The 56,550-nt window shown below is 56.0% G+C and carries 51 protein-coding genes and 14 pseudogenes; 21 read left to right on the top strand and 44 right to left on the bottom strand.

Annotated features, from left to right (window positions below):
* Positions 1-112: 112 nt before the first annotated feature.
* The 5 genes from PGX04_RS02480 to PGX04_RS02460 all read right to left on the bottom strand — a co-directional run bounded on the left by PGX04_RS02480 (position 113) and on the right by PGX04_RS02460 (position 4,338).
* Positions 113-625, bottom strand: coding sequence for a hypothetical protein (locus PGX04_RS02480; RefSeq protein WP_273737067.1), 513 nt, complete (start codon positions 623-625; stop codon positions 113-115).
* Entirely contained in the window at positions 625-2,313 is a 1,689-nt protein-coding gene (locus PGX04_RS02475; protein ID WP_273737066.1) for a sodium/proline symporter, read from the bottom strand. Before PGX04_RS02475 ends, PGX04_RS02480 begins: the two co-directional genes overlap by 1 nt.
* Complete coding sequence (locus tag PGX04_RS02470) at positions 2,303-2,449, bottom strand: hypothetical protein (RefSeq protein ID WP_273737065.1); 147 nt, start codon at positions 2,447-2,449, stop codon at positions 2,303-2,305. Before PGX04_RS02470 ends, PGX04_RS02475 begins: the two co-directional genes overlap by 11 nt.
* 232 nt (positions 2,450-2,681) lie before the next feature.
* Positions 2,682-3,521: a proline dehydrogenase family protein gene (locus PGX04_RS02465; RefSeq protein ID WP_273737064.1), complete on the bottom strand. Its 840-nt coding sequence runs from the start codon at positions 3,519-3,521 to the stop codon at positions 2,682-2,684.
* Positions 3,522-3,609: 88 nt separating this feature from the next.
* Positions 3,610-4,338: a helix-turn-helix domain-containing protein gene (locus tag PGX04_RS02460; RefSeq protein WP_273737063.1), complete on the bottom strand. Its 729-nt coding sequence runs from the start codon at positions 4,336-4,338 to the stop codon at positions 3,610-3,612.
* 133 nt (positions 4,339-4,471) lie between these two features.
* Between PGX04_RS02460 and PGX04_RS02455 the strand changes: the two genes are divergently transcribed.
* From PGX04_RS02455 to PGX04_RS02430, 6 genes and pseudogenes are all read left to right on the top strand, one after another.
* On the top strand, positions 4,472-6,007 hold the full coding sequence (locus tag PGX04_RS02455; protein WP_273737062.1) for an aldehyde dehydrogenase family protein: 1,536 nt from the start codon (positions 4,472-4,474) through the stop codon (positions 6,005-6,007).
* A 505-nt stretch (positions 6,008-6,512) separates the two neighbouring features.
* Positions 6,513-7,289, top strand: coding sequence for an IclR family transcriptional regulator (locus tag PGX04_RS02450; RefSeq protein WP_273737061.1), 777 nt, complete (start codon positions 6,513-6,515; stop codon positions 7,287-7,289).
* A gap of 299 nt (positions 7,290-7,588) precedes the next feature.
* Positions 7,589-8,583: pseudogene (gene tnpC / locus PGX04_RS02445) on the top strand (IS66 family transposase); the annotation flags it as partial.
* Position 8,584: 1 nt separating this feature from the next.
* A pseudogene (locus tag PGX04_RS02440) lies at positions 8,585-9,433 on the top strand ((Fe-S)-binding protein); the annotation flags it as partial.
* 624 nt (positions 9,434-10,057) lie between these two features.
* A complete protein-coding gene (locus PGX04_RS02435) occupies positions 10,058-11,794 on the top strand; it encodes an L-lactate permease (RefSeq protein ID WP_273737060.1) in 1,737 nt (578 codons plus the stop codon).
* A gap of 978 nt (positions 11,795-12,772) precedes the next feature.
* Positions 12,773-13,772 (top strand): annotated as a pseudogene (locus PGX04_RS02430) (IS630 family transposase).
* Positions 13,773-13,861: 89 nt separating this feature from the next.
* On the opposite strand, the gene PGX04_RS02425 reads toward PGX04_RS02430, so the two are convergent.
* From PGX04_RS02425 to PGX04_RS02400, 6 genes and pseudogenes are all read right to left on the bottom strand, one after another.
* Positions 13,862-14,212 (bottom strand): hypothetical protein, encoded by a 351-nt coding sequence (locus PGX04_RS02425; RefSeq protein WP_273737059.1) that lies wholly within the window; start codon positions 14,210-14,212, stop codon positions 13,862-13,864.
* A 399-nt stretch (positions 14,213-14,611) separates the two neighbouring features.
* A complete protein-coding gene (locus tag PGX04_RS02420; protein ID WP_273737058.1) occupies positions 14,612-14,941 on the bottom strand; it encodes a hypothetical protein in 330 nt (109 codons plus the stop codon).
* Between the two features lie 77 nt (positions 14,942-15,018).
* Positions 15,019-15,228, bottom strand: coding sequence for a DUF8129 domain-containing protein (locus tag PGX04_RS02415; RefSeq protein ID WP_273737057.1), 210 nt, complete (start codon positions 15,226-15,228; stop codon positions 15,019-15,021).
* 109 nt (positions 15,229-15,337) lie between these two features.
* A complete protein-coding gene (locus PGX04_RS02410) occupies positions 15,338-16,303 on the bottom strand; it encodes a DUF7995 family protein (protein WP_273737056.1) in 966 nt (321 codons plus the stop codon).
* Positions 16,304-16,452: 149 nt separating this feature from the next.
* Positions 16,453-17,127, bottom strand: a pseudogene (locus tag PGX04_RS02405) (IS6 family transposase).
* A gap of 117 nt (positions 17,128-17,244) precedes the next feature.
* Positions 17,245-18,036 (bottom strand): IclR family transcriptional regulator, encoded by a 792-nt coding sequence (locus PGX04_RS02400; protein WP_273737055.1) that lies wholly within the window; start codon positions 18,034-18,036, stop codon positions 17,245-17,247.
* A 226-nt stretch (positions 18,037-18,262) separates the two neighbouring features.
* Here PGX04_RS02400 and PGX04_RS02395 point away from each other — a divergent pair, with 226 nt between their 5' ends.
* Complete coding sequence (locus tag PGX04_RS02395) at positions 18,263-19,465, top strand: CaiB/BaiF CoA transferase family protein (protein WP_273737054.1); 1,203 nt, start codon at positions 18,263-18,265, stop codon at positions 19,463-19,465.
* A gap of 207 nt (positions 19,466-19,672) precedes the next feature.
* Here PGX04_RS02395 and PGX04_RS02390 read toward each other — a convergent pair whose 3' ends face one another.
* Both PGX04_RS02390 and PGX04_RS02385 read right to left on the bottom strand, forming a co-directional pair.
* Positions 19,673-20,230 (bottom strand): aldolase/citrate lyase family protein, encoded by a 558-nt coding sequence (locus PGX04_RS02390; protein WP_273737100.1) that lies wholly within the window; start codon positions 20,228-20,230, stop codon positions 19,673-19,675.
* Positions 20,122-20,481 carry an aldolase/citrate lyase family protein gene (locus PGX04_RS02385; RefSeq protein ID WP_273737053.1) on the bottom strand — a complete coding sequence of 120 codons (360 nt, stop codon included), beginning with the start codon at positions 20,479-20,481 and terminating at the stop codon, positions 20,122-20,124. Before PGX04_RS02385 ends, PGX04_RS02390 begins: the two co-directional genes overlap by 109 nt.
* A gap of 179 nt (positions 20,482-20,660) precedes the next feature.
* Here PGX04_RS02385 and PGX04_RS02380 point away from each other — a divergent pair, with 179 nt between their 5' ends.
* Positions 20,661-22,022, top strand: a complete 1,362-nt coding sequence (locus tag PGX04_RS02380) for a CitMHS family transporter (protein WP_273737099.1) — start codon at positions 20,661-20,663, stop codon at positions 22,020-22,022.
* Positions 22,023-22,750: 728 nt separating this feature from the next.
* Here the strand turns inward: PGX04_RS02380 and PGX04_RS02375 are convergent.
* From PGX04_RS02375 to PGX04_RS02285, 22 genes and pseudogenes are all read right to left on the bottom strand, one after another.
* Entirely contained in the window at positions 22,751-22,894 is a 144-nt protein-coding gene (locus PGX04_RS02375; RefSeq protein ID WP_273737101.1) for a hypothetical protein, read from the bottom strand.
* Positions 22,887-23,824 (bottom strand): annotated as a pseudogene (locus PGX04_RS02370) (DUF955 domain-containing protein). Before PGX04_RS02370 ends, PGX04_RS02375 begins: the two are co-directional and overlap by 8 nt.
* 119 nt (positions 23,825-23,943) lie before the next feature.
* Positions 23,944-24,873: a transcription initiation factor IIB gene (locus PGX04_RS02365; protein ID WP_273737052.1), complete on the bottom strand. Its 930-nt coding sequence runs from the start codon at positions 24,871-24,873 to the stop codon at positions 23,944-23,946.
* A gap of 305 nt (positions 24,874-25,178) precedes the next feature.
* Positions 25,179-25,709, bottom strand: coding sequence for a PIN domain-containing protein (locus PGX04_RS02360; protein ID WP_273737051.1), 531 nt, complete (start codon positions 25,707-25,709; stop codon positions 25,179-25,181).
* 9 nt (positions 25,710-25,718) lie between these two features.
* Positions 25,719-26,441, bottom strand: coding sequence for a DUF7437 domain-containing protein (locus PGX04_RS02355; RefSeq protein ID WP_273737050.1), 723 nt, complete (start codon positions 26,439-26,441; stop codon positions 25,719-25,721).
* A 71-nt stretch (positions 26,442-26,512) separates the two neighbouring features.
* The gene (locus tag PGX04_RS34970) at positions 26,513-26,674 is read right to left on the bottom strand and encodes a DUF8030 family protein (RefSeq protein WP_465263785.1); all 162 of its coding nucleotides are present in this window, start codon (positions 26,672-26,674) and stop codon (positions 26,513-26,515) included.
* Between the two features lie 365 nt (positions 26,675-27,039).
* Positions 27,040-27,249, bottom strand: a pseudogene (locus tag PGX04_RS02350) (HalOD1 output domain-containing protein); the annotation flags it as partial.
* A gap of 34 nt (positions 27,250-27,283) precedes the next feature.
* A complete protein-coding gene (locus PGX04_RS34345) occupies positions 27,284-27,445 on the bottom strand; it encodes a DUF7563 family protein (protein WP_425498425.1) in 162 nt (53 codons plus the stop codon).
* Positions 27,438-27,623: a hypothetical protein gene (locus PGX04_RS02345; RefSeq protein WP_273737049.1), complete on the bottom strand. Its 186-nt coding sequence runs from the start codon at positions 27,621-27,623 to the stop codon at positions 27,438-27,440. Before PGX04_RS02345 ends, PGX04_RS34345 begins: the two co-directional genes overlap by 8 nt.
* Complete coding sequence (locus PGX04_RS02340; RefSeq protein WP_273737048.1) at positions 27,620-27,940, bottom strand: DUF8118 domain-containing protein; 321 nt, start codon at positions 27,938-27,940, stop codon at positions 27,620-27,622. Before PGX04_RS02340 ends, PGX04_RS02345 begins: the two co-directional genes overlap by 4 nt.
* A gap of 107 nt (positions 27,941-28,047) precedes the next feature.
* Positions 28,048-28,392, bottom strand: coding sequence for a hypothetical protein (locus tag PGX04_RS02335; RefSeq protein ID WP_273737047.1), 345 nt, complete (start codon positions 28,390-28,392; stop codon positions 28,048-28,050).
* Positions 28,392-28,856, bottom strand: a pseudogene (locus PGX04_RS02330) (hypothetical protein). The gene PGX04_RS02335 and the pseudogene PGX04_RS02330 overlap by 1 nt, the downstream one beginning before the upstream one ends.
* Positions 28,856-29,500, bottom strand: a complete 645-nt coding sequence (locus PGX04_RS02325; protein WP_273737046.1) for a hypothetical protein — start codon at positions 29,498-29,500, stop codon at positions 28,856-28,858. The pseudogene PGX04_RS02330 and the gene PGX04_RS02325 overlap by 1 nt, the downstream one beginning before the upstream one ends.
* Before the next feature lie 372 nt (positions 29,501-29,872).
* Positions 29,873-30,388 carry a hypothetical protein gene (locus PGX04_RS02320; protein WP_273737045.1) on the bottom strand — a complete coding sequence of 172 codons (516 nt, stop codon included), beginning with the start codon at positions 30,386-30,388 and terminating at the stop codon, positions 29,873-29,875.
* 195 nt (positions 30,389-30,583) lie between these two features.
* The gene (locus tag PGX04_RS02315) at positions 30,584-30,931 is read right to left on the bottom strand and encodes an SWIM zinc finger family protein (RefSeq protein ID WP_273737044.1); all 348 of its coding nucleotides are present in this window, start codon (positions 30,929-30,931) and stop codon (positions 30,584-30,586) included.
* A 550-nt stretch (positions 30,932-31,481) separates the two neighbouring features.
* Positions 31,482-31,838, bottom strand: coding sequence for a type II toxin-antitoxin system PemK/MazF family toxin (locus PGX04_RS02310; protein WP_273737043.1), 357 nt, complete (start codon positions 31,836-31,838; stop codon positions 31,482-31,484).
* Entirely contained in the window at positions 31,839-32,108 is a 270-nt protein-coding gene (locus PGX04_RS02305; protein ID WP_273737042.1) for an AbrB/MazE/SpoVT family DNA-binding domain-containing protein, read from the bottom strand.
* Between the two features lie 11 nt (positions 32,109-32,119).
* Positions 32,120-32,365 (bottom strand): DUF8012 family protein, encoded by a 246-nt coding sequence (locus PGX04_RS02300; RefSeq protein WP_273737041.1) that lies wholly within the window; start codon positions 32,363-32,365, stop codon positions 32,120-32,122.
* 74 nt (positions 32,366-32,439) lie between these two features.
* Entirely contained in the window at positions 32,440-32,907 is a 468-nt protein-coding gene (locus tag PGX04_RS02295) for a hypothetical protein (RefSeq protein WP_273737040.1), read from the bottom strand.
* 1,242 nt (positions 32,908-34,149) lie between these two features.
* Positions 34,150-34,350: pseudogene (locus PGX04_RS34340) on the bottom strand (prenyltransferase); the annotation flags it as partial.
* 635 nt (positions 34,351-34,985) lie between these two features.
* Positions 34,986-35,159 (bottom strand): annotated as a pseudogene (locus PGX04_RS34965) (PD-(D/E)XK family putative nuclease); the annotation flags it as partial.
* A 55-nt stretch (positions 35,160-35,214) separates the two neighbouring features.
* Positions 35,215-35,403, bottom strand: a pseudogene (locus PGX04_RS02285) (hypothetical protein); the annotation flags it as partial.
* Here PGX04_RS02285 and PGX04_RS02280 point away from each other — a divergent pair.
* Complete coding sequence (locus PGX04_RS02280; RefSeq protein ID WP_273737038.1) at positions 35,377-35,856, top strand: Cdc6/Cdc18 family protein; 480 nt, start codon at positions 35,377-35,379, stop codon at positions 35,854-35,856. The pseudogene PGX04_RS02285 and the gene PGX04_RS02280 sit on opposite strands and share 27 nt — an antisense overlap.
* 45 nt (positions 35,857-35,901) lie before the next feature.
* Here the strand turns inward: PGX04_RS02280 and PGX04_RS02275 are convergent, their stop codons facing one another.
* Both PGX04_RS02275 and PGX04_RS02270 read right to left on the bottom strand, forming a co-directional pair.
* Positions 35,902-36,189, bottom strand: a complete 288-nt coding sequence (locus PGX04_RS02275; RefSeq protein WP_273737037.1) for a PadR family transcriptional regulator — start codon at positions 36,187-36,189, stop codon at positions 35,902-35,904.
* Positions 36,190-36,277: 88 nt separating this feature from the next.
* Entirely contained in the window at positions 36,278-36,475 is a 198-nt protein-coding gene (locus PGX04_RS02270) for a hypothetical protein (protein ID WP_273737035.1), read from the bottom strand.
* A 108-nt stretch (positions 36,476-36,583) separates the two neighbouring features.
* On the opposite strand from PGX04_RS02270, the gene PGX04_RS02265 reads away from it, so the two are divergent.
* A complete protein-coding gene (locus tag PGX04_RS02265) occupies positions 36,584-36,928 on the top strand; it encodes a DUF7344 domain-containing protein (protein ID WP_273737034.1) in 345 nt (114 codons plus the stop codon).
* Positions 36,929-37,063: 135 nt separating this feature from the next.
* Here the strand turns inward: PGX04_RS02265 and PGX04_RS02260 are convergent.
* Positions 37,064-37,339: pseudogene (locus PGX04_RS02260) on the bottom strand (PadR family transcriptional regulator); the annotation flags it as partial.
* 180 nt (positions 37,340-37,519) lie between these two features.
* Here PGX04_RS02260 and ddfA point away from each other — a divergent pair.
* Entirely contained in the window at positions 37,520-37,825 is a 306-nt protein-coding gene (ddfA, locus tag PGX04_RS02255; protein WP_273737033.1) for a DdfA family disk-determining factor, read from the top strand.
* Positions 37,826-38,598: 773 nt separating this feature from the next.
* On the opposite strand, the gene PGX04_RS02250 is transcribed toward ddfA, so the two are convergent.
* A complete protein-coding gene (locus PGX04_RS02250) occupies positions 38,599-38,949 on the bottom strand; it encodes a DUF8115 family protein (RefSeq protein ID WP_465263784.1) in 351 nt (116 codons plus the stop codon).
* 618 nt (positions 38,950-39,567) lie between these two features.
* Between PGX04_RS02250 and PGX04_RS02245 the strand changes: the two genes are divergently transcribed.
* The 4 genes from PGX04_RS02245 (at position 39,568) to PGX04_RS02230 (ending at position 45,017) form a co-directional block, all read left to right on the top strand.
* Positions 39,568-40,644 carry an LLM class flavin-dependent oxidoreductase gene (locus tag PGX04_RS02245; protein ID WP_273737031.1) on the top strand — a complete coding sequence of 359 codons (1,077 nt, stop codon included), beginning with the start codon at positions 39,568-39,570 and terminating at the stop codon, positions 40,642-40,644.
* A gap of 939 nt (positions 40,645-41,583) precedes the next feature.
* Positions 41,584-42,642: a mechanosensitive ion channel family protein gene (locus tag PGX04_RS02240; RefSeq protein ID WP_273737030.1), complete on the top strand. Its 1,059-nt coding sequence runs from the start codon at positions 41,584-41,586 to the stop codon at positions 42,640-42,642.
* Positions 42,643-42,697: 55 nt separating this feature from the next.
* Positions 42,698-43,078 (top strand): transposase, encoded by a 381-nt coding sequence (locus tag PGX04_RS02235; RefSeq protein ID WP_273737029.1) that lies wholly within the window; start codon positions 42,698-42,700, stop codon positions 43,076-43,078.
* A 712-nt stretch (positions 43,079-43,790) separates the two neighbouring features.
* Positions 43,791-45,017: a hypothetical protein gene (locus PGX04_RS02230; RefSeq protein ID WP_273737028.1), complete on the top strand. Its 1,227-nt coding sequence runs from the start codon at positions 43,791-43,793 to the stop codon at positions 45,015-45,017.
* Positions 45,018-45,022: 5 nt separating this feature from the next.
* Here the strand turns inward: PGX04_RS02230 and PGX04_RS02225 are convergent.
* Together PGX04_RS02225 and PGX04_RS02220 are read right to left on the bottom strand one after the other, a co-directional pair.
* Positions 45,023-45,335: pseudogene (locus PGX04_RS02225) on the bottom strand (ISH3 family transposase); the annotation flags it as partial.
* 1,327 nt (positions 45,336-46,662) lie between these two features.
* Positions 46,663-46,863: pseudogene (locus PGX04_RS02220) on the bottom strand (helix-turn-helix transcriptional regulator); the annotation flags it as partial.
* A gap of 55 nt (positions 46,864-46,918) precedes the next feature.
* Between PGX04_RS02220 and PGX04_RS34335 the strand changes: the two are divergent.
* From PGX04_RS34335 to PGX04_RS02210, 3 genes and pseudogenes are all read left to right on the top strand, one after another.
* Positions 46,919-47,062, top strand: a pseudogene (locus tag PGX04_RS34335) (recombinase family protein); the annotation flags it as partial.
* 477 nt (positions 47,063-47,539) lie between these two features.
* Positions 47,540-47,884, top strand: coding sequence for a hypothetical protein (locus PGX04_RS02215; RefSeq protein ID WP_273737027.1), 345 nt, complete (start codon positions 47,540-47,542; stop codon positions 47,882-47,884).
* A 308-nt stretch (positions 47,885-48,192) separates the two neighbouring features.
* Positions 48,193-48,462 (top strand): hypothetical protein, encoded by a 270-nt coding sequence (locus PGX04_RS02210; RefSeq protein ID WP_273737026.1) that lies wholly within the window; start codon positions 48,193-48,195, stop codon positions 48,460-48,462.
* 63 nt (positions 48,463-48,525) lie between these two features.
* On the opposite strand, the gene PGX04_RS34330 is transcribed toward PGX04_RS02210, so the two are convergent.
* Positions 48,526-48,681, bottom strand: coding sequence for a DUF7563 family protein (locus PGX04_RS34330; protein ID WP_425498424.1), 156 nt, complete (start codon positions 48,679-48,681; stop codon positions 48,526-48,528).
* A gap of 295 nt (positions 48,682-48,976) precedes the next feature.
* Here PGX04_RS34330 and PGX04_RS02205 point away from each other — a divergent pair, with 295 nt between their 5' ends.
* On the top strand, positions 48,977-49,270 hold the full coding sequence (locus PGX04_RS02205; RefSeq protein ID WP_273737025.1) for a HalOD1 output domain-containing protein: 294 nt from the start codon (positions 48,977-48,979) through the stop codon (positions 49,268-49,270).
* A 417-nt stretch (positions 49,271-49,687) separates the two neighbouring features.
* Here the strand turns inward: PGX04_RS02205 and PGX04_RS02200 are convergent, their stop codons facing one another.
* Both PGX04_RS02200 and PGX04_RS02195 read right to left on the bottom strand, forming a co-directional pair.
* Positions 49,688-51,442, bottom strand: a complete 1,755-nt coding sequence (locus PGX04_RS02200) for a GMC family oxidoreductase N-terminal domain-containing protein (RefSeq protein WP_273737024.1) — start codon at positions 51,440-51,442, stop codon at positions 49,688-49,690.
* On the bottom strand, positions 51,442-52,584 hold the full coding sequence (locus PGX04_RS02195; protein WP_273737023.1) for a hypothetical protein: 1,143 nt from the start codon (positions 52,582-52,584) through the stop codon (positions 51,442-51,444). Before PGX04_RS02195 ends, PGX04_RS02200 begins: the two co-directional genes overlap by 1 nt.
* A 336-nt stretch (positions 52,585-52,920) precedes the next feature.
* Between PGX04_RS02195 and PGX04_RS02190 the strand changes: the two genes are divergently transcribed.
* A complete protein-coding gene (locus PGX04_RS02190; RefSeq protein WP_273737022.1) occupies positions 52,921-53,697 on the top strand; it encodes an IclR family transcriptional regulator in 777 nt (258 codons plus the stop codon).
* 212 nt (positions 53,698-53,909) lie between these two features.
* Positions 53,910-55,418 (top strand): class I adenylate-forming enzyme family protein, encoded by a 1,509-nt coding sequence (locus PGX04_RS02185; RefSeq protein WP_273737021.1) that lies wholly within the window; start codon positions 53,910-53,912, stop codon positions 55,416-55,418.
* The last annotated feature ends 1,132 nt before the right edge of the window (positions 55,419-56,550 follow it).

The raw sequence follows: 56,550 nt of genomic DNA, 5'->3' as shown, positions 1-56,550 counted from the left end.
CGGTCGAAGTGGGTATCTCGAGTCGGCGGTCGGTGCTTCCGACGGCGACATCGAAGATTTGGCTGGCCGGTTTCGATCACGTCGAACAGCGTCCAGTGCCGTCCGAGCTCTCTCAGCTGTCCAACGGCGACTCGGTGCCGCGGACGCTGTCGACGATCACGTCGCCGTCAGGCCGAGACGCGATCCAGAACAGTTTGTGAGCGTTGACCGACTGCTCGAATTGCACGTCCGGCGCGGAACCGACGGCGATCTTCCGGAGCGTCCACTTGAATAGCGCGTTCTCGGCTTTCTCGCGGACCTGCTCGTCGGTGAGTTCGGACGGAACGACGAGGACGTCATCGACGGTTCTCGAGACGGTCTCGGGGACCACGTCGGCCCGCACAGCGAGTCGACGAGCGCGGTCGACGCTGACGACGTACTCGAGGTCCCGGTCCGCGATTATCGGCCGGTTGACCGTCACGACCGCGTCGTAGACGCGGTATGGATACGCGACCGCACCGACACGGCCGGTCGAATCGACGTCCTCGCGTGCTACCGTCGGCTCGATGACGGTCAGGTTCGCACGCTCCCGGGTCTGCCCCGTGATGTCGGCGGTCTCGGCCTGCTGTCGACGCGTTTCGCTCATTATTCTTCACCCGAGTCCCAGTAATTGCTCTCTTCGACGTGGGCGCGAATGGTGTCCGTTTCCGTCACGGCCTTCGGATCGACATCGCGACCGCCATCGGTCACGTACTCAGGCGTCCCGGTTGGATCGCCGCTGCTCGAGAGCGCCGAGAGCGGCTTGTTGAACGACTTGAAGTGATCGTCGACGCCCTCTGGCGGCTTCGTCAGCAGCGAGACGACGATGAGTGTCGCCGTCGAGAGGATGAACGCGGGGAAGAGCCCGTAGACACCGACCAGCCCCGTGAGGAACGGCGAGCCGTCGATCGCACCCATGAGTCCGAGCAGTTCGAGGACGGTCGAGAGCTGGGTCCACAGGATCATCGTCGTCGTGCCGACGATCATACTCGCGACGGAGCCCGTCGCAGTGACCCGTTTCCACCACAGTGCGGCGATGAGCGTCGGCCCGATGGCCGCCCCGAGACCGCCCCACGCGTAGTCGAGGACGAGCGTGTAGATGGGCGTGTTCTGTGCGAGGAAGGCGAAGGCGACGCTCGCTGCACCGAGCGCGAGCGTGACGTACTGGGAGTACCGAACCAGCGTGTCCTGACTCGCGTCGGGGTTAACGTAGCCGTGGTAGACGTCCTCGACGATAGCGCTCGTCGCGACGAGCAGCTGCGAGTCGGCACTGGACATCATCGCAGCGAGTGCGGCCGCCAGGATGATCCCCGCGATCGCACCGGGGAAGAACTCGAGCGTGAGCAACGGCATGACGTTGTTCGGGTCCTCGATGCCGCTCTGGCCGAAGACGACCAGTGCATACAGCCCGACGAAGCCAGCCCCGATGTAGGCGATGAACATGAACAGCTGGGCGACGAGGGCGGCGAGACGAATGTTCTTGACCTCGTTGATCCCCATGAATCGGACCATCACGTGTGGGTTCCCGGGGATACCGAGCCCGATGGCTGCGTAACTGATGATGCCGAAGATGGCCGCCCAGCCGGTCATGCCGGCCGTAACGCTGGTGTAGGAACTCCCGACGGACGCGAGTTCGCTGAACGGGAGCCCGTAGTTGGTAAACGCGATAACTGGCAGGATGATGAACGCGGCAAGGATGATCGCACCCTGCACGTAGTCCGACCACGCGACGGCGAAGTAACCGCCGAGCATGGTGTACCCGACGACGATGACACCGCCCACGAGGATCCCGATCACCGACGAGACGCCGGTGAGGACCTCGAGCAGCGTCCCGGCGGCGACGATCTGTGCGCCCACGTACCCGCCCTCGAAGATCATCAGGACGAACGCGGAGACGCCTTTGACGTAGCCGGTGTCGTCCTGCAGCCGCGTCTCGAAGAAGGTCGGTAACGTGACCGCTTTCACGATCTCCGTGTACTTCCGGAGGCGTTTTGCGAGCCCGGCCCAGGCGAACAGGTCGGCCGGGATCATCCCGAGCCCATTGTAAAACGCCATCACGCCGGTCCCGAACGCATCGCTCGGGACACCGAGCGTGAGCCAGCCGCTCATCTCGGAGGCGCGTTCGGAAAACCCGGTGACGACCGGGCCGATGCTGCGCCCGCCGATGACGTAGTCGTCGACGGAGTCCATGAGTTGCGAGGAGTACAGCCCGATTCCGAGGAGGACGAGGAGATACACCCCGAAGGTCCCAAGCACCCAGACGCCGGCCGAGCCGGCCAGTCCCTCACTGGCCATGCTCTGCCTCCTCGTAGCGTTGCCGCAGTTGTTCCTCCCGTTTCCCTTCCCAGACGTAGTACACGCCGAGCATGACTAGGTACACGGCGAACGGTCCGAATAACCAGACCAATTCGACCGAACCACTCTCAGGCATACAGGTGTGTGCTTACCACCCACACATAAACGTACCGAATTTGCCCCTTTTTTGATAGTGGATTAGTCGCCCCGAGGAGAGTGGCGCCGCTGTCGCCGCTCAGGGAACTCGGTGTCAGCGGTCGACCGTGGGGTACCACGAGATGCTGCCGTCGAGTCGGGAAACTCTCGTGAAGCGTGTCTCGAGTAGGACCCGAAGAACGCGTCTCGCGCGCGATGGATAAACGGGTCAGTCAGACTCCGACGATGGCCCGAAGCGCGAACAAGGCGTTTTCCTTTCGCTCGCGGATCCGACGGTAGAAGTACTGCATCCATTTGTCGCCGTAAGGGATGTACTGATTGACTTCGTAGCCCTCCGCGGCGAGGTCGCGCTGGGCGTCCTCGCGAACGCCCATGAGCATCTGGATCTCGAAGGGGGTGTCGTGCTCCTTGTGAAGGTTGATCGCAGTCTCGAGCATCGTCAGATCGTGGCTTCCGACCGCGATGCCCTGATCGAACTCCTGGAACAGGAACTCGAGATGCTCGATATACGCCTCGTTGACGTCTTCTTTCCGCTCGTAGGCGACCGAGGACGGCTCGTCGTAGGCGCCCTTAACCAGTCGGACCGCCGCGGGAACATCGGCGAGGCGGCGCAGGTCGTCGCCCGTGCGTTTGAGGTTCGCCTGAATGGCGACGCCGACGCCGTGGGGATGGTTCTGGGCTGTCGATTCGACGGCGTCTAAGGTCGTGTCGGTCGTCGTGTGGTCTTCCATATCACACCAGACGAAGACGTTTTCTTCGGCCGCGACATCGACGATCCGTTCGAAGTTCTCCGTGAAGACCTCGGGGCCGACGTCGATCCCGATCTGGGACGGTTTGACTGAGACGGACCCGTTCAGGTCGCGAGCGCCCAGTTCGGAAACGAGACGGCAGTACTCGTCTGCGTCCGCGTCCGCGGGCTCGCGGTCGTGATAGTGTTCGCCGAGGAGGTTGACGATGCCACCCATCCCCGACTCGTTACAGTCGGAGACGTGATCCAGCGTGCCGGGCACGGTCGTTCCGGCGACGAATCGGCTTGTGATTGGGGGGATCATACCGTGTCGGTGGCACGCAAACCCCCTAAATCGATACCCGACCAAAACATTCATCCGCCACGGTCAGGAATTAATATCGGGGAGTCAATCAGGACTCGTCCGGGTTGAGCAGTTTCGCTTCGGCTTTCCGGAGGTGCTCGAGCAGCGTCGTCTTCGAGACGCCGAGTTCGTCTGCGAGTTCGCGCGTGTCGATCTCGCGCGGCCACGCGTAGTAGTTGTGCTCGCAGGCGAGTTCGAACGCGTCCCGTTGTCGGGGCGTCAGCCGATCGAGCCGGTCCGGCGTTCCCGACGAGTCGCCCGCCGGCGAGGCGATTTTGCTGATCGAGATCTCTGCGTCGGTCTCGGCTCGGATGCTCTCGAGTCGGCTCTGAATCTCGGGGCGACCGTCGGCGACGAAGACCGGCCAGTGCTCGAGCCCGCGTTCGACGCGCACCGACGCGTCGTGAATAAAGCCGTGCGAGACGAGCGTGTCGCTGATACTGTGTTCCGGCTCGTACTCGACGAAGAGTTCGCGGGTCGCGTTCCCGGGATCCGGTGCTGCACTGGTCGGGCGCTGGCCGAGTTCGACCGTCGAGTGTGTCAGCGGCGACTCGTTCGCGAATTCGACGAACTCGTCGAGTTGCGCCGTCGTGTCCGCGTAGACGGTGAAGTGGCCCTTGACCGTTTCCTCGACGGTTCGGTGGACGGTGTGGACGAGTAGTCCGGCGTCGACCACCTCGGTCGCCTGTAACCCCCAGCAGTCGGGATGCCAAATCTCGAGCGCGAGTCGCGTGCCGTCTGCCCCCGTCGTCGTCGCCGTAGAACTCGTGCTGCTCATGTGTCGGTTCTGCTCGTCCGTTTCGGTGTGAGCAACATAAACATACTGAATACGGTCACCGTGGATCCCGCTCGAGTCGGTCCCGACCATGGGAGGCCGTGGTTATTCCTTGACGATCCGTGACTGATACGGTATGAGCCAGCAGACGACAGCCCAGCCCAACCGTCACTACATCGACGGCGAGTGGACCGAAGGCGAGGGCGACGAGACGTTCGAGAGCGAGAACCCTGCAACTGGCGAAACGCTGCGGACCTTCCACCGCGGAACCGAGGCCGACGTTGACGCGGCCCTTGAGTCCGCAGAACGCGTCCAAGACGAGTGGGAAGAACTGTCCCATATCGACCGTGCGGAGTACCTCTGGGACATCTATCAGGAACTCCGTGACCGGACGGACGAACTCGGCGAAATCGTCACAAAGGAGTGTGGTAAGGAGATCTCCGAAGGGCGAGCCGACGTCGTCGAGGCCGCACACATGGTCGAGTGGGCAGCCGGGAACGCCCGTCACCCGCACGGGGACGTCGTTCCGTCCGAAATCGGAAGCAAGGACGCGTACATGCGGCGCAAGCCCCGCGGCGTCGTCGGCTGTATCACGCCGTGGAACTTCCCCGTCGCGATCCCGTTCTGGCACATGGCCGTCTCGCTGGTCGAGGGAAACACCGTCGTGTGGAAGCCCGCCGAACAGACGCCGTGGTGCGCCCAGATCGTCGCCGAAATGTTCGAGGAGAGCGGCATCCCGGACGGCGTCTTCAACATGATTCAGGGCTTCGGCGACGCCGGCGAAGCCATCGTCGAGGACTCGCGCGTCGACACCGTCCTCTTTACCGGCTCGGCGGAGGTCGGCCAGCAGGTCGGCCGGACCGTCGCCGAACAGCCCGGCAAACTCGCGGCCTGCGAGATGGGCGGCAAGAACGCCGTCGTCGTCACCGACGAAGCCGACCTCGACACGGCCGTCCACTCGGCCGTGATGAGTTCGTTCAAGACGACCGGTCAGCGCTGTGTCTCCGCCGAGCGTCTGATCGTCCACGAGAACGTCTACGACGAGTTCAAGGAGCGCTTCGTCGACATCGCCGCGAACGTCGCCGTCGACGACCCGCTCGCCGAGGACACCTTCATGGGCCCGCTCGTCGAGGGCGAGCACAAGGAGAAGGTCCTCGAGTACAACGAGCTCGCTCGCAGCGAGGACGTCAACGTGCTCGTCGACCGCGACGAACTGGCCGACGACGAGATTCCAGAGGGTCACGAGGACGGCCACTGGGTCGGCCCGTTCGTCTACGAAGCCGACCACGAGGCGGACCTCCGCTGTATGCAGGAGGAGGTCTTCGGCCCCCACGTCGCGCTCATGGAGTACTCGGGCGACATCGAGGACGCCGTCGAGATCCACAACGACACCGAGTACGGACTCGCTGGTGCGATCATTTCCGAGGATTACCGCGAGGTCAACTACTACCGCGACAACGCCGAGGTCGGACTCGCGTACGGCAACCTGCCGTGTATCGGCGCGGAAGTCCATCTGCCGTTCGGCGGCGTCAAGAAGTCCGGCAACGGCTATCCGAGCGGCCGCGAAGTGATCGAGGCCGTCACCGAGCGGACCGCGTGGACGCTGAATAACTCGAACGACATCGAAATGGCACAGGGGCTGTCCGCTGATATCACGATCGACGATGACTGAGACGACCTGTCCCCTCTGCGGGCGAGGAGCCCGCGTCTCGGGCGAGTGGTGCCAGCGGTGCGGACGGACTGATCGTTGCGGTGCCGATTAGCGCCGATCGGCGACCGATCCGATCGATGCCGAACCGCCTGTAGGACCGACCGTCGTAGGCCGATCGCGGAAGCGGCCGCGGGATCGGCGTTCCGAATACGTGAACGAACCGTTTGAAGAGTGGTCCGTCACCGTATGGCACACACTGGGTAACAGTTGCAACTACCGAACGACGCGACTGGTTCACGCATTCCGAACGGCGGGTCGACCGGGAGACGGCACGATCGATTACTAGTGATAGACGGACAGAAATATTGCCAACACACGACCAGTAGTATAAAATATAAAATAATTCATCCAGTAATATTCCTCGGGCTGTGAAACGAACTACTAAACGACAACCGTCATCACGACCCGTCCAAGCCTGTTCACACATTCCGAACGCTTATGCGTAGGTACGGCGACGATTCAAATCATGACGGACGACGGCCCTCGCCCGGTCAAGACGACGAAAGCGTCGATCGCGCTCGTTCGCGCGGTCCACGACAGCGACGGCGCGACGCTGAGCGAGCTGGCGGATCGCCTCGAGATGGCAAAGAGCACCGTCCACAACCACCTCCACACGCTGGTCGACGAGGGATTCCTCGTCCGCGATGGCGATACCTACCACATCGGGCTCCAGTTTCTCCCGTTCAGCGAGCACGCGCGCACCCGCAATCCGTTGTACGCAACGGCTCGACGGCGCGTCTATGCCCTCGCCGAACAGACGGGCAACGAAGCTGACTTCATCGTCGAAGAGAACGGCGGCGCCTACTCCCTCGAGTACGCGATCGGTGAGTCCGCTCGCGGGGGGCTGCCAGAATCGAGTCCGTTCCGGGCGGGTAACCGCTTTCACATGCACAACTGCGCCTCGGGAAAAGCCATGCTGGCCTCGATGCCCGAATCGCGCGTTCGAGACATCGTCGACCGATGGGGGCTTCCTGCCACGACCGAGCACACTATCACTGTGGAATCGGCTCTCTTCGACGAACTCGAGGCAATCCGTGACCGCGGGTACGCGACGAACGACGAGGAACTGATCGATGGCTACCGATCCATCGGCGCGTCGGTAACGAGCCCCGACGGCGACGTGATCGGTGCGTTCTCCATCGGCGGCCCAACCTATCGCATGGCCGTCGACGAGGCAACGACCGAGGAGATCGCACAACTACTGAGCGACGAGATCGACGCGCTCGAGGCGGACCTATTCTGAGTTGTTCTTACATACATACGTGTGTAATTCCTTCTCTAGGGAACGGTACGCAGTATGGTCTCAATACGGACCAGCAGATGAGAAGACCCATAAAGAACGGATAGTCGGACTGGCCTAAGAAGTGAGCTATGAGTGAGTGGGTGTCGGTTTACCTGCTCGGAAACTCGCTCGGCGAGCGTGATGAAGCGGCGGTACCCGCAGCATGTTCTCGAGGAAACGACATCGTTGTGACATCCCAACAACAGATACCATTGGTCGTGCCGATCAGTCTGTTTTGAATACTATTCAAAAAATAATATGAACTCGAAGCACGGCTTCGCAAGTACGAAAATCCGCATACGCCGCCAAGTAAGCGACGGTCGGGGTCCGACAAGTCCCCAACCTCGCAGGACGACGAAGACGGCGATATCCGAACTGACGGCGGCACTCCCGGCCGAAAGGACGGTCACGATCCAGAGTGGCGTTCTACAGATAATCTCGACGAAGAAGTCGAGGTCATTTGTGACTGTTGTCCTGAGTGTGGTAAACATTTCGACGAGTCGGGGGCTGACGCCCACCGGCCCGTTGAGGAGATACCGGACCCGCAGCCTCCAAGGTTACCCAGTACAACCGCCACTGCTACCAGTGCCACTCCTGCGGTACAGAGACGGTTGCTACACACCCCGACTGCCCCGATGAGGGGCAGTTCGGGATGAACCTCATCGATCAATCAGCACTTTCTCGGTACAATCACCGCCTTCCCTACCGGAAGATGGTTGATCGCTTCGAGAAACTGCACGGGCTGGAACTCTCAGGCGTGTCCGCGTGGCACGCGACCGAGCGCGCTGCGCGCGCCGGCCCCTGTGAGTATGAGCAAATCCGTCGAGAGATCCAAGATGCTGACGTGGTCCACATTGACGAAACAGGCGTCAAACGCGACGGTGAGCAAGCGTGGATCTGGACGTTTAGGACCGCCCAGAACACGTTATACACGGTCAGAGAGAGAAAGTCGTGGGAATGATATTCCCGCGGAAGTCCTCGGCGAGGACTTCGCGGGAACGGTCATTTGTGACGGATGGACGGCCTTTCCGGCCTTCAGCAGCAATCTCCAGCGGTGCTGGGCACATATTCTCCGAGAAGCTGAAGACGCGGCCACAAAACAGGACGAGGCGGTCCCGATCTACCGTGATCTCAAACAGCTGTACGTCGGTCTCCAGACTCGGCTGGAGACCGACCTGTCGCAGCGTGAGCGAGCAGAAATCACCGGATAGGACGCAGAGGGTTAGAAAAAGTGATTGACCAGTCAGTGCCCGACGCTTCCCGGAAGCCGCCGCGTGATGGAGAGAGTCGCCGGTATCGCCCCCGAACGGACGCTGCCCTCGTTCGAGAGCGAATCGCTTCAAGAGTGGTTCGCCGAGAGCGGATCACGGGTGAACCCTGAAGAGGCCAACCGAAAGGTGCTGCTGTTCCCTGACACCTACACGAACTACAACTACACCCGGCCCGGAAAGGCCGCCGTGCGTGTCCTGGAGTCGGCCGGCGTCCATGTCGAGATCCCAGACAATGTCGCTCCGAGCGGCCGTGCGGCATTCTCGGTCGGGATGCTCGACAAGGCTGATGCCCGCGCCCGGGACAACATCGATCTCTTCACCGAGTACATCGAGGACGGATACGAGATTATCGCTGTCGAACCGTCCGACGCGGTGGTGTTCCAAGACGAGTACCGCGATCTCGTGGACACGCCAGAGGCGGAAACCGTCGCCGCTCACGCGTACGGTATCAGCGAGTACATGGACGCGTACCGGCTCGTCGGAGAGTTACCTCTCGAGAAGACGGACGAAACCCTTGCCTACCACGGTCACTGCCATCAGAAGGCAATCGATACGGACCACCACGCGGTCGGCGTCCTCCGGCGCGCCGGCTACACGGTTGATCCGATCGACTCCAGCTGCTGTGGCATGGCCGGTTCGTTCGGCTACGAGGCCGAACACTATGACCTCTCGAAGTCGATTGCCGAGCGACTCTTCGAGAAGTTCGACGCGAGCGACGGGACACCGGTCGCACCCGGTGCGTCGTGCCGAAGCCAGATCAACGATCGCGAAACCCGAAACAACCAGCCACCACATCCGATCGAGAAAGTGAACGAATTGCTCATGGCCTCGTAGTTGTCTCCGCGATTCGTGGTCCTACACGAGTCGGTGCCAGTACGTAGTTCGATGCTTCGAAGCCGGCCATCCCACTGTTCGTTCACACGTCGTACCGATAGTGGTATGCAGTTGATGACCTCGCGATCGGTTTCGGTTTCCCCTCATCGATGCCATATTGCGTGACCGGCGTCCGACTTGCGATTGAACAGCCAGTGTGAATACCTACCTCAATCTATACATGTATATTCCCCGTACAAACCGTCGTGCTGCGGTCAATCGATCCTGGAATTCTCCCGACTGCGGCTCCGGTCTAGACACGAACTCGATCGGACACAGCATTGGCTGCGTTATCCATCCGATTCGTCTATTATAAGCGTCTACGCATCTGATAATTCGTGGAAAGGTGCGGAAGAGTCTAACATATGTGTTGTGTATCTCGATATTTACTATTATATACGAATAAATGATGTTCTCTACGGCGAGAAGGACTCCTTGACATCGATAACCGAACGACGTGTGTTAACGGTCGACAATTATAAATACGAAATGATTGTTTTCATCCTATGCCAAGTTCGATCCACTATGGCACTGAGGTAGTGTACACATTTCCGACGATTGAACGCCGCGAGGGGGGTGGTCAGAATGGCTAGTGCCGTCGAACTCTTGTTGGCCGCGACGCCGCTCTTACTCGCGGGTATATTACTCGTCGGACTGCTATGGCCGGCGACACGGGCGATGCCGATCGCGTACGCTGCGGCATTGATCGTCGGTTTTTTCGTCTGGGATATGCCCGGAGAGTACCTTTTTGCCGCTTCGGCGGTCGGGGCAATGACGGCAATCCAAATTCTCTGGATCGTTTTCGGCGCGTTACTCCTCCTCTATACGCTGATGCAGGCCGGTGCGTTCGATCGGATCAACCAGGGGATCGCGACGATCAGCGACGACCGACGCGTCCAAATCATCCTGCTCGGCTTCTTCCTCGCAGCGTTCATCGAGGGAGCAGCAGGCTTCGGAACGCCCGCTGCGGTCGTTGCACCGCTCCTGTTGGCGCTCGGATTCCCGGCGCTTGCCGCCGTGATCGCCGGACTAGTCGGTCACATTCTCGCCGTCACGTACGGTGCGGTTGGAACTCCGATTGTTATCGGAATCCAAGACCCGCTGGGGTCCACCCAGGCCACCAGCACGGCGATCAATGCGGGCGGATTCACCGTCGAACAGTACTCACTTGAGGTCGCGGTCTGGGCGGCGACCTACCACACGCTCATCGGATTCGTTATGCCGCTGTTCGCGGTCGGGATGGTCGTCTACTTCTTCGGCGATACGGAGGAACGTAGCCTCGAACCGGCTTGGGAGGTCGCACCGCTGTGTCTGTTCTCTGGGATCTCGTTCGTCATCCCGTACTGGTTGTCGGCACAGATCAGCGCCGAATTCCCCAGCCTAATCGGAGCGATGGTCGGTGGTGCGATCGTCGTCACCGCGCTGAAGGCTGGATACTTCGTGCCGGACGAAGAGTGGGATTTCCCGGACCGCGAGGAATGGCCCGCCCACTGGGTCGGAACTATCGAGCCCGGACAGGCCAATTCACCCGGAGTGGGAAGCGGCACTGGCGACGCGACCGCCGCTGATGGCGGCGTTACGACGGAGAGCATGTCGCTTCTCCGCGCCTGGACGCCGTACATTCTGCTTGTTAGCCTGCTCGTCGTCACTCGAGTCGTCGATCCACTTCCCTCGGTCCTCCAGCAGTTCGGTACTCAGTGGAACGATATCCTCGGAACGGGCCTCAGCGGCGGTGTTGACTGGGTGTATGTCCCCGGGTTCTGGCTGTTCGTCTGTGCGCTGGCAGCGATCCCGCTGTACAACATGTCCGGCGAGGAGATCAAAGCCGCTTGGTCGGAGGCGGGGCAGAAACTCGTCGCTCCCCTGATCGCGCTCCTGTTCGTTATCGCGATGGTGCAAGTGATGCTCCAGTCCGGCGCTCACGCCGACGGCACCGAAAGCATGATCTTCGTACTAGCGCAGGCGACCGCCAACGCCGTCGGCCCTGCATACCCGTTCATCGCTCCGCTCATCGGTGCACTCGGTGCCGCAATGGCCGGTTCGAACACGGTGTCGAACATTACGTTCGGCGGATTCCAGTTCGAAGCCGCATCGCAAATCGGACTGCCGACCCAGCTCATGGTCGGCGCACAAGCCGTCGGGGGTGCCATCGGGAACCTCGTGGCGATCCACAACGTCGTGGCCGCACTGGCGACCGTCGGCCTCGTCGGCAGTGAGGGGCGAGTCATGCGGTTGAACCTGATTCCGCTCATCTACTACGCAGTCGGCGTCGGTCTCGTCGCGACCGTGTTCAGCTACGTGATCTTCCCTGGACTCTTCTGAGCAAGCTCTGGGGGGTTACGTCTCCGGCTCTAAGATAGCATTCGTGGCGAGTCGCACTTTCGTTCTCACCTTACTCGCCCGTCACACGATCGAGACGATCACAGCACTGTCGATCAACTCAGCTAAGCGTCGGTTTGAACCGGGTTACCGAGGAAGTTCCGAATGTTCGTTCCGCGAGACAACAATGATTGTAGCTGAATTAGCCGTCTAACGCTCGCATGGGCCAGTCTAGGGCCGAGTATGCCGATTAGGTGACAGTGGCTCCAGCCCGCTGACGTTCACAAAAGCCTTGCTCTCGTGTAGATCTCAGAGATCTGATTTTCCTGAGGGCGGCACAGTCGTCGTGGGCCGCTGGTGATAAGACCACTGTCAAGATTAACAGTATATTGATTATATACTACAATAGTACTGGGACAAAGTTGATCCTCAACAGCGCGTTGCGTAGTCGGTATGGAATCGATTCAGTAGCTACGTTTCTGCACTAACCAACGGAGACGCACAATCTCGAAGAGCCCGATTTCTCGTTTATTAATCCGAATTCCGGCCTCTATCGCCCGATTGGAATTGGGTATCGGAGTAGCTATACGGGACAGAATATGTTAAAATGGCCTCATGATCTTGAAATTCGTATCGACCGTTCTCACAATTCGCGGGTGGATAGTTGGGCGATCACGCGTATCTATTTTGAATAGTTTTTGCATTACTACGACCGCCAGCGCCGGACTGGAGGTCCATGATCTCTGTTGCCCGCGGCCATCTCTGTAATGCGATCTGGTACCGGTTGTGGCCGATCATCTTGCTCAAATCGACTGTCTTCGGATTCAACCTCCTCGTCGACAGATTACGCGACGTTTTCGACCCGCACGCACATAGGTCGAATGCTGACTACGATAACACGGCAAATGCACTCAACCGTCCGAAACGAGAGAACTATAGTACCCGTTAGAACTTTCTACTCAGAAACTGTAGTTGGATGTAATGGATCACCTTGATGAGATCTCTGTCGAGGAATTGCAAGATGCTCTCGACAATGCTGAGGGAAAGAAGCCGACACAACGGCTATTAGCGGCAATAGCGTACAAAAACGGTCTTACATAAACTGAACTAGCCGAGTGGTACGGCGTTCAGCGACGGACAATCTATAGCTGGCTCAAGCGACTCGACACCGACGAGTCGATTGAACAGGCCATGACTGATACTCACCGATCTGGGAGAAAACGAAAGCTCTCAGTAGATGAGCAAAAGGCGTTCGAAGAAACTGTCCACCAATCTCCTGCGGAAGTTGGGATTGACGCGCCGGCGTGGACGCCGGCGCTTGTCAAGCAGTATCTGAAGAAGACGTACGATGTCGAGTACTCAATCCCGAGCTGTCGGCGGTTGCTCAAAGAAGCGGGGTTGAGTTACCAAAAACCACGCCGTACAGCCGCCGAGTCTGATGCTGACGAACAGCAAATGTTCCGCGAGAAACTTAAAAAAGCGGCGGAAGATGGACGCCACCGTAGTCTGTATCGATCAAACCAAGAAATTAGTCTAGGTTAAGCCGCGTGCCGCGTGGTTTCCGCGCGGCAAGCGGCCAGCTGTTGAATTATCCGGACAACGCGACTGGACGTGTCTTTTGGGCGCGATCACCGTTTTCGGTGATCGCTTTTTCGCTCGATTCGAAGAGTACGTTACTGCCGATTACGCGAAACATTCCATTCTCAAATTATGTAAAGAATTCGAAGATGATCTGCTCGTTGTGTGAGATGGAGCGCCGTACTTTCAGGCGTCGACCGTCACGGACTTGGCGGCCCGTGACGACCTCGCATTCATCACATTGCCGGCGTATTCGCCAGAACTAAATCCGGTCGAAGAGTGCTGGCGACAGCTGCAAACGACTCTTAGTAATCGGTTCCTCGACTCGCTTGATGAACTCACAACAGCGATCGATACCGCTCTTGAGCAACTTTCTGTGCCAAAGACGAGCAATTATTTCTAACGTCTACTATAGGATGGTGACGCCTGAAACACGAGTCTCCTCACTCCTGAAGGGAGGTGGAACAACAGAACCGCATGCGAGGGGTCGGATCAGTGGGAAGCCCAGCCGAAGAAGAGCCAACCGTCGCCATGCTTGCCTTTTAGCCCGTGCTGTTCGCGATAACGCTTGGCTCCCGTCGTCCCCGAACAGTTGATCGCTCCGGCGGGACCCCACTTACTTCGGATCCGCTCATCTCCATCCTCGAGTAGCTGGTGCGCGTATCGACGTTTCTGCTTTCTGTGATGCTCTTGCTCGGGGATGACTTCGAACGAGGACTTTTCGGCGATCGTCCCCGTATAGCCGCCGTGGCCGTGCAAATGCTTCGCGTCCTCGACGGCGTTGCTGAACGCCTTGTCGGCAGTCTCCCCGAACGTGAGCGTCTCGAACGTCACGGCACCCATTAGGATCGCTCCTCCTCGAGCGCTTCGAGGACGGTTTGGTGGCGATTCGTCTCTGGGCAGTCGGTTTCGTAACACATCGATCTCACCGAAAGCGCTCTGTTTCGAGCGCCTCCATGCCTCTGGGGCGCGATCAACACCACCGGACGATGTGACGCGGATTCGGCGTCTCACCTGCTTGTGGGACGGTACAGGCACCGCTCACACTCGAGAAATTGCTCTCGGTTCTCGTCGAATCGTCCAGTCAACACCGCTGCTTCACAGCGGGGACATGGATCACCGTGGGTATAGCCGCCTTTGACTGGTGGATCGGGAGTCGCGACGACCAACGCGCGTATGCGTGCTCTTGCGCTCGTCTGTGTGACTCTCCGTTCGTCAGTCTGAGGGGCATCCTGGGAAGAATCAGTCACTGTGCTCACCGGGCGAATCGAAGAGGAACTGGGCGCTGGCGTCGTCGCCCGTCAGCGTCAGCTGGTCGTCAGCCGTCTCCGCGAACAGCGATGTCTGGTCGGTATTGTCGCCCTTCAAGTATCGAACTTCGACGCGATCGTCGACGCTTTGTGCGAACTCGCTGCCTACGGGGCGATCAAGTCGTGTTTCAATTTCGCGATAACTCATGTCAGCACCGAAATCCTCGAGCGAGGTCGCAACATTTTCTTCGATCGGTTCGAGTCCACCGTCAGCGGTGAACGCTGTCTGCTGTTGGATCGTAAGCTCAGGACGATCTGTCATCTGGAAAACCCTCCACCCCTCTCAAGGGTGCAAACAACACTCTCAAATCTTCGCAGGCGTCGCGATTGGTGGACCAGTCACGACTCCTCGCGAAGCTCTTCAGCTCGCTGAGCTAGCAGTTTGAGGATCGGAAGGCGTTGTTGGTGCTGGTTTTCATAGGCGAAACACGCCTGGAGTGTCTCCATGTCGGTGATTGTCGCGATTCCCGCATCAATGAGCCGGGGATTCGATGACTCGAGGCGCTGTGCTGGCGTCAGTGGCTCGTCAGTGCAATCAGTTTCAGACATCGTGAGATCCTCTCACCTCTCGAGGAGAGAAACAACACCACGAGACGTTGACTCTGATCTGACGGTCATTTTGGAGCAGCGAGAGAGTCTCGCCATCCGGGTTCCTGGTTCACTGGTGGTGCGTGTCCTCTCTTGGATTGTCAGGATCCGGGCCGTGCCGGTGTGACTGACACCGGGTACATTCCCAGATCGGTGAGTCGGGAATCTCTGGAACTGGCACTTCATCGAAGCCACCGAATGTGTGTCGTGTCGTCTCACTGCACGACCTGCACTCCAGATTCCGACGGGTTCGCCCTTCACGAGGAGGGTTCTCGGAGCGATCCGGTGGGGAGACGTGTTCGAGGGCGATCGCGGGAACGATCCAGGTGCGTGTTGGCTCGTCCCGTCGTGGGTATTCGTCAATATCCCAGTTGGGACTAGTTCGCTCGAGCGTACCGCCAGCGATCAGCTGGCCGACCTCCTCGATGTCAGTGATCGGCTTGCCTTCAGCGTCGAACAGCACTGGCTCGAGCGTCGGTCGGTTTTCCTCGGTGTTGTCGGTGCTCTCCTCAGCAGCTATAGTGTAGTCGTGGCCAGCGTTCTGGCGGATGATATCGAGCTGGCGCTGTCCTTCAGTCGTCTCGACGGCAGCGGCACCAGGCAACTGGCCCCATTCACGAGTGAAGCGCGTGACAAGCTCGCCCTCGAGGTCAGCGATCACTTCGCACTCGTCGATACCGTCGATAGAAATGGTGAAGAGACCACCTGTTAATCCTTTGAAAACGGCCTTGGCTTTGCTAATGGCGTTCTGCTCGGTTTTCGCGTCGACGAGAACGTGAACCAGCCCAGTCAGTTTGCGCTTGGTGTCGGGTTCAACCGCCAGATCACCATAGTCGAGGCTGTTCGTGAGGCAGCAGTCGCACTTTGTTCGATCGTGAGCGATCGCTGCGCCACACTCGCACCGATTCTCAGCGGTGGAGTCGTCCTCGTGAGATGCTGGTTCAGGAGCGTCTGGATACCCTACGTGGCCGTTCTCGAGCGAGTCGTCGACATGTCTCGTAGCTACCGTCGTCGACGGCTCTCGAGTCGGTCGCATCGGGGGCAATACTTCCTTCGGGAGCGAACTCCCAGCGATCATCATCGTAGTCGCTCATAGGTGTCGTGTGACTCCTCGGTGTGTCGTCAGTGGCTGTTCTTATCTCTGAACTAGTTAATCTCCAGGTAGTGGGGTGAAAGTGGCACTGTCTAGTTTAGCACCTCTGCTGGCATCTGTCTGTTGAGTGATTGATGTGGTCGTTGTGTGTTGTAGTAGTGTACGAACTGTTCAAGCCACTCTCTGACGCTCGCCCGACTGCTCACCCAGGAGTTATGGAAGCGGTCAACCCGTATTTTGAGAGTATGAAACCACTTTTCGATATGGTTTCGATCGACATAGTCGAGGTGACCGCTCAACCCTAATCGGGAGAGTGCAGTCAGATAGCCTGCACCATCGACGAGAAACTCGGCCTCGGAGAGATCGTGTTTCTCGGCAAGTCCATGCAGAAACGCAGCAGCTGGATCGGTGCCTCGCCGACCAAAGAGTGCGACATCGAGGATGAACTTTGTGTCAAGGTCTATTGCAGCATACATCCAAGATCGGTCGCCGTTAATCTTGACAGCGGTTTCGTCAACCGCGACCCGCGACGGCTTCGCCGTCGGCGGGTCTGGCACGCTATCAGACAGCTGATGTATTCAGTTCCAGATCGCTTGGTGAGAGCGTTTAACGCCGAGTAAGCCAAGAACCGCTTGTATCTCTCGAAGCGAACAACCGGTCGCGTGGAGCTGGACGGCGAACACCTGACGGGCGTCTCCGTCCGCTTTTGCTCCCAAGATTTCAAATTTCGCTGCGTAGCACTCGCTGAGCAGGTCTGCGAGTTGCATGAGTCGTCTTACGATCCAGACATTTACAACCATACAATTGTAAACATCTAATCGGTAACAATGGTTATGACTTTCACGATAGTATATTCCAATATAGAAACTCACAATAAGATGATTTCAAGAATGAACGAGGCTAAGTTCGATTTCATTAGTAACACTTCGTAATATTTCGATCACCTGGGAAGTTTTCTCCTCGCCTTTCATACGATGCGTCGGTCCAGAAACGGTACATGTACCGATAAGCTCCTCCGGAGCGGTCATAACGGGAACCGAGACGGCGAATAACTTTTTTGTACTCTCTGAGCGATTGGTCGCATATCCCTGCTCTCGTATTTTAGCTAGTTCGTCCGAGAGTGTATCCGGATCAGTAATCGTGTTTTCCGTCGCTGCCGGGAGTCCATGACACTGAATAATCTCGTTGACGCGTGAATCAGACATGAACGCAAGCATAGCCTTCCCCGATGCAACCTGATGGACCGGGAGATGCGCGCCTACTCTCGTTCGGAGTGACACGCCCTGATGACCAACCTCCTTGAAGATAATAACTGATTTGCCGTTCGACTCGACCATGTATTGGGCAACTTCCTCGGTCTTCTCAGCAATCTCGGCTATTTTCGGTTTGATGATGTGCTGGCCTTCGAGTTGCTCTCTGACTCGACCACCGAGATCAAGATACCCCAGTCCAAGACGGAACTGGTCACCGTCCTGCTCCACGAAGCCCTGTGTTTTGAGCGTGTTGAGATGCTTGTACACGTTCGCTTTTGAGTATCCTGTCAGTTCGGCCAGTTTACTTACTTTCGCCGTCTGTTCCTGCTTGAGTGCTTTGACGATCAAGAGCGATGTATTGACCGATTTGATTGTGGTTCCGCTGGCTAGGTCGTCAGCGTTGCCCGAGTTTTTCCTTCCCATGTTACTCTGGAATTCCGTATCCAGCTATTTATCAGTTACTCACAGTTGATCATTTCGATATAGAATTCACAATATGAACAGCCACTCTTCGAACGGTCACAGAGATTCCGAGCGCACAACCGATAGGTTGGCTGAGCTACCGTCGAGATACAACCTGATGGGATAAACATTTATTAAGGTTCCAATGCCACGTTCACGTAGCCCGACTACTGAGGGTACGAAAACCATGCTTGACACTGTCACTGTTTTGGACGTAACGCAGGTCGTCTCGGGATCGTTCGCGTCGATGACGCTCGCCGATATGGGCGCTGACGTCATGAAGATCGAACGACCGACGGGCGGCGACGTGGGCCGCCACAATCCGCCCTACGTGGATGATTTCAGCTCCTACTTCGCGTCCGTCAATCGAAACAAGCGATCCGTTTCCTTGAACCTCAAGAGCGACGAAGGGGCGGAACTCTTTCTCAAGTTGGCTGAGGATGCCGATGTAGTTGTCGAGAATTTTCGACCGGGGGCGATGGAACGGTTCGGGATCGATTACGAAGCGGTCGCCGACCGAAATCCAAAAATCATCTACTGCTCAATCAGCGGATTCGGGCAGGAGGGGCCGTACGCTGAGTATCCCGCGCTGGATATCATCGCGCAGGCGATGTCGGGGAACATGAGCATCACAGGACCGCCGGACTCAAAACCGTACCGCTCGGGGATTCCGATCGCCGATATCGCCGGTTCCATGTATGCAGTCCAGGGAATTCTCGGTGCGCTCTTCCGACGTGAACGCACTGGAGAGGGACAATACGTCGATGTCTCAATGTTGGATTGTATGCTCTCTTGGCTGACCGTCAGGGCTGGTTATACCTTCGCGACGGATGAGCCGTATCCGCGAATGGGGAACAAATTGGACGAGTTTGTCCCCTACGGTGTCTTCGAAACAGCAGATTCATACCTCGCGATCGTCGTCGTTCAGGACCATCACTGGGAAAAGTTGTGTACCGCTATCGGTCGCCCCGAGCTCGCGACGGACGACCGGTTTCAGACTGCCGACCGGCGACGCGAAAACCGGGACGAACTCGAGTCAATTCTGGAAGACGAACTAGTCACACAGTCAACGGACGAGTGGTTTGACGTGATGTCCGATCACGGCGTCCCGAGCGGACCGATTTACGACACAAAAGAGGTCTGGGAGGACGACCATGTGAACCATCGGGAGCTATTATCCAGCATACAGCTGGGTGACGAGGAGCTGTCGGTAGTTGATCACCCTGTAAAGTACGCCGACGATACGACGGGGATTACGCGAGGCGTTCCCCGCGTCGGTGAAGACACGTATGAGACACTCGAGCGGATGGGGTACACCGAGGCGGAGGTTGCTGAACTGATTGAGTGCGGCGTCGTCGGATCGCCGGAGACGTCCCACCCGGAGCGGTAGAGAAGGAGCCAGCTGTTCGGCCGCAACGAGTTTCTTCATTTATCTTGCCTGTGAAGTGGTGATAGGCTTAGTCCATCGAGTACTCGAGGTTAGTCAGTCGCGCCGTGACATCGTCGTCAAGTTCGTCCTAAAACGCAGCCGCACGCCAGAGGTGCTCCTTGGCGGTCTCGAGGTTCGCTGTATCAATCATCTCTCCACGGTAGCGGATCACACTCTCACCGCGATCAATCGCGTCTCGCAGTGCTCCGTAGAGGTCGATCCAGTACTCGATGGTTTTGTTATCGGGCGTAAAGCAATCGTTGGCGGGATCAATGTGAGATGGATTACGACGTATCCTTCATAGCCCATTTCGCGAGTGAATTCCATGTCCTCGGTCAAGCCGTCGTGATCGTCGATATCGACATACGGACCAGCGAGTGGATAGTCGATGCCCGCGGCCCTTGCATCGAGCAACGCCTTCTGGCGCATGTGAAGGGTTTCGAGCCCCTTTCGACCCGGTCCTGTCCACTCAATCCGGAGCGCCCGGTTCGTGTCCGTCCCTTTCGTAAGCCCACACATGATGGACGTAACACGTTCGGATGCAAGACAGATTTCGTAGACGTGTTTCATCGCCTGTGCCGTTTCAATCGTCACGAGGAGTTCCGTACCGCCGATAGTTAGTTCGTCGCGCCGCTCGATATGCGTGAGGACGGTTTCAAGCCGCTCAATGTCAGCGGCGGTTTCGACCTTTGGGACGACCAGTCCATCCGGCTCTTGGGGAACGATCGCCTCAAGGTCCCTGGCGTACGGTCGGCTGATGAGTTCGGATGTCCGTTGATGCGGATAAAGATTCGTTGTCCATTGTCATGAACCGTCGGGATTGCGTCCGCGACACTGTCTCTGGCCGCGGCTGTTTCGTCCGACAGGACGGCGTCCTCAAGGTCGATAATAATGAGGTCGGCTCCGTGAGTTGCTGCATCGGTAATCCACTTCGGCCGGTTGCCAGGTACAAACAGCACTGAGCGTGTCGGTTTCATACTTCCGTCGGAGTATCCATTCGTCAGGTTATATGTACTTCGGTCAGCCTAGAGCCGACGTTCAATCCCTTCACCGTAGCGAAAATATCACAGTTATTGACATACACCACAATCATTATTAAGGTTTATCTCTCATCTATGAGATGATGTTAGCTAACATCACACAATCAGTGCCATTAGTGCCATTGCAGCTCGATGGAACGGGGCTTGGGATCGTCGGGTATCTGGTGATCGCACTGATCCTGGTGCTGATAATCGGCAAGATAACGTACGTGGTACCAACGCTGATAATTGTCCCGGTGATCGGAGCACTGGTCGCCGGCTTCGGGCCAGAAGAACTGGGTGAGTTCGTATCGTCCGGACTAGGGGGTATTGTCGAGATTACCGCCATGTTTGCGTTCGCTGTCTGGTACTTCGCAATCATGCGGGATAGGGGGCTGTTCGATCCGCTTGTGAGACGTGTAGTCCACATTGTGTTGGATCGGCCCGCACTGCTCACCTTTGGAACAGTGGTCTTGGCGGTCGCGACGCATCTCGACGGTGCGGGTGCAACAACTTTCCTTATCACTATTCCGGCGCTCCTGCCGCTTTACATGGCACTCGATGCGGATACGAAGATTCTGGCCGCACTGACGGCGTTAAGCGCCGGAACAATGAATCTGGTCCCATGGGGCGGCGTAACGGTCCGAGCGATCGGTTCCGTCGACGCTGCCACCGTCAGCAACGTCTATAATCCGCTGATTCCGGCTCAGATCGCGGGCTTCGTGGCAATCTTCCTAATCGCGTACTATTTTAGCCGGCGGATCGACACGAATATCGATCTTTCCGAGAGCGAACAGGAACAACTCATTACGGAAGCACTCGCCGGAGATGACTCCGATATCAGGACCGATGGTGGAGTAGAAATTGATACTGGGGTGAACTGGCGATGGTACTTTAATGTGCTCGTGACGGTCACAATTATTGCGCTCCTGATGCTCGACGTTACCAGTCCGGCAATTGTCTTCATGACTGGTCTCGTGATTGCGCTCGTGGTTAATGTTAGAGACTACGAGGCACAGAAGAATATCCTCGAGGCGTACTCCCCGGACGTAATGACGTATGTAGGGATCCTCCTGGCTGCGGGTGTCCTTCTCGGCGTTCTTAACGAGTCCGGGATGATCACTGAGATGGCGGGTATCTTGGCCTCAATTATGCCTGAGTGGATGGGATCGTACATGGCCGGTGTCGTTGGACTCATCGCAATGCCAGCGAGTCTTGTGTTCAGTCCTGACGCGTACTACTTCGGTGTGCTGCCGGTGCTGGCGGAGACGGCCCAGGCATACGGGATCCCTGAAGTGGCGGTCGTTCGCGCGTCGCTCATCGGTCAGATGACGGTTGGCTTCCCGCTCTCACCATTGACGGGCGCAACGTACCTGTTAATCGGACTTGCTGACGTCGACCTCGGTGAACATATCAAGTTCACTTTCCTCTGGGCGTGGGCCGTGTCGCTGGTCATGCTGGCCGTCGCGGTTCTTACGGGTGCGATTCCGCTGTTCTGATTAGGCACACCTGTTCTTTCCACATCGGTAATATTTCTTCGGACTACTTCAGGTAGTGGAGGCATTTCCGTCCCTCTCAGTCTGTCGAGAGCAGGCTAATGTGATTGAGTATCCAGCTCTATTTATCAGAACTATAATTTTCTAATACTGTTTCTGATTTGGAGAGGTACGGTGTCGAACGGGCGAGATTGACAGTTATTAATTGGATGCAGAAAGACGATCTACAGCCAATAGTGGGAAAACAGCCAGATCACGTTGTGCTCGACGAAACCGTGATTCAACTCAACGATCAACGCTACTAGCTGTCCGCTGCTATCGATCCCGAACGGATTTCTCCATGTTAAGCTCTATTCGATGCGTATAACCGCACTTACTAAGATATTTCCACGCAAATTTATTAAGAAACACGGCGTCTTCGACGTCGTATTTCCCGGCGATTTGGCTCCGCGGCTCAAAGCTGCACTCCACCATCTTGGCTCCGATTTCGATACGAAAAGTATGGCAATCGGAACGCTGTCGAATGTTGCTTCCAAAAGATAAGACGGCCGACCTCCCAGTTTGAAAACTGTTTTAGAAAGATCGATCTAGTAACCGTTGAAACATGGTTACAGAGCTACGCATACTGCTTGGACTAGCTAATCTGACAAACCTCTCTTGCCGGGGAAAACGGCTTTCTTGGCGTTGAATCGGAGTAACAGCCTGTCTTATTCTCCCGATACTCGCCTCTCCTACACCTTTGTCCGCTGACGAAGTGCGCCCTTGATCTTGAGTGCTTCGACGTCGATCACTCGTTGCAGTTGGTACTCGTCACGACCAAGTCCCTCCGTTTCGAGCGCGTCGACGATTTCGAAGAGGAGGTGCCGATCACTCATCTGTAATCACCTTGTCGACGTCATCGATAATCTCCGCAGCGGTCGAACTGATCCGCTCAAGTCGATTGAGGATAGCCTCCGACTCTTCGCCCTCCCATGCAGCGAGGTAGAACGCCGACCCACTCGTGTCCAGCCCGAAATACCGACCGACGATGTAGCTGACCGCTTCCGCCTCGAGTTCACGTTTCGAGCGTTCGGTCTCGTCGTCGACGTCACCGTGCAAGCGTGCATGGGCGTACTCGTGGACGGTCGTTACGGCAAGGTCGGCGCTGTTCTCACGATCGCGGACCTCGATCAGTGGCCGCTCTGCAGGAGAGCGGTACTGACACACGCCTTTGGCATCTCCGTGAGTCCATTCCACTGGAGAAACGACCTCGACTTCCACTTCAAGCATCGAAGCTCCCTCGAGGAGTGCTGACACCAGTTCGTCAGCTTCTCCGGTCGCCTCCATCTCGAGTTCGGGAAGTGGCTCTCCCTCTGTCTGAGAAATATCGAACACCGGCGCTGGTCGAAAGCCGACGAGTCCCTTCGTCCACTCCTCGGGTGATGTCTCGTCGTATTCGCAGTCGCTTTGATCGTGGTACGACGGTGAGTTCTCACACTCGGGGCACTGCTTTGAGATGATCGGTGCCCAGATCCAGATCGCGCTCTCGCCTTCCGTCACGTGCCGATCGAACTCGTTTTGCCAGGTCCGATAGCCGGCAACGTGAGTCGCGTTCGGACACTGGCGAGTGATTAGAACGTATTCCGGTAGGAGTAGTCATGGAAGTGACTCTGAACGTCGAGCCACTCCTGGAACTGCTCGCTCGAGACTGCATCATCAACCTCGTCAACGAGGTCTTTGACCCAGGTTTCCATCGTACTGTGCATCTCGTCACGTCTGGTGTCCGAATCATCGAAGGACACCTGCGAACAGTCGCTCGTAGTCATCGTTCTTGACGACGGACGCTCCTTCTTGGAACGCCCCTCACCCCTTTGGGGGAAGAAAAACACACTCGGGGGAGCGCTCGAGCGGCTCCGTTACAAGTGTCTCATCCGGGTTGCGACGGTCAGGCTTCGGCTTCAATCTCGAGTAATTCGTCTCGCCGACTGCGGAGCGTGTTCGGTGATGTTCCTGCGATATCGGCGATCCGCTGTTGAGAGAGACAGAATCCGACTCGCTGGGCAGCGAGATAGAGACAGCCCGCTGCGACGCCACTCGGCCGGCAGCCGATCATCAGCCCGCGTTCGTGTGCCGTCTGTGCGAGCTCGAGCGCTCGTCGACGAACCTGATCTGGGACCTCAAGTTCTGTCGCAAGCCTCGGAATTCGATCTGTTGCTGTAATCGGCTGTGTCGGTAACTCGAGTTCGACGTTCATCACGGTGTAGGCGTTGGTGAGTCCCGTCTGATCACAGCGCGCACAGGCTGCGACTTCTGCCCGTGATCGTCCGAGTCCGTTACACCGAGTGGTTGCGTAGACACTGGCTGCAGCCACCGCCTCGAGCGATCGTCCGCGACAGAGCTGCTCAGACTGGGCAGTTCGGAATAGCGAACACGCCTGATCTCGGATACTCTGTGCGAGGCCGAGACGTGCGACGATTCGCCGGATTTCACCGAGCCCATAGGCGAGGTTCCGTTCAGCTTTCGACTGCCACTGGGCACGGGATTGTTCGCGACGCAGCCGGTTCAATTGTCGGCGCTTCGTGCTCGAGAGTGCATTTCCATGTCCGTCTTGCGTGTACCCGATCTCGGTGGAGAGGCCTCGATCGTGGCGTGTCGGTGTCAGCGGGGCGCCGGTCCGTTTCTTCGATCCCTGCTCGTCATGTCGACCCCAGTCTGGTCCCCGATCTAGTTGGGTGTCCTCGAGGATACGTCCACAGTCCTCACAGATCCTCTCGTGGTCAGTCCTTCGAACGTTGCCGCCACAGTCTGGACAGGTAGTTGGAGTCGTCTGAACGCCGTCGTCACACGTAGTCGTGTAGATGTCTCTCGTTGCCATCGATAACTCCGAAGAGGACAACTGATCAGCCCCTTCACTGCTTCTGGGGCGATAAACACCACTAGTTGATTCCAGAGTCCAGTAGGAGGGTCCGTAGTATCGCTGCCAAATTTCAGACAGCTTCCCCAATGGACACACCACGTGAGGGGTGGGGCTCTAACATCGGTCTCTGGCCGGCGTTTCTCGAGACATCGAACCCCAGCGGTACGCTTACTCGCAGACAGCAACCAGCACTGAGGAGATCCACGCAGCGAGTAACCCTATTCGGTTCAAATCCTAAGTAGAGTCGTATCTATTCACTTTGCTCAGATTAACCGCATCGAGTCACCGGAATCATCTCCGATGATGTCTGTCAATCCGTAGACGGAGATCACATCAGTATAGTCCTGTGCAGTGACCGCGTTTTCGATCCCTTTTCGAGCTGGCTTATCATCGGTCAGTACGACCACGCGCTCTGTCGAGCGATCTCTGACGTACTGGATAGCCAGCCCTGCGAGAATCGCATCCGTCTTTTCGACCTCGTGTTCAGGCTTGCCGGTTTCGTTCGCGATCGTTCTCGTGGCGATATCGCTTGCTGCGACCGCATCACCATCTGTCGGTGAGGGAGCATCGATGATTTCAGCCCATCCTTCATCAAGAGCCGTCCGCACACGATCTGTCTCTGACCCGCCAAGCTCTCCAATAACGCGTCGGGGGAGTTTGCACACGGCATCAGCGTTCCGGACAGCGCTCCGAAACCGTGTGTATCTCGGGTTTGATGGGTGTCCGATGGCAAAGAAGATGTTTGCATCGACGAAGACGTCCTGTTCGGAAGAGAGTGGATTACCTCGGCTCATTCAACGACCTCATTCGGGGGAGTCCGACTCTGTCGGGGCACCGTCTACCTCATCAAGGGAAGGAAGATCCATCTGATCATGGACGTCCGGAAATAGATGCTCGAAGAACGGATCATGCGTTCGGCCAACAGTTAGCGCTGGCTCGAGCGCGTAGATGATCATCATCGCTTCGGTGTCGCGAACGTCGATATCGGTCGCGACCATTCGTTGGGTGGTCTTCCCAGCAAAGTGCAGCCCTGCACCTCGCAGCGCAGCGACGAGTTTGCCAGCACCGTAGCGGTCCATGAAATACTCGACGTCCTCGTCAACTTCCTGGAGTGCAAGTGCGTGCAGGACCGTCGGCGTGATGACGATGGGGACGTACTGCTCGATGATGATGATCGGATCGGCCGTCAGCTGCTGGGGACGTGTCGAGTCATCTCGATCGACGAGACCGAGGTCGACGAGCTGGTCGACGTACTCATAGGTCGTCGATTTCGATAGCTCGAGACCGTCCATAATCTCCGGTGGCGAAACGGGCCCCCAATAGCAGACGTAGACGTACACACGAGCGAGCGCTGGCTGATTAAGTAGCTGCACGACCGTCTCGAGCTTCGGCGCGTTCTGGGCAAGCGCTGCCGGATCGAGCGTCTCTTCATCCATGATGTCTGTCGGTGGGGGATCTAACGCATCGATCCCGCCATCAGGACGAATTCGATCATCAGCAGTCATAGTCGTTTGTTCGAAGTCCATGTACTTCAGACTACCGCCGGCTATTTTGACATCAGTGCTCACCAACAAACTGGAGTACCGACGACTGGCAGTTACCTCTCGCCGGTCCGACGACCTGTTCGTAGTTCCCGCGTTGGCTTCACCCTGAACGTATCAAGTTTCTCAATAGGAACAGCATGACTCTGATTCGTCGTCAGTGATGCAGGTCGTGCGAGCCGGTTAATCAGTTCATCACGGACGTCCTGCCGAGACATCGTCTGTTCGTGCCAGCCGAGCCGTTCGTCATAATGGTGAGGATCGGCCTTCCCCGGCGTTGCTGTCTGCGTTGTGGCGGTCGTAGGGCAGTATCTGTTCCTCGCTGTCCCCGTCTCCGACGGGTGGTTGTCGAGAGAGGGGGACGTCTTCGTCAAATGTGTGTTCGTATACGTCTAGGAGTGGCATGATGATCAGTCTTGGAGAGCTTGTAACGCGCCCTCCACCCCTCTGAGGGGGTAAGCAACACCACGTCGATCGCGTCGGAAACGCAGAGGGCTACAGAGAACCCAAATGGTACAATCGAGACTAAGACAGAGTCTACAGTTCGCACGACTCACTGCACTGCTGATCGAGCGTTCGTGTCTCAGGTGGCGCGAACGAGCAGCATCTTCTCGGTGAGTTTGATGTCATACTCACCGACCGAGAACGCGACCGACACCGATTCGCCGGTTGTGACGAGTCGATCGAGCGCCTCAGTGTCGATTGTGTCGGACAGGACGATCCCGTGGGTTGGTCCCAGCTCTGTTGACGGGCAGTTTTCGAGACTCGCGATCGCTTCGATAATTGCAATGCTCGGCGGCGTTTCCGACTACTCGTATTCAAGTTGCTTAGTTGCCATTATCCACCTCCGCTAGGCCAGCCCCTGCTCCATGATATCGCTCGCACTGGGATCGACAGTTCGGACAAGCGTGGAGCGTTCCGGTGTTGTCCGCAAATACCCGCTTGTACTGTTCTGTGACGTGCGCGCCACAGTTCGAACACTCAGGCATCATCAGGCCCCATGTCCGTCTGCTCGTACATGGTGATCGTCGTCTCGAGTTCAGTGATCGCACCTGAGAGAGTCAACGGGTCGGCTAGGTGCTCCTCGAGCGTTTGCAGATCGGTCAGCACTGCTTCGAGTTCGGCTTGCATCCTCTCGTCAGACCAACTGTCGGTGGACTCGCTCATCGCGACTCACGCTCCGGGCAGCCGGGAGCATGCGACAGATTGTCCTGTCCACCGAGTTCGACCAGCAGCTCGCGTTCGCAGTACGTACATCGGATGTACGCCTTCCCACCCTGTTCCGGCGGTTCGACATGCCGCGTGTACGTCGGTTTCTCGGACTCACTCTGAGTAGCCTCGGCTACGGTCCCGCCGTCGGGAACCAACCACTCTGTACGAGCAATCACCTCGGCTTCCGCACGCAAGCGCAGTTTTCGGCCCGTGTCAGTTTCGTCGTATTCGGATCGCTGTACCACTCGATCGATGGTTCTGAACTGGTTCATCGGTTCAAACCCTCCACCCCTCTCAAGGGTGGAACAACACTACGTGCTGTCACGGTCGAATCGGTCGCTGTGGAGCCTGCGATGGAGGGAGTCCAAGGAACCGAACCTCACGTCTCGCCTTTACTCGGATCCACACGTGTGATTTGGCCGACCTTTCCGTGGGCGCCAGCCAGAACCAGCGAAACGTGCTCGAGCATCGAGATATCGGCCACAATCGTGTTCCTATCCTTCTGGAGGACGACGACACCGCTGTCGTGGAGCCAGACGGAGACGCCAATCCCCCAATGATGCCATCGGTCAGCCGAGAGTGCTCTTGATGGAAGTGAGAGACTCTCGTCACCGCGATCGATCGCCGCCTGCACGCCCTGGCGAAGCGCCCACACTTGCGATTCGGTGAGCGTGTCCTCGGGTGCGTCAATCTCGTCGACGTACGTCAGCAGATCTGCCACCATCACGCCTCACCTCCGATGATCCGGTCGACCTCAGCCAGTTCACGCGCTTCAGCGGCCTCGTCCTGATATCCCACGTCGGTGGCATAGCGCTCGAGGACAGTCACGGCTCCATCGTCGTCCGTGGCTGCTCGTTCGAACAGCTTCTCAAGGACAGCGACGACCACTCGATCGGCGACCTGACGGCCAGCATCGGCTGCCTCGCTCTCGGTGCGGCCAAGCCGCGACTCCGGATACGCATAGGTTTTCGAAGGTGTGGACTTCAGGCTCGAACAGTAGACGACATCGAACACGCGATCGTTGTTGGTTGCGTCGAATCGTGAGTTCCCGTAATTATCGAGCAGATTGTAGTTGTTTGCCTCGGATCACTCAGCTACGGTCTGGCCAGTATCGGTGACTACGTGTACTGGTCGCCCCTGTGCGAGATCCAAACAGACGTCACCAAGTTTGATCGATTGCTCGATCATCATTCCTCACCCCCGTCGTCACTGAGAGTGCGAGCAAGCGTTGCGGCCTGCTGTTCAATCGGCTCGTGGTGGGCATGTCTGACGTTCAGGAGCGCAAGATGCGCTCCAAGCCCCCACAGCTCTGCATGGTGCAACTCATCAGCGAACTCCGTGAGAACGTCGTCAGTCGTTTGGCGACCATCGGTGAGCGCGTTAATCCGAGCTGCAATCTGATGAGGGAGTGCATCTCGACAAGAAGGATCTCGTCCTGTGTAGTCAGCCATCGTCTCGACGAGTCCCGCAAATGCCTCAACACGTCCATCGACCGTGACGTCCCACTTTTCGAGGTCATCCTCGTCAACGGCGTACGTCACAGCGTCGGGTTCCTGTCTCTCGAGGAGAGCCTCGAGAGCCGCTCGCTTCCAGCTGCGGTAATCGCGGAAGCTCCAGAACGTGGCGAACTCTTCGAGCGTCTCGATCGAGTACTCGATTGAGATGTCGGCGTGAACACGCTCGGTCGTCTCGTCACCGTAGTCAGTGATCCGGTCGACCGGCCCGCTAGCAGTTGCGAGGAACCGTCGTGGAAGTGGCGTTGTCTCACCGATGGACTGTGCTTCATCAGGTGTCTCCGTTGGCTGTGCTGCCGTCTCGTCTGCTCGTGACATCTGTGATACCCTCCACCCCTCTCGAGGGAGCAACAACACCACGTGCGGTACGTTCGTGCGGATGCTGGTCGACTCGGGCGAAGTTACCCCACGATTTAGTGTCATTTTACCTCGTGGCAGGGTGTCATAGAAAAGTTCCCATACCCTTTCTCTGTAACTACCCGACAAACGGCAAGTACAGGCCAAGGAGTTACCGCTTCCAGCATCCGCGAGCGAAGCGAGCGGTTCACCGCCGGAGCGGGCGAAGCCTGCGAAGGCGGCCTTTTTAACGTAGATTTTTGCAAGCGGTTCGAGCGACCGAAGGAGCGAGGACCCGCAGCAAAAAGGTACGTATGCACACGTAGTTGCCGTTTAGTACAGGGAAAGCGACTATCAATCGGGCTGTCCGTCGTTACTCTTTCGAACAATTACTGGAACGGACCTCGTATATTTCTCCCCTGCTAAGACTACTGTTGCCTCTACCGACCGTGGAGTTACATCAACAACCTTCTGAAAAGTCAATTCTGGCGGATAATTGTTTGCCTCACGTGGGGTTATGTACTCGACAAAAATTACTGTGTGAAATAATCGGCTTCCAACACTTTTCCCTATTCCGTCGACAGGGATAGTCAAACGCTCTTCAATAGCCGATAGCACTGCTGTTGAACCAACAAATGCAGATTTACGTTTCGCCCAGTGTTTGAATTTATTTGTAGTGTACTCCTGTGGTTCTCCCCCAGCATACACGATAGGATACCGTACTTCATCCGACTTTTCAAGGTATGTTATTGCGTCGTCAGTGATCGTTTTTTCCACCGACACTTGCTCTTCCTTTCCTCTCTTCCCCTTCCCCAACTCCAGAAGCCAGTTAGGCTTTGCAACTGCCACGAAGCCGATAAGCGACGTCATACCCGCTCCGAGCGTGGCAACATAACTTCGACGTCTCATATTAAATCTCACATCGTATCTATACTAACGGCTTTTGGTGAAATAATCATTTGAACCTCCGATAGATACGCAAGTGTAGGGAACAGATAGTTCGCTCCAGGTTGGGTGAAAAGAACATCATGCGGATCGTTCTTTGTCTCCCTCTCGTGGGGTAACTCACGGCGCTGGTGGATTCGCTGTGGCCTGCACCCCGCAAGCCTCGAGTTCGCGAATCCGCTGTGCGTTGCGTGCAGCCTCGAGAACGGACGTTCGGATCGCGACTGCAACCCGATGTTTGCATGCACCTTGGTAGTGTTCGTCTGCTGGACACGGACAGCTGTGCGGCAAGCCGTCCTCGATCGTGACCAGATACTCGTGATCCTCGGGATTTGCGTGACTGGCGTTGCGAACGAGGACGCCCTGCGCGACAAGTTCGAACTCGAAGGCTTCGTACTGGGCACGTCGGAGCGTCCGCTGGGTCGGTTCAAGTCGCTCGAGCGGATGTGTTGATGATAATGTAGACATGGGCCAGGTGTAACTACCGGTAGACTGGTCGATCGTGTCGAGTTACGCGCTCTCGTAGTCGGAGCAGATGAGTTGAACGCCGAGGTCACAGGCAGTTTCACAGCTCTGGGTCGGAACAAGCCCGAACTTCCCACAGTAGTCACAGCTCGTGTTAGTGTGCTCAGGGGCGTCGAATACGCCGAAGCGGGAATGCTCGACGGTCGAATCGGTTTCGGTAGTGAACTCAACGGCGAGTGGGTTCGTGATCCGGCTGGCAGTTTGCATCGTCTTTGATCCCTCTACCCCTTTCAGGGAGCGAACAACGCCACCGGCTGTTCAGAGAGCGGACGTCCAAAGCGTGAACGAGAACCAACAAGGAAAGCCCGGCAGCACAACGAGCGAACGCAGCGACCGATGGGAGCGAAGTGAGCGCAGTGAGCAGTCCGGGACCTGGAGGTGGGTGGGAAACGGTGGGTTGGGTGGAGTGGGCTAGAAACGACGCACCAGAACAGCCACCCACGCAAAAGACGAGAGGGAAGGGCCTGCTCGGGTGTGTTAGTTGTCCGGAAAACTACCACGAGCCGCGCAACCCGAGACTATACTCGAGTGCGCTATCAACCTCATTCATCCGCTCATCTGGGACGGATCCGACGACGTTTTTGATCCGGTGTTCGATCGACACAGTTCGGATCTGACTGCACATCGCGACGGAGTCCTCGCGAAGGTGGCTTTCATCGGCCGTTATGAGCACTTCGAACGGATACAACTCGTCATCAAACGACGTCGTAAACGGGACGATGATCGTTGTGGGTGCGTTTTCGTTCCCGACGTTATTCTGGACGACAAGACATGGTCGCGTCCCCCGCTGCTCCGATCCTTTCGTCGGGTTGAGCTCAACGATCACGATGTCTCCCCGGCGTACCTCCATTTATTCCCAGTCCGGGACGTCGCCGAGATACTCGTCAGCCTCTTGCGAAACGCCATCCATCTCCTCATGGAGGTCTCGAAGCTGATCGGCCCGCGCACGATACCCGGCTGCTAGATCGTCCCGAGTGATCGGTTTCTCGATAACAATTTTCCCCGACTCTTTTCGGATTTCTATCTCGTCACCGCCGCCAATGTCAAATTCTTCGCGCAGTTCCTTCGGGAGAGTGATCTGCCCGCGGTCGCCAACACGTCGTTTCTTTACCTCGCCCATACATATTCATATCATATCCATACCCAAAAGGGTATCGGGCGGGCGGGGCCAATTGCTTGGCTGGCCAATCGCCCGGCCGTGCTGGACCCTAGGGATTCTGAGCGTCCTCCACTCTCCAAGAGCGATACGTCTTCAAGGAGTGCCACTCCATCAACGTTTCTCTCTCGATCTTTCTCGCTCAACTGATCCTCGTCGATGCTTCTGAAACAGCTCCACGCGTCCCACAGCAGGTATCCGGGAATATGTTCTTTGTCCATCTGTGATCTCCTCCAACCCCTCTCAAAGGGGTGAACAATGCCACCGGCTGTGCGTTCGTTGCGAAGCTTTCGACTCAGTGGATTGGCTTCGGTCCCCGCGACGAGAGGGCGACCTCGCCGTTCACTCGCTCATCGTCCGTCAGCAGATCGTATTGCTCCTCGAGGTCACTGCAGACGGTTTCTGCGACCTCGAGTGCGTCCTCGAGCGTTGGGACTTCAGTTTCGATCGATCCCCAGTCTGGATTCATGTTTGGGTAGACGGCCACTTGGTACGTGCCGCCGAAGCGGTCGTGCCAGCTCGCCGATGGCTGGTACACCGGTGTCGGTGCGATCGTCACCTCCATCGGCGTCGAGAACGTCGCCTCGTCGATCTCCTCGACAATGAACCGAACCAACGAGAGGACACACTGCTGTCGGCCCAGCGCCCACGGACGGACGTTCCCCTGCTCACAATCCCATGCCGGGAATCGCTCCTCAATGCTTACCGACGTCTCGAGTGCCTGTGCGGTCGCCAGTCGACTGACCGATTCCTGTCTCGACATCTTTCAAACCCTCTACCCCTCTTAGAGGGGCGAACAACACCACCGGGCGGATGCATTGGTGTGTAGTTCCTGCTCGTCAATTGGCCATGAACCGTGTCGCTGGTCTCACTCACAGTCCGAACAGAACGAGGTCGACGTTTCGGATCGTGGCTTTGTCGCAAGCCCCCGTCGTGACCAGACCGTCTGTCCCACGGCTGTCGCACCTAGTGGACGAGCCAGTAAATCCATACCCAGTTAGGGAACTGATAGATGGGGGCGACTCTTGGCAGCGGAGTGCTCCCCTCCTCGTGTCTACCGTGAGACTCGCTACGTAGCTGGGTAGGAACTTACTGGATGGTCCACTAGGACCAGCAAGGACTTTCCCGAGTCGATTGATAGATCGCTCCATGAGCGATAACTCTGCCAAGACACATGAGTGTCCGTTTCCCGATTGCTCGAGGACGTTCGGCGCGATTCCCGAGCTAACCGAACACATCCACACTGAGCACGCTGGTGAGTACCAGCGCGACGACTGGTCTGATACCGCAACCGGCCGACAGTCGCGCCGCGATCGTGACGAGGAGAATGACAACAAGACCGACGAAGAATACCGAGAAACGATCGGTCGCTCGTTGGTACGTCGAAGACGAGAAATCCTACAGAAAAGCTCCATTGATGACGAGACTCCGCTGGTGGGTGTGGGACAAAGACTGACCAGGGTGAAACCTCTCTGCCAATCTAGTAGATAAAGAAAATACAACCAGAGAAAGCATGGAAACAGTGGGTGATTTGGAGTTGTGATACCACGAGTTTGGATACTATGAGACCACGGTCTGAGAGAACAGATCCACTCCCGAACCATAGGACCCACTTGATCGCGACTCGCATATGGTTTCATTGTGACACAGTACCATGATCCATATGCAGGGGGGACGTCGACATTGCCTGTTCAACCCCCTGCAGGGGGATTTAAGCTACCTCGGTTTCCCCTTCCGACGTAGCTTTTCAGCGCTGACGACTCGAGAAACCTGGTTCTCTTTGCTTGAACACGGTCAAAAAGGATATTCTCGACCAATTACAGTCTTCGACGGTCTGTGGTACCGAGATTTCTGATACTTTGACAGGCCGCGGGTGCTGAGGTGACCTGCCTCATTGTAAGCAGGCCAGCTAGATGCTAACATACAACATAGCATAAATCCTATCCTCATTTATACATCCTTTGGAGAATCTTGAGCAACCCGGTTCTCCCGGCCTTTACCCACCCTCGAGGACCTCGCGGGCGCGTTCCGTCCGACTGACCGCGGCCAGCGTGACAACGAGTTGGCGTGATTCGGCGACGGCCACCTAGGGGTCGTCCGCGACGCAGCGACAGTCCAGTCCTTCTTCGAGAAGTCGATCCATCCCGGCCTCGAGGCGCTCTCGTGCCGGCTCGCCGGTCACCACGCCACAGAGGACGGGATAGAACAGTCTATTGCGTACTGAGAGATCGTCGCGATGGTTTGCAGCGGCCCACCGTAACTCGTCGAGTTCATCATCGATCATCCATACCTTGTATTGATCCTCTTTCCCGGTTGCTTCGGGTCGCCTGTAATATTCTATATGAAATCGGTACTAAATACCTTCTGAAGTACAATATTTGTTGAGGGAGACGCCTAATAGCCTGGTCAATACGGGGGTGTAGTTGATTCGTTTCCGACTTATGGAATAAAGCGTGAAGGCTATTATCAACAAGTACCAAGGTTCAATAACTGTTGGAATACAACGAGAGAGACAACATAATCCAGGAGGTACTGTCTAGATAAGGGAAACCGCAAGACAGGACGACAATGAAGTGACGGTATCGGTTGTGAAATTACCATCTATGATTTAACATAAAGAGACCCTGTTCCACGAGCAGCGAAAATTCGGCTGCTTCAGCAAACGTCCCATAAACAGTAATGGTCCCAGATCCCATCGGTGTTGCTTCGACAGACGCTGAAACGGCGTTTGACGTTAGAATCGCTTAACTAGACAGTGCCGACAACGGCTTATGATCAGTTTTCATGACATATTCTGAGGAGGAGGGAAATGAGTGATTACGGTGGAAGAGAATCACTTATTCAGCAGATAGTGCCAATCGATATTTTCGGTTGCTTGGTCCCGCGGTGATTGCCGCCATCGCACCACCGGAGCAGTGGGAACTCGCTCGAGCGGACCATTTTGTCACGTAGGATTGTGCAACCTGATTGTCCATGTCGGGAGACGACGAAACAGTACCAGCCGTCGTGCCGCCTCGAGAACAGATCGATAGACGGGCCTATAGACCACGCGCGCAAAAAACACCACCTACTATCGAACCGTCCCCAGACTCCGCGCCGCATCCGCCGAAACGACGATATCCCGCTCCGAAAGCCGAATCCCGCCGCCGGCTACGCCGTCGATCAACACCGTCAGTTCCTCGAGATAGTCTCGATTTCGATCCTCTCGAGGCGTGAGCGTCGCTTTCCCCGCGTGTTCGATCGCCCGATTCTCGAGAAACCCGCGAGTGTCGGCGTCGAACCCGGCATGATCGGTGGCGGCAAGCTCGAGTACATCGCCCGGTGTTCGGATTCAGATGCTTGCGACGCGATCGCGTTGCTCTCTCACAGCGTCCGGAATACCGCAAACGCCTCGGCCGACCGAGTCACGTGGGCTGTGATCGACGACTCGAAACCCGACACGGACCAAGCCGTGGCTCGCTCCCGACTCTCGGATTTATCTCGTGACCAGCGACTCGTACTCGAGGTCATGGTGGATGTCCATCCGGCGACAACCGGTGGAGTGTATGAAGCGTATTGTGAGCGCGCGGCCAACCAAGTCTACGATCGAACGCTGCGTGGGTGGCTCCCGAAACTCGAGCGCTATGAGTTGATGGTGAAATCCGGGCCGGAGTACGAACCCGTCTACGAAGTTCGGGAGATCGCGTTGAAAGAACTCGGAATTGTGGTATAGATGCGGGTTAGGAGCCGTCTGTTGGCCCATTGTGCCGATCGTCTGCTACTCTGATAGTAGCTCGCCCCCGTACTGGTCTTCCCACTCGCGACGTGCCTCGATCTCACGGCGGCCACGAGCCGTGAGCGTATAGACGTTCGTCCGTCGGTCAGCCGTACCTTTCTCGACGAGGCCCTTGTCGACGAGTGTATCCAGATTCGGGTAGAGTCGGCCGTGATGGATCTCCTTCTCGTAGTACTGCTCGAGTTCGTCCTTGATCGCGAGGCCGTGTGGTTCGTCCTGGCCGGCGATCGTGTACAGCAGGTCACGCTGGAAGCCCGTTAAATCGTACATATTTGTTCGGTGTTCTATCAGGATATAATAGTGTCGAAAACAGCACGGGGAACGGCCATGGTAGGAGATTTAGACGATACCGGATTTGTCAGTCTGCATCGTCTGGGTCGTCTTCTAGCTCACTCGCGTCGAGATCGTCCCACGCACCCTCCTGTTCCCAGTCGACGATCGGCGTTGGTTCCATCCCCGAGCGGTCGCGTATCTTGCCCGTGTATTCAAATCGCTCTCGAGGATACCCAGTGAGATCTGCCAGGATCGACAGTGTGTCAGGTTTGCCACTCGTCATTAGTTCAGTGTAGGTGATGTCTCTCGTTTTATCCTCTATCCGCTTCCCACGACACTCCATTATATAACCCGGTAATATTATAATAGCCCCCATCATGGCAACGCTTACATGCTTGATGATATTTCCCATGACGATGAAGATGGTCAGTTAACCAATGATGTTCTATTTAATATCCTGTCACATGAACGGCGGCGATTTGCCCTGTATTGCCTTGAGAGATATCAAACTCCGATGGCACTCGCCGACCTAGCCGACGAAGTAGCACGGTTAGAATACGATGTTGATACGTTTCTTCAAGTTTCAGGAGAAGATGTGAAAGAGATCTATTTGGATCTCTATCATTCTCATATTCCTAAGATGGTAGAAGTGAATGTCCTGGAATATTCCCAAGAGAAGGACTCCGTGTATCTAAACTACGAACTTTCCGACCTACGCCTAGAGGAGTTGATATAGATAAAAATGAGATACTGCTAGATTCAGTACCTCACAAAGTCAGTTAGAACGTCTGCTTGCTGAGGATGTGCACTCCAAGAAGCAAGTAGACGACTCAACTAACCGTCTTTGTGAAGTACTGAGTCTATGCAGAGGTAGGTCGTCCACGTACTGTTGTTCCCAGTCACGGCGAGCCTCCATTTCCCGTTCTCCACGCCGGGTTACGGAATAGACGTTGGTGCGGCGATCGGCCTGCACCTTCTCGATGAGGCCATTGTCGGCGAGTGTATCCAGATTTGGATACAGCTGGCCGTGATTGATCTCCTTCTCGTAGTAGTTCTCGAGTTCGTCCTTGATCGCAAGGCCGTGTGGCTCCTCGAGTCCTGCCGCAACGTACAGCAAGTCGCGCTGGAATCCGGTGAGATCGTACATATTAAACCTCGTGGCTGTCAGCGGCTTAATAATAGGAGTACCAGTCTCGTATTCCTAGGGAATTATAATGTATGAAACCGCCAGATTCACCAGACGGCTGTCCAACAATCTCTGACAATTCCCAATGGATATCAAGATAGTTTGGCAAGCCTTTTATAGCAGATCATAGTCGAACGGACAATGTCAGAGATAAGTGCGCAGGATAACACGGTAGAATTTTCAGAAGACTCGATCACTCCCGAATGGGGGCAGGGTTCGAAGAATACACCAGTGTTTGCCGTCGTTTCGGCGGTTGTCGATGCAGAGGAGGTCGACCCCGCTGAACTGCCACCGCTATACGAGGCTATTGACCCGGAAGCACTGAATGACCTGTTTACGTCACGCTCTGAATCTTCTGTGGGGAAAGTGGAGTTCCAATATGCCGGGCACGATGTGGTGGTGCGAGGGACTGGCGAGGTTGAGGTCCAGTCGATTCACCAAGCCTAATAAGCACTCTTAGAAAACTGCGAGAGAAGCTGATCTGCCCCTTTTGTTCGATACCAACCTCGTTGCTTAGTTCATTGCGGCATCTGAGTCTCTACTGAGGGGTGTCTCCCAAAACTGGAAAGCGACGAGCCCGGCGTAGCGTGGGCAACGACTGACGGCGGACGGGATGATCGTAATTGTCGCGCGTGTAGCGGACGCGACAGTTGGGCCTATCACGACCTACGGTAAGTACTTCATGGCCCGGCGACTGTCACTCGGAACTCGAGTGTCTCGAAAACGCCCGCGAGTAGATGGTAGGGTTTCGGTGGGCGTGTCGCGACGGGATGAGACGCGACAAGTGAATTAACGATCTCGATCCTGTTGAGTTCACCGCCAACAGAAATTGGTGGGTGGTTAGTAGGGAAACTCAACCAGCGGGAGGTCCGACGGCGGGAGGGGAATCCTACCGCGGACAGGGTTGAGAAGTCGGGGCAATTGGTGGTAGGCGGGTGCCTATCGATTCGCGTCGCGTGTGGGTATACGCGGCATGAAATGTGTTCTCCTGGACCAATACCAATGTTATTATAATTTCAAGTCTTGGAATCGACGCTAGTCACCACAACGGCTTTAGAGCGCTAGTCGAAAGACAGCGCTGGCCGTCGCGTCTGCCGGTCGCTCGGAGGTTGCTTTGTTGCCCCCTGCGAGGCCGACCGTCACGGTAATTAACAGTTTTAGAGACCAACAATAAAACGAACACGAACGCGTAAACACAAATATAAACGCAAACGGTTGCGTTAGATGTTCTGCTGAGCGTGTTTGCCGATAGCGTCACTCAACTTTCCCATCTTCTCTGGCGCTGTCGTTTCAATACCAACACGGAACGCTAGCCGAGCAATTTCGCTCCGGTCGAATCCATCGGACAACTCACGCCCGAGGGATTCCTCGAGCGCATGGCTGACCCCGTCCATCTCCCCGTCACTTTCATCGAGTGCTGCTAGCAGTGCAGCGATTGGTTGGTCACAAACCGCAATCGTAGTGGAACTGTTCGAAAGTGTTCCGTCGCTCACCTGCGAGGCGGAGGCTACTATCTCCTTCGCTCTTCTGAAGCACCTTGTTGGTGGAGGGCCATCTGGTGGTTTCGACACAGCACGGAGTTCATCGAGCGCCGATCAAGTTATCGATCTGAGCAGCTATGAGGGTGGTTTTACGATCGGCCCTGACCGCTAATCGCGGTTACCAACAATCTCCTTCACAAGAGCGATGATTCTATACCCTCATTTAGTGCCTTGAGGAGAGAAGTGGTTGTGCTCTACACTCGAAATATATCGATCATATGTGTTTAGCCCCCTTCAGCTCAGAACGCGATAAATCACCCGTTTCAACCAATTTTCACGAGATAGAGATATTAGAAACCCTGTCTAATCTCAGGGAAATAAAACGCTAGACAGTGGGACGGACGATTTACGTCGTATCTAGAGTTACCTTATAAACTATTCTTGCTAACAATGATATACTAAAATCTACAATCATTATCCCTCACAGCCTAGTAGCTTTCACCAAGATGATCTAGTAAATATCGTCGTATTGGGGATAAACACGTACCGAAAGAGTAGACACAAATAGCAGAAATATGGCCATAAGCTTTTATACAGATATACTATACCTAGGTTCGGTGCTAGAGAATGCCCATCAAGCTAGATTTTAGCATATTTGCCCAGCCAGCGTGGCGCCCAAATTTCAACTGGACACTCGGCCTCGATCGCTTGGTCGAGGAAGCGGCACTGGCAGACCGGCTAGGGTTCGATGAGTATTGGGTCGGAGAACATCACAGCGGCGGCCACGAGACGGTTCCCCTGCCGGAGCTCATGCTCGCTCGAATGGCGGAGGCGACGGACACAATTAAGCTGATGCCCGCGACGGTGAACCTGCCGTACGATATCCACGATCCGTTTGCGGTCGCCGAACGAGCGGCCTTCCTCGATCAGTTGTGTCACGGGCGGCTTATACTCGGGTACGGTGCCGGTGCACTTATGAGCGATATGATCATGTTCAACGCCGACGGTGACGATCAAAAACCGCGGATGTGGGAGGCGGTCGACGTGATAGAGACGTACCTCGAGGCCGAGGAGCCGACGGATTACGACGGCGAGTATTACTCGTACGAGGATCGGATGATCCAGTTCCCGACGTTACAGGACGATCCAGTTTCTTCGGTCGCCGGACTGACGTCGCAGAGTACGTATTACAACGCGGTGAAGGGCGGCCACCGGCCGATCAGTATCAGCTTCTCCCCGATGTACGCCCCCGATAACCCCGCTGCGGTGAGTCTCAAGGAGATGGGCGAGGCGATCGACGAGGCGGCAGAAGACACCGGCCGCGACCCCGACGATGTTCGCGAGGACTGGTGTATCGCCCGAGAGATTTACGTCGCCGAGAGCAAAGAACAGGCGGTCAAGGATATTAAAGAGGGTGCTGAGAACTACTACCAGTACCTGTTCGATATCGGTCTCACCGATTTGGTGAAGACCGACGAGGAACAGTCGAGAGACGAGTTGACCGTTGAGTGGATGATTGAGAACTTTCCATTTATCATCGGCTCACCCGAGGACTGTATCGAGCAGATTGAGGCTCTCTACGACGAAATCGGCCCGTTCGGGAACCTAGTGATTAACCATCATGATTGGGGGCTTCCCCGATACAAATGGGATCAGTCGCTTGAGTGGTTCGCCGAGAAGGTGATGCCCACGTTCCAGCCCCGAAAAGGGCCCCGCAAGTACGCGAAAGAGCAGGTTACAACCTACGAAGAACCAACCCCGGACGAGGACGTATTCGAAATCTAACCCCGGTCTCGGCCGCCGAACGGCCTTTCCCCTCCCGTTCGACTTTTCGCGGTCCTATTCGACCCCGTCCGGAACGCGATCGGTTCGTGACACTCCTTGCATACTGTTCTCCCCCGTCCCGAAACATCGAGAGCGAGAGTTCAGATTCACCGTTTGGAGAATGTGGGTCAATTATGACCTTCCCATTCAAAGTCGGTAGTTCCCATCGTTCCTAATTTTGAGAGCAAAGTTGGGAAGTTTCTTTTTCCAAGAGAGACCATTTGCTGGTGAGAGCGCCGGTCTCAACAGGAAGAGTCAGAGCGGTCGCTCATGAGAAAGGCGATTGCTGGACGCGGGCCTGTTCAGCCCGCGTCCAGCCTATCATACATCGACGGAATCCCGACACCGTTGGTCGGTGCCTTCCACTTCCGCAGCAGTGTTTTGTCGAGAGCGTGATCGATCCACTCACGGAACACCTCGAAGCGGAACCAGACGGGCAGTGCTCGCCCGCCGCGTCGAGGCGAGCACGCCCCACCGGACGATCAGCTACAGATTCCGCAATAGGAAACTCACGAGGGCAAACAGCAATCGAACGGCTGGATCAATTGTGCTTGTTCGCGCACGCGTTTCTCGCGATAGAGGAGCACAGTCACGAGCTCGGCAAGGACGTAGCGGCTTGTGAACACCGGATCATGTTGGTTGCCAGCTGGATTCGCCTCGAACACAGCCATGGCTCGAGCGTGTTGGTATCGTCCTCTACGCATGCCGCGTGAACCGCTTGCCCCAACATGGGACTGTATTATCATAATTCATGCTGTTCCGGATATCTCCCACCGTAGCGGACAGATAGTTCACATATTTATTCCAACCCGATCCGATATATTTACCTTCCTAACGTTAAATATTGGAAGTGCATCCAGTGGCAGTGATTGTCTCTGGATATGGCGAGAAACAATACCAATGTCCTCACAAACAGTACCTAGCGGTCATACCATACTCCAAGCACAGGTTCCTGGTTTCCTTGAGGAAACCATCGCAAACATCATCGCATTTATTCCCGCGATCTTCGGTGCCGTTATTATCCTCTTGATCGGCTGGATCCTCGGCCGAATTATCGGGGGTGTTACTACCCGAATCCTTGAGGGTATCGGCCTCTCAGAACATACTCGGGGCACACCGCTCGAAAGCGATACTGATACCGACGGTGGTATCGCCAGCGCAATCGGCACGCTCGTTGCATATATCGTGTATTTCTACGCTGCACTCGCTGCGGCTGACGTACTCGGAATCGAAATTCTCTCGGAATCGCTTTCAGAGATTGGCGCGTTCCTCCCGGTCATCTTCTCGGCCGCGATCATCCTCGTTATTGGTTTCATTATTGGTCAACGACTTGGTGACATCGTCGCAGGAATCGTCAGAGGCTTCGGGCTTCGCACCCATATTCGGGGGACACCATTAGAAGATGTAACCACCTCCGTTGGCGGCATCGGAACCGCTACTGGGAAACTCGTTGAGTACGCTGTTTACTTCTTCACGTTGTTGACTGCAGCGGATGCACTTGGTATCACGGCCCTCTCACAACTTTTGAACGACTTTGCGGCCTTCGTTCCAGCCCTAATCGGTGGTCTGCTCGTGCTAGTCATTGGCGTCTTCGTGGCAGATGCTCTCGAGGATATCGTCGCCAATGTTGACGCAACCCGGCTGACGACACTGGCTGGACTCGGCGTAAAACTGTTCGTCTACTATATCACGATCACGATCGCACTGGATACGATCGGCTTCAGCACAACCGTGTTGACAACGCTCTTCACAGCGGCAGTGGCAGCGTTCTTCGGCGCGCTCGGAGTGGCGCTGGCACTGGCGGTTGCCATCGGCGTTGGCTGGGGAAGCAAGGATTACGTTGCGGAGAATATCGAAGACTGGATGGCCAGTGCACGACGGAGTGTTTCCGGACTTAGCGAGGAGTCACACACCCGGTCGACGGATGACTTCGACTCATCGGATCCAACTGACGACTAACGGGATTGATCTCGTAGTTAGGGCCTGACCAATTCATTTTAACTAACTGGGATCGATGTCGGAATTCCTGACGGAACTCTCTTTGAGCAGTCCGGACCAGGCGATTATCGAGGCTCATCTGGCGGTGATCGATGAAGTAGATGAACAAATCGAAATGCTGGAGGAGAAGATAGAACAGCGGGTGTTGGAATCGCCATCAGCGCAGCTGCTGCTGACGATTCCAGGGGTTGAGCAGACGACGGCTGCAGTGATCGTGGTGAAGTTGGGTGAGATCAAGCGGTTCGATACTAACAAGGAGGTGATGGGTTATGGTGGATTGGATCCCGTGGTGTACCAATCGGGAAAAAATGGAACTCCATGGGAGCATCAGCAAAGAGGCCCCAGACGCGTTGCGCTGGGCCCTCGTGCAGTCGGCACGGATCGCGGTTCGGTGTGAGGGTACTTCGGGAATTTCTATACACGACTGAAACGGAAAAAGAACGATCAGATTGTGATCGTTGCAACAGCTCGCAAGATGCTGGTATGGATATTCTATATGCTCACACGGAACGAACCATTTGATCCTCCCGAGGTGAGTAGCTAAAGCGCGAAACAAATATCTACGAGGTTGATGATCGGTGTTCGCCTCGACGCACAGCTACCGCAGAAGATATCTCCCGCCTGCCGGGTTATACTCAGGTGTAGTAGACTGCTGACTGGTGATTTCCTCCACTACTTACAGGTGAGTTTCACTCACTCGAACACTTATCACCCCAACGGCGGATAGATCAACCTGAGAAATTTTTATACGAGGAGATGATCCTCGTGGATTTTATTGTCTGCTTGCTGCTGTTTGCTAGGCACATTCGCAGCAAGCAGACGTCTCAACTAACCAGCTTTGTGGGGTACCGGTGATAGGACTATATATCTCTATCATACTCTCTGATCAGAAATCATTTATGAGATGAAAGGTATTGTTGGGATAGATGACGCAATGGAAACGGCGATCTGTGCTGGCAACGGGTGTGGCGTTTGCAACAAGTGGGCTTGCTTCGTCCGTCTCAGGGACTTCCCAAACTGTAGACGAAACCAGAAAAGGTGGGACTGTAAACCGACCCGCCGACACACGGGTCACCGAGGATCAGACGGGGCCGAGTGGTGTCCGGATCATGGTCCAAGAAGACCTCACGGGACTCGAATTGACGCTCTCCGAGCAGACGGCTGGAGTCGATACAGCGGAGATTGCTGACGAACTCGGCAACACACTCTCGACGAAAGACGTTTCCGACCTCAGTCCCGAAGACACCTTCCAGATCGAGCACGACCTTTACGCTGACGAAGAGTACATTGTCCTTGTCCACGCCGAGGACTCGTACGATCGCGGCGGTTACGATCAGAACCCCGATTGGCCGTACGATGGTGGCGAGTTCCAGGTCGTCGAAGGGATCTGGGCCCGCGACCGCAGCTCCACTGGAAACTTCTACTCCTTCACCACAATCACTGCGCTTCTCGAGGGTGACGGCAACGGTGACGGCGATGATGGCGAGGGAACTGTTGATCGACCTGCTGACACGCGAACGACCCCGGACACGACGACGCCGAGTGGGGTACGTATCACGGTCCAACAAGATCTGTCAGGGCTCGAGCTGACAATTTCCGAAAACACCACCGGAGCGGACACCGCTGAAATCGCCGACGGACGCGGTGAGACACTTGCGACAAAAGACCTCTCTGACTTCGGTTCTGGTGACTCCTTCCAGATCGAGCACGATCTCAGAGCCGGCGATGAGTATATCGTCCTCATTCGCGCTGATGGGACCTATGACCGTGGTTCCTACAATCGAGATCCCGACTGGCCGTATGACGGTGGCTCCTTCCAAGTTCTCGAAGGCATCTGGGCGCGTGATCGAAGCTCAAGCTCAAGCTTCTACGCGTACACCACGATCACCGCACTCTCGGACGATGATGATGGTGATGAAAGCGGAACTGTGGACCGGTCTGCCGATACGCGAGTCTCCGAGGATCAGACGGGACCGAGCGGCGTTCGGATCGTGGTCCAAGAAGACCTCGCGGGACTCGAGTTGACGCTTTCCGAGCAGACGACCGGAGTCGATACGGCGGAGATTGCTGACGGACTCGGCAACACGCTCGCGACGAAAGATGTCTCCGACCTCGGTCCCGAAGATACCTTCCAGATCGAGCATGACCTCGAGGCCAGTGAGGAATATATAATCCTCGTCTCTGCTGATGAGACGTACGATCGCGGATCCTTCAACGAGGGTCCCGAGTGGCCGTATGACAGTGGAGAGTTTCAGGTGGTCGAAGGCATTTGGGCGCGTGATCGAAGCTCAACTTCGAACTTCTACGCGTACACGACGCTAACCGGGCTTCGATAACTGCGGATCAGTCTTCTCTGGAGAAGCGCATTCCCGACTCGTTCAACTGACTCACGGCCAAATTTCTCGCGGAGGTGGTACAGAACCATGTTTTCATGAGGTGAGTCTGTGCTGTTCTCACAGAGCTTAGAGACCGAGGTCCCATCGTCGCATGCGCCAACAAGGACCTCGTAGATATCTTCAGCATCGATTTCAGCATTATCGCTGAAATCAAGAGAATTTCCTCGTCAATTCACTTGACGAGAAAGTTAAGGAGTGCTTCTCATAGATTTCATTGTCTGCTTGCTGCTGTTTGCTAGGTACATTCGCAGCAAGCAGATGTCTCAACTAACCGGCTTTGTGATGTGCTGAGTTTGGGGATGTACAGCACGAGACTGAAGAGAGTGAGAATGGGCGTGCTGAGTGCCAAGTCAGAGATCGGAAGTAGCCCAAGCACAGAGGCACTAATCAGACTCGCACTCGCGGCGATAGCAAGTACAGAATATCTAACCATACTCCGTTCATCTGAAGAGAAGCCCAAGTCGGGCTCAAGATATAGTCGGAAGAGGTCAAATCGCTCAGCTGGTCGTATGATCTCTCGAGACTTTCTTCGTATCCGATGAACTCAGCTGGTGTCTTGAGGCCAGCTTCATTGAATGCGAACTCCCCAGCATCGATGACTTCGGTTGTCTCACTTTCGCTGGTCGCACCTCTGTTGAATAATACCGACATTATAGTGTACATATGATGTTGATTTCATAATCTATTGAATATTTTGCGGTCTCAGTACATTGCCGTATTTTGGTTGCACTTTCTTATTCAAGGATACCGATTATCTCGGTCACCGAACTCAACTCTGCATACACTCAGTTCAATATCTGCAGTAAACCTATGTAGGGCCAAAACCTTTCTATCACTTCAGTAGATTTGGTAAATACAACCAGATAGGCCACGCAAAGAGTGGGCGATTGATGAAAGTAGATCATTATTGCCCCATGAGAGCGGGATACAGGCTCCGTATCCCGCGAATAGCGACCCACTTGAGCGCGACACTCACCTGAGGACTTATTGTGGCACAGTAACATGGTCTATATGCAGGGGCAGGTGGACATCCCCGGTTCAACCCCCAGCAAGGAGGATTGAGCTATGTCGGTTACCCCTGCCCTGACGTAGCTTTTCAGTGCTATCGACGACTTGGGGAACCCCGTTCTGCCTACACCTGACTCGTTAGGGTATAATTTTATCACCAATGAGGGTAATGAATGGTAATACGGCAGGGATCCATCACACTAAATGGCATGCGCCCGACGCGTTGTCTGCACCCCCCTGCCGTCACCCCACCTGCCCTTTCGACACGATAGATTCCTCTCGAGGATCCCTGTCCTCTTAGTCGGAAATCCGTTGCCGGTTGCCTATTGTTTATTGATAACGGGACTCGCTGTAGGAGCGCAAGGATTTGTTAAACAGCGCCCACCTGTGTTCCCTGCTAGTGACAAGAGGTCACGGTCGTCTCCCCCACCAGCCGTTTACCTTTCCCTAGACGTTGTCCCATTCCATTAAGTACAAACCTGTCTACGAGATTCGGGAGATCGCGTTGAAAGAACTCGGAATTATGGTATAGACGCGGGTTAGGAGCCGTCTGTTGGCCCATTGTGTCGATCGTCTACTACTCTGATAGTAGCTCGCCCCCGTACTGGTCTTCCCAGTCCCGACGTGCCTCGATCTCGCGGCGACCGCGGGCCGTGAGCGTATAAATATTCGTCCGTTGATCAGTTTCTCCTTTCTCGACGAGGCCCTTGTCGACGATCGTATCGAGATTTGGATAGAGCCGTCCGTGGTGGATCTCGCCTTCGTAGTACTGCTCGAGTGGGTTTGACGGGAGTCGAGAGAAGTACGACGAGTTCCGACGTCACGTTAGCGAGGGCGCCGTCTCGGTTGTCGTAGTTCGAGACTTGTCACGGCTCTCGCGGGATCAGAACGATCGGATCCGACTACTGCTCGCTCTTGATAAGCGTAACGTCGAGCTGTATTCGGTCGAGCGCGGGCTTGTCGATACCTCCGACTAACACGTCTGCCACACGTCAGACGTACCGCTGTCGGCGACTTTCCATCAGCTCCAGTTGAAATAGGTTGGTCATGATGACGCGTAACAAACGCGAGAGCCCTCCCCCATTTTCCACTGGGACGCTGGAATAATCGAACCCACGGTCGAACCGATCGAACCCCCACAGGAGGGCGAAATGAACCAGTGGATGATCGGACTCGAGGAAAACGGCGTTACAGCGGAACTCTGGTATGGACGATGTGACGATCCCACCGAAGCCGTGGTACTACCTGAGGAAAGAGACGACAAAATCGTATCGAGGACCTCACTACGTTCAGCCTTGCACAAGAATTTCAGACTGAATGAACTGGGCGCCACGTACTCTGGTACCAGTACCAGCTATTCTGACTTGCACTGTACATTAATCAAGTCTATAGAACTGAATAATAATTAAAATCAAGTTATATGCTTTGGGTTCGTATTTCGGAATATGCGCTCAATGACACAGCGGCTCGCAATATGCCTCGTCCTGATGGTCAGTGTAACCGGTTTCGCCACGGTTGCGGCTGCAGACGGCGCTGAGACGAACTCCAAGCAGCTAGGTAGTATCGACGTTTCGCTCGAAGATAAGCACGCCTCCATTGATGAGATTGAAATCTCGAGTCAGGCGCTCCCGACAGTCGAGATCGACGAGCGCACATACTCGATCAACTCTTTCTCACTGCACGCTGATGGTGTGACACTCGAGTATAATGGCCGATCCTATGATATTTGCCAGGTCGATATCACTCTCGAGAATGTCGGCATCACAGTGTCTGATATCTCTATCAATAGCGGCGAATAACTGTCAGATCGAGGTTGTGTTTCATTGTACGCAGTTCACTTCGTCGAGTGGCTCTCATAAGGTGGCTTCTTGCGGCGAACAGCACGCTACACTTGACTCTTTGGTATCCATTCCTCGGATAATCCTGTGATCTCTGTTCGGTGGTCGAATGCGTGACGTTCCTCTCGCAACTGGTTTTCTAGCCATTCAGAGCAGGTTTCATCGTCACCGGGGTTCTCGATGCCTTTTTCAAGATGCTGGATGCGGTGGACCAGTCGCTTGAGTGGGGGTGCAACTGCTGAATTAGTGAAGTGGATAGCCGACTCTGTTTGGCGATCGATCTGGCCGACGAACTCAGTTGGCGTTTTGCCATCAACGAAACCGATTTTCTCTTCTGCGAGCCATTCTGGGAGTTGGATCAGGAGTTCGTTGTCATCGAGCTGGCCAAGCAGCTGCCAAGACAATTGGGTTTCCGTCTCATCGGCTTTCCCATCATCTTGCGATCTTGGGCAAAGGTCTCATACTCATCGTACTCGGTGATTGCTAGATCTGGCATTGCTCCTAGAGACAAGCTGACGCTGGATACCGATATTGGTTAGAGGTACGGAAATATTTTGACATTCCCCTTTCATATATATTCTATTGTGAATGAATGAGTATTCTCATCGTCGCTGTGATTTTGCTTCTCGAATTTTAGCACCATCCCGCAGTTTATCTGGACACTGTGGGCAGACTCGAGGGTTCTCAACACCGTCTGGTGTGAACACACGAGCATATTGGTCTGTGACGTGTGTCCCACAATTCTGGCATTCGGGCATCTACTTATCACTATCTCCTGGATGGCACTGTCTAGTTAAGCGATTCTAACGTCAAACGCCGTTTCAGCGTCTGTCGAAGCAACACCGATGGGATCTGGGACCATTACTGTTTATGGGACGTTTGCTGAAGCAGCCGAATTTTCGCTGCTCGTGGAACAGGGTCTCTTTATGTTAAATCATAGATGGTAATTTCACAACCGATACCGTCACTTCATTGTCGTCCTGTCTTGCGGTTTCCCTTATCTAGACAGTACCCCGTTGTCTGACGTGCGTCATTAGAGGAACGTCTGGTTTTATGTATTGGTTCCTGACAACGGAGGTTGTGCAACCCACTCAATCACTCAGTCTGAAGATCGTAGACAAAGTCGCCGAACGTGAAGGAGTCCCACCCGAAGAGCTCAACCCACCGATCCACAACGCGATCAACACGGGCGCACTTGACTCACTCTATGACGCATGCGACTCCGAGAGGAATCTGTCCACAATCGAATTCGTCTACAACGGCTACACAGTGACTGTCGATAGTACAGGCGACGTCGATCTCGAGAATCGTGTCGCGGCCCTCGACCCTGAGAAAACTGCAGTGTGACCCGCTCTCTGCCCCGGGGCTAAAATCCGATCTCTTATTACTCAGCTTTGCACGTTGAAGTGGGTAGAATAACTCAGCTTTGCACGTTGATCATCTTCCAAATGGGCGGACGAAATGGGTAGAAGGGCGGTTCTAACGTCTATTCGTGAACCGTCGGGACGTGAGTCGTCTCGCCACTGGAGTCACGATCTCTGCCAAAGCCGGTGAGTCTTCTCCAGTTATGACTGATTCGCTGGTCGGCTGATTGCTCGAATCGAGCAGAAAATCCATTCCCGCGCCCGTTTCTCCAATCCAACTGGCAGCTATACAACGTTCAAAGCTGAGTGAATAAGTGTGGCAAATCGCAGGAAGAGATAGTACAGTAAACACATCCGATATTACGGTAATATTGTATAGGTACTTTGTGAGGTGCTGAGGTTAGAAGTAGAGGTTGCCGATGCGATCGGCGGTTCGCAGTGCGAGCGCCTGCCCGGTGTTGGTCGGGTTCGGTCCACCCAGCCCATTCGCCATCGCAGAGTGATCCGCGACGAACAGTCTCGAGACGTTCTTCGCCTCGGCATTCTCGTCGAGAACCTTCCCCATTCGCATCGTGGACTGCATGTGAAGCAGCAAGGGTGGCCACTCACTGCGGTGGACGTGCTCGGCGCCGGCCTCTCGATGGATGTGCGCGGCGATACGCGCAAGTTCGTCACGCTTCGCGTCGTCGTCCGGATGCGGTTCGTACTTGACCTTCGGGACCGGTCCATGCTCGTCGCTGAAAGTATTGTCCAGCGAGACGCCGTTATTCTGGCGCGGGAGGTCGTCAGTAAGAATCAGAAGTGCCTTCGTCTGTCTGTAATCCGACATTCGGCGCTTGAGTTCCTCACCAACGACGTAGCCGCGGGTATCCCATGGCTCGTCGGGGTCGACCGGGGTGTCGAAGCTGTACCCGGCTTCAGTGAAGAGATAGTCGGCGTAAGAGACGAGCCCAGGGGACATGCCAATGTCTTCCAGGCCACCAACGCCAGGTTTGTCGAACCGAACTGCAGAGTTATGCCCCACGTAGGGGTCCATGTGTTCGTTCTCGGGGTTAATCTCAGCGACAGTATCATCGTCGTAGACGCCGACGACCCAGTCGAACCAGTGGGTCGTGAGCCCCTTTCCGACCCAGCCATCGTTCGGCAGTCCCGAGTTGAGCCAGAGTCGTGGCGACTCGATGCAGCCAGCAGCGAGGACGACGACGTCGGTCGAAACGGTTTGCGAGGAGCCGGACCAGGAGTCGCGGAACGTGACACCGGTCGCTTCTATCGTCCCGAGCCCTTCATTCGTCTCGATATTCGTGACGAAGGCGTTCGGGCGAATCGCAACGTTCCCCACGTCAGAATTGTCGTTAGTGTCGAGCGCTCGCGGAACCCAGCTCACGTTGGCGGACTTCCGAGCTTTTTCGCGTATCGGTGCGTCGACGGGTGTCGACGCACCCTGGAAGTGGTCACCGACGAGCGTATCGCCGCGGAACCCGTCGTCGTAGCTGAACGACCCCTCGTAGTCGGCGTCGAGCGGCTGGTTGGTCGGCGTCTCCTCTCCAGGGTCCGAGACGGCGTTCGCCTGGGGTCGCCAGCCCGTCTCCGTGACGTTTTTCGTGTCGATCCGTGGGTAGCCGGCATTCGTCGCCCCCTCGATGAATATCTCCTCCTTTGCCGTCATCGGCGCTTGCTGGGTGCTCGTCACTTCTTCATTGAGCTGGTAGTACGGGACAAGTTCCTCGTAGGAGATGGGCCAATGGTTCTGCTCGTCGATGGCGTGGGGATATGCTCGAGGGTGGTTCGCAAAGTAGTGGAGCGAGGTGCCACCGACCGCGCCGACTTGCCAGATAAACGCGTTCTGGTGAAGATTTCGGAACCACGGCGCTCGCGAGTGGTCCGCCGGCCCTACACGGAGGTACCCGTGGGTGGGGTCGTTCGCGTCGGCTTCCCGGTGGGTGAACTGATCGTCCAGTAACTTCCCATCGAGGTCGTCGGGATCCGTGCTCACTGTCCCACCGGCATCGGCGTGTGGCTCGGGCCACTGGTCGTTGCCGTGCCACGGGCCTCCCTCGAGGATGAGAACGTCGAGGTCGTGCTCGCGGGCAAGTCGTGACGCAGCAGCAGGACCGTCTGCACCGGAACCGATCACTACGACATCGGGATCGTTCATCAGGTGTCACCTCCGATACCGTCGATGACATCGTCGCCAGTCAGATCGTCCGGAAGGTTCAGATTCTTGGCTTTCGGATCCGCGAACCCGCCCGGAACGGCGTGACGCCAGTCGGCCGCGTGCCCCGGTACCGGCCCCGGATAGCCGCTCTGCTGGTGGCTCTGGACCTCTCCCGGCTCCGTCTGCATCTCGCGCTCGTTGGGCGTGTTCATCTTCGTGTTCCCGTATCCCGACCACTCGGTGTAGTACCCGAAGCCGTGGAGGCCGTTGACCGCCATGACGACGTACTTCAGGATGCCGGCGTCGGGCACGAGCGGCGACAGGAGATCGTCGAGCGTGTCGATGGCGCCCCCGTCGATGATGGTCCATAGGCACCGCAGTCGGTCCTCTCGAGAAAGCCTGGTGAACGTCCCGCCGCCTGGGAACTGCTCGTTCGGTGAAACGGGACCTTCGTTCTTTCCGAGCGCGACGAACTCCGCGGCCGCGAGATCGAACACGAGCGTGAAGAGCGCCGCGTAAGGGTAGTTCTGGAGGACGCGATGGACAGTCTCGTTGCCCGTCTCGACTAGCAGTTCGAACTCGGCCGCCCCCTTGGTTGCATCGTCGAGGTCAGCGAACCCGATTTCGAAGCGTTCGATCGGTCCAAACGTGAGATGTTCCTCAAGCGCTTTGCCGTCCAGATCGAGGTCTAGGAGACTGATATCCGCGAGGTCCAGTAGTGCATCCAGATCGGAGCCGAGCCCCGTCGTATCGACCGTCACCTCGAATAGGCTCCGTGGCATCTCTGGTCCCGAATCGCCTGAGAGAGTATTATCTAGGAGGAAATCCTTTTCGGTCACCATCTCGGCACGGATCTCCTGAAAGTGGTTGAAGTCCCAGATGAGGAACTTCTCCAACTCGACGTCGATACCGCCCGGAACGTGCTCTGGCCCGAGTTCGTCCTCGAGCTGTGGTGTCCGTGGCACAATCGCGTCGACGATCGATCGGTACGTGTCCGCGGTATGCGGGTCACTCTGCAGTGGCGAATCCATCGCTGCCTGGGCAGTTGCGAAGGTCGCGTTCGACATGGACAGCGCTGCAAGTCCGCCGATGCCCTTCACGACTCCCCGTCGGCCTATCTGGCTTCTATCGTTCTCTTGCATGATGTGTCCTGGCCACGTCAGCAACTATTGATCAGTTACTGTGTGACTCCATCACAAGTGAACCAGAATATCGCGTATAAATCTATGCAACTGATATAAACTACATTATTATAGAGTCACACTATCGTAGATGCACCTTATATAACGTGTCTATACGACCTCATAGAGACTATAGTTGTATATCCACCCGTTTTATTGAATTGCGAATTCTCGCTTCGTGGTGACAATGAAAATTTGATATTTACTGATTTATATAATATCGAATGCGTGTGGTTGAGACGATTCCGTCCCACAATGTCGCACACTTTCAAGGGAAGTCGACACCCATGAGGGTACATGGACGAGGATCCATCAGTCCCGATTAACGCAATAAAACGGTCGTATACTATCGTCGACGAAATATGCGACCGTGACCGAGCGGGGGCTACCGAGCTCGCGGACGCACTGGGGCTTCCGAAGAGCACCGTCCACAACCACCTCCGTACGCTCGCGACGCTGGGCTACCTCGTCGAAGAAGAAGGGACGTACCGCCTCGGGGCTCGATATCTCCACTTAGGGCAGAAGTCGCGGAACTCGCGAGCGGTATTCCAGCACGGTCGCGACGCCATCAAGGCGCTCGCAGAGCAGTCCGGCAGATACTGCCAACTCGCCGTCGAGGAAAACGGAGAGACGGTAGTCATCCAGTCCACGCAGTGGGTTCCCGACGAGGGAGCTCGACCCGCTCAACAAGCGTATCCGATGCGTGCACACCTCCACACGAATGCACTGGGCAAGGCGCTACTTGCGCACCTCCCGTCTGAACGGATTACTGCGGTGATCGATCAGACGGGCTTGGCACCTCGGACGAAACTGACCATGACGAACGAGGACGATCTTCGATCCGAACTCGAGACGATACGAGAGCAGGGGTACGCCGTCGATCAGGGAGAACTTCTCAGTGGGATGATCGGTGTCGCCGCTCCCATCGTGACCAAACAGACTGTTCATGGCGCAGCCGCTGTGTACGGCGCTGGCAACGAGATGCGGGAGGCACTCGACGAGGGGCTTCCCAGCCTCGTCAAAGAAACTGCGGACGACATCAAGGCAGACATCGTCTTCGATAGCCTCGAGTAAGCGCTTTGTCTCGCAGAGGGTCCTGCCACGCGGTCTATATTACGGAGCTCACTCACACTTTCGTTCCACAATATGGTACACATACGGAGATCTCAAACCAGCGCGTGACTCGAGATTTCGAAGGTAACAACTTACAACTACTTCTAACATTAATGTGATATGTATCTTGATTTTCAAAAACTCGGATGTTCCGGTAGGTGATTCGTCTGCCCATGAACTTCGGGAACGTCGTCGACCATATCGCAAGGAATACTCCGGATACGCGGGCAGTAGGGGACCCGGAGCGACAGTTAACGTACGCTGAACTGTCGGCAGCATCCAACGCGGCGGCGAACATCTTCGCGGCGCGCGGTGTGGAGTCCGACGACCGTGTCGCAATCTGCCTCCAGAATCAGGTATCGTTCCTGACTGCGTACCTCGGCGCAATGAAGCTCGGGGCCGTTCCCGTTCCCGTCAACACGCGATTCACCGACGAGCAGATCCACTACGTGCTCGACACCAGTGACATCTCGGTGATCGTGACTGACCAAGCGTTCGAATCGGTCGCAACAGAAGTAGAAACAGCGTTAACCGTCGACGGGAGTGTCGGTACCAACTTCCATATCCTACTCGAGGAAGTATCTGGCACGTACACTGTGCATCCGCGACGGAGTGACGAGACAGCAGCGGTCGTCTACAGCAGCGGTACGACTGGGCGGCCGAAAGGTGTCCGGCACACTCACGGCAACGTCATTGCCAACGCGCGGGGAATTCGTACCTACCACCGCCTGACGCGGGACGAGGTCGGTCTGACGGTGAGTAAATGTTCCCACGTCACCGGTCTCAACGTCACAACGACCCCACTACTCCTCGCCGAGGCGGAGAACTGGTTCTTGCCAAGTTGGGATCCCGTTTCCGTAGCGGAGACCATTGAAAATTGTAAGATCACCTATACCTTCCTCACACCAAATATGACGAGAGACTTAATCGCTGACGAGGATGTCGACGACTACGATCTCTCGTCACTGCAGCGGGTTGTCATCGGTGGCGCACCGATGCCAACGGAACAGTTCGACGATGCAGAGGCAACGCTTGACGCGACGGTTCTTGAGGGTTATGGGATGACCGAGACGACACCGCTGGCGGCGTTCAATCGGCCCGATACGGCGGTACGAAAGCCGGGTAGTGTTGGCCCACCCGCTCGCGAAGTCGTCGACCTGCGCATCGAAGACATCGAAACGGGTCAGCCAGTCAACCGCGGGGAGCGCGGTGAACTGCTCTGGCGGGGCGACACGGTGACACCGGGATTCGAGCGACAACAGCGTGAAGCCAAGTCCTTTGTTGGAAGAGATGGAAATCGATGGCTCCGCTCGGGCGACATCGGATATCTCGACGAGAATGATCACCTCTTCGTCGTCGGTCGTCGTGAGGACATGTTCACCGTCGGTTGTGCAAACGTCTTCCCACGCGAAATCGAGGAGGTCCTCTACGATATCGACGGCGTCACGAGGGCAGTGATCATTGACACCCTTGACGATCGCCAGGGGGCAGTCATCACGGCCATCGTCACGCGTGACGGCGACATCACTGAGGCTCGTATCCGTGAGATTTGTGCCGCCCGTCTCAGGGAACACGAGGTGCCGGAACAAATCGAATTTGTCGACGACATTCCTCGGACGGCAACAGGAAAGATCGACCGCGTAGCGCTTGGGGAACTGTTTGGGAGACTCTCTTCCACATGATCTGATGTTAGCGGTTCTATTGAATCTGCTGACGGCGTCAGGATAAGTTGTCAGAACGATTGGATTGAAGCGGAGGGGAAATCGATCACTCATTGAAGCCGGGTTCGGTATCTACAAACACCGAATCAAGCGCTTCTGGCACCGATTTCCTTACTATAGTACTACTGACTCAGTCAGATCATGGCTTACCGCTTTCGCTGCTCTTCACAATGCAACGCTCTAACCTTGACACCCTCCCGGCATAACGAGTATCGTAGTGGGATTATTGAACCCAGTTGGTACTGCACACATGCTTTGTATTCAATACGACTCTACAATATTACTTATATCTAATAAAAGTGCCAACGATAGGTCCACCAAGATAGGTAGCACAGATGAAACTAATAGTCATCGACGGGGACCAAGACACATTCGACAACAGTCCAGTACGAGATTGAGGCTGTATTTTAGTCGTGTTTGTTTTTACTCCCGAATAATTTGCTTCTCTCGGCACTGCTAGATTGGAGGAGAAACTGATGGGTAGCGTCGGGGTATCTTGTTCGATCCCTGCTCTGTCGCTGCAGTAGTATCAACGAGTGAATAACGGCAGATCGCCGAAGCGATCGTTTTCGGCAGAATGGACTGATCCCTTACCTATCTATCATTTTATCACTGGTCCAATTGCCCTGCTTTCCTCTGGTGATTTGATCCCAATCTAGCAGTATCTTCGGCACTACCATGATCACGTGCGAGAATTGCCTCCGCAGCATCGACGAGCTGATCGAAGTTCGTCCAGACGAGACGATTGTCCTCGATCTGATCGAGTTTCGCCGGCCGGCTATGTTTCGGTGTAAGGACGACCAACCGCTGAGTATCGCTTTCGGTCTGTTGGAGACCAGTCAGGTGGTTGCGAATCTGCTCGAGGTCGACGCTGTTGGGGACCGTCTTGGTCTCGAACCACAGCGACGTCGAGCTTTGAATCGAGGCATCCGGAACTGATCCGTCTCCAGTGATCTGGTTCTCAAACGTGACGAGTGAGAGGTCCGATTCGTCGAGTGTTGTCTCTAATCATCAGTACCGACAGTACGGCACTGTCTAGTTTAGCACCTCCGCTGGCGGTTGTTTGTTGAGTGACTGGTGCGGTCGCTGTGTG

Source organism: Natrinema soli, assembly GCF_028618695.1.
This window is presented reverse-complemented; position numbering and strand designations above follow the sequence as displayed.

What these genes read in the sequence shown, in the direction of transcription:
- PGX04_RS02480 (WP_273737067.1), bottom strand. Translation starts at nt 625, where the DNA reads ATGAGCGAAACGCGTCGACAGCAGGCCGAGACCGCCGACATCACGGGG.
- PGX04_RS02475 (WP_273737066.1), bottom strand. Translation starts at nt 2,313, where the DNA reads ATGGCCAGTGAGGGACTGGCCGGCTCGGCCGGCGTCTGGGTGCTTGGG.
- PGX04_RS02470 (WP_273737065.1), bottom strand. Translation starts at nt 2,449, where the DNA reads ATGCCTGAGAGTGGTTCGGTCGAATTGGTCTGGTTATTCGGACCGTTC.
- PGX04_RS02465 (WP_273737064.1), bottom strand. Translation starts at nt 3,521, where the DNA reads ATGATCCCCCCAATCACAAGCCGATTCGTCGCCGGAACGACCGTGCCC.
- PGX04_RS02460 (WP_273737063.1), bottom strand. Translation starts at nt 4,338, where the DNA reads ATGAGCAGCACGAGTTCTACGGCGACGACGACGGGGGCAGACGGCACG.
- PGX04_RS02455 (WP_273737062.1), top strand. Translation starts at nt 4,472, where the DNA reads ATGAGCCAGCAGACGACAGCCCAGCCCAACCGTCACTACATCGACGGC.
- PGX04_RS02450 (WP_273737061.1), top strand. Translation starts at nt 6,513, where the DNA reads ATGACGGACGACGGCCCTCGCCCGGTCAAGACGACGAAAGCGTCGATC.
- PGX04_RS02435 (WP_273737060.1), top strand. Translation starts at nt 10,058, where the DNA reads ATGGCTAGTGCCGTCGAACTCTTGTTGGCCGCGACGCCGCTCTTACTC.
- PGX04_RS02425 (WP_273737059.1), bottom strand. Translation starts at nt 14,212, where the DNA reads ATGGGTGCCGTGACGTTCGAGACGCTCACGTTCGGGGAGACTGCCGAC.
- PGX04_RS02420 (WP_273737058.1), bottom strand. Translation starts at nt 14,941, where the DNA reads ATGACAGATCGTCCTGAGCTTACGATCCAACAGCAGACAGCGTTCACC.
- PGX04_RS02415 (WP_273737057.1), bottom strand. Translation starts at nt 15,228, where the DNA reads ATGTCTGAAACTGATTGCACTGACGAGCCACTGACGCCAGCACAGCGC.
- PGX04_RS02410 (WP_273737056.1), bottom strand. Translation starts at nt 16,303, where the DNA reads ATGCGACCGACTCGAGAGCCGTCGACGACGGTAGCTACGAGACATGTC.
- PGX04_RS02400 (WP_273737055.1), bottom strand. Translation starts at nt 18,036, where the DNA reads ATGGGAAGGAAAAACTCGGGCAACGCTGACGACCTAGCCAGCGGAACC.
- PGX04_RS02395 (WP_273737054.1), top strand. Translation starts at nt 18,263, where the DNA reads ATGCTTGACACTGTCACTGTTTTGGACGTAACGCAGGTCGTCTCGGGA.
- PGX04_RS02385 (WP_273737053.1), bottom strand. Translation starts at nt 20,481, where the DNA reads ATGAAACCGACACGCTCAGTGCTGTTTGTACCTGGCAACCGGCCGAAG.
- PGX04_RS02375 (WP_273737101.1), bottom strand. Translation starts at nt 22,894, where the DNA reads ATGAGTGATCGGCACCTCCTCTTCGAAATCGTCGACGCGCTCGAAACG.
- PGX04_RS02365 (WP_273737052.1), bottom strand. Translation starts at nt 24,873, where the DNA reads ATGGCAACGAGAGACATCTACACGACTACGTGTGACGACGGCGTTCAG.
- PGX04_RS02360 (WP_273737051.1), bottom strand. Translation starts at nt 25,709, where the DNA reads ATGAGCCGAGGTAATCCACTCTCTTCCGAACAGGACGTCTTCGTCGAT.
- PGX04_RS02355 (WP_273737050.1), bottom strand. Translation starts at nt 26,441, where the DNA reads ATGGACTTCGAACAAACGACTATGACTGCTGATGATCGAATTCGTCCT.
- PGX04_RS34970 (WP_465263785.1), bottom strand. Translation starts at nt 26,674, where the DNA reads ATGTCTCGGCAGGACGTCCGTGATGAACTGATTAACCGGCTCGCACGA.
- PGX04_RS34345 (WP_425498425.1), bottom strand. Translation starts at nt 27,445, where the DNA reads ATGCCTGAGTGTTCGAACTGTGGCGCGCACGTCACAGAACAGTACAAG.
- PGX04_RS02345 (WP_273737049.1), bottom strand. Translation starts at nt 27,623, where the DNA reads ATGAGCGAGTCCACCGACAGTTGGTCTGACGAGAGGATGCAAGCCGAA.
- PGX04_RS02340 (WP_273737048.1), bottom strand. Translation starts at nt 27,940, where the DNA reads ATGAACCAGTTCAGAACCATCGATCGAGTGGTACAGCGATCCGAATAC.
- PGX04_RS02335 (WP_273737047.1), bottom strand. Translation starts at nt 28,392, where the DNA reads ATGGTGGCAGATCTGCTGACGTACGTCGACGAGATTGACGCACCCGAG.
- PGX04_RS02325 (WP_273737046.1), bottom strand. Translation starts at nt 29,500, where the DNA reads ATGTCACGAGCAGACGAGACGGCAGCACAGCCAACGGAGACACCTGAT.
- PGX04_RS02320 (WP_273737045.1), bottom strand. Translation starts at nt 30,388, where the DNA reads ATGACGTCGCTTATCGGCTTCGTGGCAGTTGCAAAGCCTAACTGGCTT.
- PGX04_RS02315 (WP_273737044.1), bottom strand. Translation starts at nt 30,931, where the DNA reads ATGTCTACATTATCATCAACACATCCGCTCGAGCGACTTGAACCGACC.
- PGX04_RS02310 (WP_273737043.1), bottom strand. Translation starts at nt 31,838, where the DNA reads ATGGAGGTACGCCGGGGAGACATCGTGATCGTTGAGCTCAACCCGACG.
- PGX04_RS02305 (WP_273737042.1), bottom strand. Translation starts at nt 32,108, where the DNA reads ATGGGCGAGGTAAAGAAACGACGTGTTGGCGACCGCGGGCAGATCACT.
- PGX04_RS02300 (WP_273737041.1), bottom strand. Translation starts at nt 32,365, where the DNA reads ATGGACAAAGAACATATTCCCGGATACCTGCTGTGGGACGCGTGGAGC.
- PGX04_RS02295 (WP_273737040.1), bottom strand. Translation starts at nt 32,907, where the DNA reads ATGTCGAGACAGGAATCGGTCAGTCGACTGGCGACCGCACAGGCACTC.
- PGX04_RS02275 (WP_273737037.1), bottom strand. Translation starts at nt 36,189, where the DNA reads ATGTACGATTTAACGGGCTTCCAGCGTGACCTGCTGTACACGATCGCC.
- PGX04_RS02270 (WP_273737035.1), bottom strand. Translation starts at nt 36,475, where the DNA reads ATGACGAGTGGCAAACCTGACACACTGTCGATCCTGGCAGATCTCACT.
- PGX04_RS02265 (WP_273737034.1), top strand. Translation starts at nt 36,584, where the DNA reads ATGCTTGATGATATTTCCCATGACGATGAAGATGGTCAGTTAACCAAT.
- ddfA (WP_273737033.1), top strand. Translation starts at nt 37,520, where the DNA reads ATGTCAGAGATAAGTGCGCAGGATAACACGGTAGAATTTTCAGAAGAC.
- PGX04_RS02240 (WP_273737030.1), top strand. Translation starts at nt 41,584, where the DNA reads ATGTCCTCACAAACAGTACCTAGCGGTCATACCATACTCCAAGCACAG.
- PGX04_RS02235 (WP_273737029.1), top strand. Translation starts at nt 42,698, where the DNA reads ATGTCGGAATTCCTGACGGAACTCTCTTTGAGCAGTCCGGACCAGGCG.
- PGX04_RS02230 (WP_273737028.1), top strand. Translation starts at nt 43,791, where the DNA reads ATGGTCCAAGAAGACCTCACGGGACTCGAATTGACGCTCTCCGAGCAG.
- PGX04_RS02215 (WP_273737027.1), top strand. Translation starts at nt 47,540, where the DNA reads ATGACACAGCGGCTCGCAATATGCCTCGTCCTGATGGTCAGTGTAACC.
- PGX04_RS34330 (WP_425498424.1), bottom strand. Translation starts at nt 48,681, where the DNA reads ATGCCCGAATGCCAGAATTGTGGGACACACGTCACAGACCAATATGCT.
- PGX04_RS02205 (WP_273737025.1), top strand. Translation starts at nt 48,977, where the DNA reads ATGTATTGGTTCCTGACAACGGAGGTTGTGCAACCCACTCAATCACTC.
- PGX04_RS02200 (WP_273737024.1), bottom strand. Translation starts at nt 51,442, where the DNA reads ATGAACGATCCCGATGTCGTAGTGATCGGTTCCGGTGCAGACGGTCCT.
- PGX04_RS02195 (WP_273737023.1), bottom strand. Translation starts at nt 52,584, where the DNA reads ATGCAAGAGAACGATAGAAGCCAGATAGGCCGACGGGGAGTCGTGAAG.
- PGX04_RS02190 (WP_273737022.1), top strand. Translation starts at nt 52,921, where the DNA reads ATGGACGAGGATCCATCAGTCCCGATTAACGCAATAAAACGGTCGTAT.
- PGX04_RS02185 (WP_273737021.1), top strand. Translation starts at nt 53,910, where the DNA reads ATGAACTTCGGGAACGTCGTCGACCATATCGCAAGGAATACTCCGGAT.